Below are 57,174 nucleotides of genomic sequence, written 5' to 3'. Positions count from 1 at the left end.
GGCCGGTGGTGCGGGATTCGGGGCGGGGGGCTGTTCGATACTGACCCAATGGTTCGTGTGCTGTTGATCGAAGACGACCCCGCGGTGGCCGAGGGGTTGGCCCTCGGGCTGCGCCGGCAGGGCTACACCGCCGAGGTGCGGCACAGCGGCGAGGAGGGGCTGGCCGGGGTGGCCGAATTCGATCCCGACCTCGTCGTGCTGGACGTGATGCTGCCCGGCATCGACGGCTTCGAGGTGTGCCGGCGGATCCGGCGGGCCGGCACGCTGCCGGTGATCATGTTGACCGCGCGCGACGAGGACATGGACATCGTGGTGGGTCTGGAAGCCGGCGCCGACGACTACGTGGTCAAGCCCGTGCAGTCCCGGGTCCTGGAGGCGCGGATCCGCGCGGTCCTGCGGCGCGCCGACTCGGCCACGCCCGCCGGCCGCCGGGAGGTGCACGGCGACCTGACCCTGGACCGCACCGCGCTGACCGTGTCCAAGGCCGGCCGGCCGATCCCCCTCGCCCCCTCCGAACTGCGGCTGCTCCTGGCGCTGTCCGCCGCCCCCGGCCGGGTGTTCAGCCGTGGCCAACTGCTCGAAGCGGTCTGGGAACACCCGTACCTGGGCGACAGCCGACTGGTGGACGCGTGTGTCAAACGTCTGCGGATCAAGATCGAGGACGCGGAGCGGCCCGCCCGATACATCCAGACCGTGCGCGGCTTCGGCTATCGGTTCGGCCCGCTGTGAGTGGGTCCGGTGCCGTGCTGCGCGGGCTGCGTGCGACGCCGCGTGCGGTACTGCGCGGGCTGCGCGGCCTGCGGGTACGGCTGGCGGCGGCCTGTCTGCTGGTGGCCATGTTCGCCGCGCTGACGACGGCCGCGCTGACCTACCGCGAGGCGCGCGGCGCGATGTTGCAGCGGGCCCAGGACTCGACGGTGCACTCGGTACGCGACCGGGTCCAGACCGTCGCGCGGTTGACGCCGTACCCGCCCGACCAGGCCGCGCTGGAGCGGATCGCCGCGCTCGTGGACCCCCGCACCCGCACCGACCACTGGGCGGTGGCGGTCGGATATCGGGACATGTGGGCGACGACCACTCGCGACTTCGGGCCGAGCCAGATCCCCACCGAACTGCGGGGCACCGTCGCCGGGCGCACCGCGACCGCCTTCCAACGGGTGCGCCGCAACGGACGGGTGCTGCTCGCGGTCGGTGTGCCGATCGCCTTCAGTGGCACGGGCCGGACCACCGCCTCCGGGGTGGAGGTCTACGTGATGACGCCGATGCAGACCCAGGTGGAGGAGGAGGCCGCCCTGGTCCGCGCCGCGCGCAACGGCGCCATCCCCGCGGTGCTGGCCGCGCTGGTCCTGGCGCTGATCGTCGCGGGCGGCGTGCTGCGCCCGGTCCGGGCCCTGCAACGGGCCACCCGGCGACTGGCCCGGGGCCGCCTGGACACCCGGCTCCAGGTCAAGGGTGGGGACGAGCTCGCCGAGCTGGCCCAGGACTTCAACCACACCGCGGCGGCGCTGGAGGAACACGACGCGCGGCTGCGCCGGCTGGAGGCGCGGGCCCGGGCGTTCGCCGCGGACGTCTCCCACGAACTGCGCACCCCGCTGGCCGCGATGACCGCGGTGACCGACGTACTGGACGAGGATGCCGCGGCCGAACACCTGGACCCCGACACGGCCGCGGCGCTGCGGCTGATCTCCTCGGAGACCGGCAAGCTCACCCGGCTGGTCGACGACCTGATGGAGATCTCCCGCTTCGACGCGCGCGCCGCCGCGCTGCACGTGGACGAGTTGGACATGGCGGAGGCGGTTCGCCGCTGCCTGGCCGCGCGGGGATGGCGGGACGCGGTGACGACCCGGCTGCCGGAGGGTATCCGGGCCGAGGTCGACCCGCGGCGGCTGGACGTGGTGGTGGCCAACCTGGTCGGCAACGCGCTGCGCCACGGTGCGCCGCCGGTGGAGGTGGCGCTGGCGGCCGAGCGGCGCGACGACGGCGACTGGGTGGTACTCACCGTCGCCGACCGGGGCCCCGGCCTCGCCGCGGAGACCCTGGAACGGGTTTTCGAGCGTTTCTTCAAGGCCGATGCGGCGCGCACCCGCTCCTCCGGCAGTGGCCTGGGCATGGCGATCACGCTGGAGAACGTCCGGCTGCACGACGGGCTCATCCGGGCGGCGAACCGGCCCGACGGAGGTGCGGAGTTCACGGTGGAACTGCCTCGCCATGCCCGTGTCGGCACCGAAGGCCGGGAGGACGGATGAGAGTGCGGCCGCTGCGGATGCAGGTGCGGATGCAAATGGGTACGAGGCACGGGCACGGGGACGCCCGACTGCGACTGCCGTTCCTGGCTGCGGTGTTGCTCGCGGTCGGGGTCGGCTGCGGGATTCCGGCCACCGGCGCGATCGAGGCGGGTCAGCCGGCCGACGGGATCATTCCGCCCGCCGACGCGAATCATCCGAGCGGGGTGTACGTGTACATGGTCGACGCCCACCGGGTCGTCCCCGAGTTGCGCACCTCGTCCGGCGGCGACAGTCCGCAGGCCGCGATCGACCTGCTGCTCGCGGGGCCGACGCGTGAGGAGACGCTGACGGGTGTGAGTACGGCGATCCCGGCGGGGGTCGGCCCCGCGCGGGTGACGGTGGTCGAGTACGGCACGCTCCGGGTGGAGCTGGCCGGCGCGAGTCCGCTCGGCGAGACCGCGCTGGAGCAGGTGATCTGCACCGCCGCGACGGCCGGCAGCCGCAACCTCCCCGGCGGCGGCTCGGGCGCGGTCTCGGTGATCACCCCCGTCCAGCGCGCCGAGAACCGGGCCTGCCCGACGTCGCTCGTCGGTACCTCCGGCGGCTCCGCGAGCGCGCTCCCGCCTCGTCGGCCCGGCTCGGGGCCGGAGACCGCCGAGCAGGTGGCCCCCGGTCGCCTTCCGCCTGTCCCGCCGGTCGGCTGATCAAGGGGCCTGCTGTCGCTGCTGAATCCAACGCGAGAATCAACGCGCGTAGGCTCCGAAATCGGAGCCGACTCCGAAAAGAGTGTCTGCTCTCAAGGTGAGTCGAGCCTCGACGAGGGAGCAGCACATGGGCGCGACGGAAACGGTGGGCGAGGCGTCGGATACCGCGGCGGCGGGGGCGGTCGGTGTCGGGCGGCGCAGGTGGTGGGCGTTGGCCGCGTTGAGTCTGGCCATGTTGGCGGTGGGGCTGGATGGCACCGTGCTGAGTGTGGCCCTGCCGAGGTTGGCGGGGGACCTGGAGGCGACGGCTTCGGGTGACCCTCGGGTTGATTCGGGCGGGGGAGCACGGCTGGGACGACGCGTGGGCCTGGGGGTCGATCGGCGGCGGCCTGGTGCTGCTCGCCGCGTTCGGGCGATATGAGCACCGGCTCGGGTGTCGGCGCGGTGGGCAACCCCTGCTGGATCTGCGGGTATTCGCGTCGAGGTCGTACACGTGGGGTGTGGTGCTGATCGGTATCGCGGTGTTCGCGAACATCGGAGTGTTGTTCACGATGCCGCAGTACTTCCAGGCGGTGCGGGGCACCGACGCGATGGGTTCGGGCGCGCGATTGTTGCCGATCATCGGCGGGTTGGTGATCGGGGCGGGGATGGGGCCGGCGATGGCGACGTCGACATCCGCCGCGCTGTCGGAGGTGTCGGAGGGCCGCAGCGGGGTGGAGGTCGCGGTGTTGCAGGCGGCGAACAAGGTGGGTGCGCCGTTCGGTTCGGCGATTGTGGGCAGTGTGGCGCTGACCGGGTATCGCGATCGGCTGCGGGTGCCGGATCTGTCCGCCGCCGACCTGCACACCGCCCGTTCCGGGGTGTTCGGCGGCGCGGAGGTCGCGGGCAGGGTCGGCTCGGCGCCGATGGCGGCCTCGGTGCGGGGGGCGTTCGTGCACGGGATGGATCTGGCCCTGCTCGTGTCGGGCGGCGTCGCGGTGCTCGGGTTGATCGTCGCGCTCGTGTTCATGCCGGGGGCGGGCGGTGGGGTGATTGGCCACCCCGGATCGAGTAGGGGGCGGTCGGAGGCGAGGTAAGGGCCGGGTCAGGGGTTCCCCCGGTCGTGGTCGGGTTCATACGCTGGCCTGGCCAACCGGTTGACCGCCGGGTCGTCGTGCCCAGCGACGGCCCGGCAAGCCACGACCGAGTGCGGGGGGTCGCGTCGGCCGCCGGAGGGGATCCGGGAGCGCCGTACGCGCCGGGTCACCGTACGCACCGGATCACCGTCCGCGAACTCCCGTCGAATCGGCTGGAGTTCGCGGGCGCGCTCCGGGGCCATCGCCGAAGGGAGCCGCGCCATGCATGTGTCGCGCCGGGACGAGGTCGAGGGGTTTGCCGGGACCGAAGGGTTGGCGGGGGGTGGGATGTCCGCCGATGCCGAAGACTTGACCGGGGACGAGGGGTTCGCGGAGGTCGCGGCGGGGCTGATCGCCCGGCACTGGGGAGGGGCAGCCACCGCGCCGACGGGAGATCTGGATCGGCTGTGGGAAATGGGCGCCGGGCACGGCTGGTTCGACCTCGGGCGCGAGGACGATCTCGCCGCCTCGATCACCCTGGCCCGGGTGCTCGGGCGGGCCGCGTGTCCGCTGCCGGTGTCGGCGGGATTCGTCGCGGCACGGTTGTTCGCCGAACATGTCGGGCTGGCCACGGCGATCGGCGACGGCGGCGTCCGGGTGGCGACGGCGTTGCCGGGTGATCCGGGGCTGCCGGGGGCCGGTTGCCTGGTCGAGGCGGGTGACGTCGCCAGCCACGTCCTGCAACTGCCGCCCGGTGGTGGGCCGATGGGGCTGCATCGGATCGAGGCGGTCGACCCGGTCGAGGACTTGGCGGTGCCGGGGTGGACCCGGGCCCGCCTCGGCTCGGCGTTGGCCTACCTCGAACTCTCCGCCGCCGAGGCCGATCGTGCGGTGACGGTGTTGCGGCTCGGCTGGGCTGCGCGGGCGCTCGGCGCCGCGGAACGCGTGGCGGGGGCGGCGCTCGCGCACGCCAGGGTGCGAACTCGGGCCGGCGAGCCGGTGGGTGCGTTTGCCGCGGTGCGGCAGCGGGCCGATCGTATGGAACTGGGCGCGGGCGATCTGTTGATCGCCGACGCCGTGCGGCGCTATGCGGAGGGCGCGGGTGATTGGGCGATCGCCGCCGAGTTGGCCGTCGCGCAGATCCGGCGGGTCGCGCCGCGTGTACGGTTCGGCGCGCACCATGAGCCGGCCGTGGCCGGCTGCTCCGACGAACACGAGACGCCGTGGTTGTTCCATCGAGTACGGGCCGACCTGGCCTGCCTGCGCGCATTCGCGGCGCCCGGCGGGGACGCGGCGGATCGGCTGCTGGAGGAGACCCCGAGCGGCGACACCGCAGCGGGCCCCGCCGCGCACGGGACAGGTGTTCGCACGCCCACGCTGCCGGACCCGTGGCTGGGCCCGGACGGCGAGGCCGTGCGGGAGGCGTGCCGAAAGGTGGCCTCGGGGCGGTGGGGACCGACGGCGTCGGCGGCGGGGTCGGGCTCGGAGGGGGCGCCGGACACGGGATCGGGATCGGAGCGGGGGACGGAACCGAAGCGGGAACCGGGTTCGGAGGAGGCGGAGTTGGAGTCGGAATCGGAGCCGCATTCGACTCCGAGGCGGCAGACGGGGTCGGAGTCGGGGTCGGAGGCCACGAACGCGGCGGCGTACGCGTCGGGTTCGGCAACGCCGTCGCTGTTGTCCGCCTCGCAGGACCCCGCCACCGCGTCCGCCGCGCCTGTGTCCGCAGCGCCGACGTCCGTGTCGGGCGCGCCGCCGTCCGCCGCGTCCGCGTCTGCTTCAGGTGTGTCCGACTCGGCCGCGGGGGCCTTCGGGCGGGGCGCCTTTGTGCGGTCTGGTTTTGGGGGGGTTGGTGGGGGCTGCTTTGCTGCCTCGGCGGATGGTGAGGGCGTTGACGATCCTGCCGTCGTGGCGGAGGCTGCCGGGCATGGGTGGTTTGCGCTCGGGTGGTCGGGGGCGGACGGTGGGGGTGGGGTAACTGCCGCGGAACGGTTCGCGCTTCGGCAGGAGGTCTGCCGGCTGCGGCTGCCGATCCTGGACGCGCTGACCACCGCCACCGTGTTCGGCCCGGCGATCGCCCGGTACGGCTCGGCGCGGCAGCGGGCGCGGCTGTTGCCCGCGTTGCGGGAGGGAACGATCCGGATCGCGTTGGGATACCGGTGGTCCGAGGCCGACTTCGATCCGGCCGCGGTGCGGGCGAGTGCGGTCCGTACCGGTGCCGGCGAGCGGGACGACTGGATCCTGACCGGCGCGCGGATATGGACCGCCGACGCACATCGCGCCGACCGGATGTGGCTGGTGGCCCGTACCGACGGCGACGTCGAGTCGCCCCGTGCCGGGCTCACCGTCTTTCTGGTGCCCACCGACGCGCCCGGCGTACTGCTGCGACCGCATCGTTCGCCGGCCGGCGAACGCGGGTGCATCGTGTTGCTCGACGAGGTCCGGGTGTCGGACTCGGCCAGGATCGGGACCGTGGGCGGTGGTTGGGCGCCGGTCGCCGAGACGTTCGTCGCCGAGCCGATCCTGCTCGGCGACGTCGCGGCCACGTTGCATCGTCGCCTGACGGACCTGATCGGACTGCTGCGCGCGGGCGCCGGCACGCGGCCCGTGGCGGGTGCCCGTGGGTCCGCGGCCCGGGCCGCGGTGGCCGAACTGGCCGTGCGGACCCAGGCGGTGCGGCTCCTGGCCACCGCGGCGGCGGTACCCGCACCGGGCGGCCGGGCGGAGCATCCGCGTCTGCACGCCTCGGCGGCACGGGTACTCGGTGCCGAACTGGCCGCCGACTTCGGTCCGATCGGCCTCGAACTCCTCGGCCCCGCAGCCGTCCTGGGCGCCGGCGCCCCGGGCGCGCCGGGAGCCGGAGGCTTCGAGCCGGAACTGTGGCCCGCCCCGCACTACACCCCCGCCGGCGACACCGACGACCTGCACCACGACCTACTGGCCCACTCCCTCGGCCTGCCGGCCCGCGTCTGACACCTTCGGCGACCTCGACGACCGCGAACGATCAGACCCTGTGGAGGCCCGTGCGGAGGTGGGACGGGAGTTCTCGGCGGTTCTTGATGTCGAGCTTTCGGTAGACCCTGGTCAGGTGTTGCTCGACGGTGCTGACCGTGATGAACAGTTCCTCCGAGATGCCCCGGTTGCTGTATCCGCAGGCGGCGAGCGCCGCCACGCGCTTCTCCGATTCGCTGAGGTTGGTGTCGCCGGTGGTGGGGGTGGCGGTGGAGGCGGTGAGCAGGTCGGCGTAGGCGTGCGCGACGGCGCGGTTGCGCGGGCGGGCGCCGCAGTCACGGGTGAGGTGCCAGACGCGGCTTTGCAGCGTCGCGGCGCGGGCCGGCTCGGCCCGGGCGCGATACGACTCGGCCAGGGCTTCGAGGGTGCGGGCCAGTTCCAGGGGGTCCTCGGAGCGGCGCAGTGCCTCGGCCGCCTGGGTGAGCAGTTCCGGGCGCTCGGCGACGTCCACCGTCATCGCCCGCAGCCGCAACGCCGTGCCGCGGACCCGGCCGCCCCCGGGACCGCACAGCCGCAACTGCTCGACCACCAACCGCCGGGCGCGCTCGGTCTCGTCCAGGCGCAACAGCGCCTCGGCGACGTCGGTCCGCCAAGGGATCAGGAACGGCTCGTCCACCCGCCAGGCGCGGACCAGCCAGGCGGCGTGCAGGAAGTCGGCGAGCGCCGCGCGGGCCCGGTCGGTGGCCAGATGGAAGCGGCCCCGGGCGCGGAGGTAGGTGAGGCCGTGCAGGCTGGAGTACAGCGCCTTGGTGACCGGCCGGTTCACGTGACGGGCCGCGGCCTCGTAGTCGCCCATCGCGGTGTACACCGAGATCAGCCCGGCCAGCGGGCCGCCGAGGTACAGGCTGCCGGTGTGCTCGGGCATCGCCGCCATCGCCTGGCGCGCGTAGCCTTCCGCGTCCGGCAACCGCCCCTGATGCAGCGCCGCTTCGGCACACGCCGAGGCGAACACCGCCACCCAGCCGGGGGCTTCGCGCCGGATCGATTCGGCGAGGAAGTCCCGGCAGTGCGCCTCCGCGACGCCCGCCCGGTCGCGGGCGACCAGCAACCGCGCGGCGGTGACGATCGGGAACAGCGTCACGTCCGTCAGCCCCGACACGCGCAGAAGCTGTTCGGCGGCCTCCGGCCGCTCGGCCGGATCGGTCGCGGACGCGCTCGGGCCGGGTTCGTCCGACCACGGGAACGGCACGTCCGAATCGACGTGTTCGACCCACTCGGCCCGGGGGTCGGTGCGCTTGCGGAGCCGGTCGAACACCTCGCGCGCCGTGTCGAGTCGGCCATGGGCGCGCAACTGCCGGGCCACCGAGGCCATGCTCGACTCCGGCAGGTCGCCGACCGCGAGCGCGGTCAACGGTTCGCCCAGGCAACGCTGTTCGGCGGCGCTCGGGTTGAGCCGCCAGGAGATCTCGGCCAGTCGCACATGGATCTCGGCCCGGACCGAGGGGTCACGGCACTGTTCGGCGGCCGACTCCAGGTAGTCGACGGCACGTCGGGCCCGGTCCCGGGACAGCGCCTCCTCGGCGGCCTCGCGCAACACGCCCACCGCCCACGGGTCCGGGACATCGCGCGCGGCGAGCAGGTGCCGGGCCGTCCGCGCCGCCGGGGCACCCGCGTGCCGCAGGATCGTGGCTGCCCGGCGGTGCAGCGCGCCCAGCTCGGCCGGATCCAGGCTGTCCAGCAGCGCGGTTCGGGCCGCTCGACGCAGGCGGTCGTCCTCGATCAGGCCGGCGGCGGCCAGGGCGCCCAGGCCCTGTGCGGTGGCCACCGGGGTGGTGCCGGCGAGCGCGCCCGATACCTCGGCGGACGCGGGTGCGCCCAGGATCGCCAGCGCCTTGGCCACTCGCCACATGCCGCCGCCACCGCGCCGCAGACAGGCGCGTACCGCCTGGCTGTACGGGCCGCCGGGCGCGGGCCGCAGCGCGGTCGTGGCGGGGCGTTCGGTCGCCGACCGCAACTCCTCGACCAGCGCGCGGAGCAACAGCGGGTTGCCGCCGGTGATTTCGTGGACCTCGTCGGCATGCTCCCGTCCCGGCGGGTCGAAGCCCACGGCCGACAACTCGGCCACTCCGGCCGGGCTGAGCGGGGCGAGCCGGATCCGGCGCAGTGCCGGTTGGCGCAGGAACTCCGTGTCCAACTGCGGGTCCTGTAGCGCCGGGCCGGGGGAGCGGGCGAACAGCACCAGAACCCGGGCCCGGGCGGAGTGGCGGCCCAGGTGCAGCAGGCATTGGACGGACGCGGAGTCGGCGTCCTGGAGGTCGTCCACGCACACCACGATCGGGTGCCGATGCGCGACGTCGTGCAGCGCGGTGGTGAGGCGGCGGCCCGCGCGCGGCGCGTCCCCGTCGTCGAGCATCTCGGCCAGCGGAGCGGCGAGTTCGGCGGGCAGGGCCGGGCCGTCCAGGAACTGGCGGAGAACACCCAGTGGTTGCCCGCTCGTGCTGCGCGATCCGGTCGCGGTCAGCAGCAGTGCGCCGATGTCGCCGGCCCGGTCGCCGACCCAGGACAACGTCTCGGTCTTGCCGCAGCCGACCCCCGCCTCGATCAGGACGATGCCGCCCTGCGCCTCGCCGCACTCCTTGAGCGCGGTGCGTAACCTGCCGAATTCCGGACCTCGTTCGATGAACTCCATGGCCTCCGCGCGCCCCCAAATGTCGGCCTGCACACGTTCTCCCACCGGTGCATGAAACCCCGGTCACATCGAACAAGTCAACCATCGGTAGTCGGCCATTGACCCGTAGTGACTGTAGGGGAGATCATCCGTGGCGGGAAGGTCTGGGCCCGGAACGCCCGCGACGGCCCGCCGGGTTGCGCTGGGCTGGGGGTTGCGGGCTGTAGCGCTAAAGCGGGAGGCCCGCCTCCAGGCGGGCGAGGGCGTCGTCGAGGGTGGCGATCAGGTCCAGGTCCGGTTCGTCCGCCCAACGCACCATCGTGTCCAGCATGATGCCGAACGCGGCGCCCGTGAGTGCCCGGATCGCCGGATCGTCGGCGCCGTACCCGGTTCGCTCCGCGAGCAGCGCGGTGACCGTGCGCATGACCTCGACAAAGTTGGCGAAGCTCAGTCCGCGCAGGGTCGGCACCGACAACATCAGGACGGTTCGCCGCCGCGCCTCGGTGAGTTCGTCGGGGGTCAGCGTGGCCAACGTCTCGCGCAGCGCCGCCCGCAGCGTCGGGATCGGCGGCAGTTCCGCGGGCCGGCTGCGCAACGACTCCAGGAACACCGGGTCGTAGGCGTCGGAGAGGACCAGGTCCTCCTTGGCGGCGAAGTAGCGGAAGACCGTACTCGGCGCCACCTCGGCCGCCTCGGCGATCTGCTCGACCGTGGTCGCGTCGTAGCCCCGCTCGTCGAACAGCCGCAGCGCCGCGCCCTGGATGGTGGCGCGCGTCCGGGCCTTCTTGCGCTCCCGGATTCCGACCGTCGGCGCTGTGGGGGAGGACGACGTCATCGGACACCTCATGCTCGGATACTCGGCGTCCGACCAGCGTACTGTTCGCGCCCCGACCGGGCGTCGGGGCCGCGCGGCGTGTCCGGTCAGTCGCGGGCGGGGGCGGCCGGGGCCGGGGCGGGGCCCACCGCGACGCAGAACTCGTTGCCCTCGGGGTCGGCCATCGTCACGTGATGGCCGGCGTACTCGGCCAACACCCGGCCGCCCGCCTCGACCAACTGCGCGGACTTCGCCTGGACGCGCGCCCACCGCTCCGCCGCGTCGGGGTGCCACGGGACCCGGATGTCCAGGTGCAGCCGATTCTTCACCGTCTTCGGCTCCGGAACGGTCAGGATCCCCAGCCGGGGCCCGACGCCGTCGGGGTCGCACAACCAGGCCGCGTCCGTGATCACGCCGCCGACGATCTCCTCGTCGGGTGCGACGTGGGCCATCCACTCCAGGCGGGTCTTGAACGGGGCGGGCGGCGGCTCGTCGATGTAGTCGAGCGCGGTCTTCCAGAAGCCGGCCAGGAGCAGGGCATCGGCACAGTCGAGCGTGAAATCGATACGGGGGGCCATGCGCGCACGCTACCCGGCACCTCCGACAACCAACGCCCACCACGACCACCGCTCGGGTGACAACGACCGCCCACGGCCACTTTCCGCTCGGGCGCGAGGCGTCTACAGGGCCACCGCACGCCGACGCCCGACCTGCACGGTGCGGGTCGGCCCGGTTCATGCGCACACGGCTGCGTGATGGCCGGGCCGGCGGCGAGGTGCCGGGGCCGTGGTCTTCTAGGGTGAGCGCTGTGTGGCGGGTGGCGTCGCGCGGGCGGGTCTGGTGGAGGAGCGGCGCGATGGATGTGGGCCGGCGGGTGGTGTTGGCGGCTGCGCTCGGTGGGCTGCTGGCGGGGTGTTCGGAGTCGGGGAAGAGCGCCGCGCCCACGACGGCTCCGCCCCCGCCCGCCGCCGGGAGGCCCGCGCCGCCCGGCGGCGATACGCCCCGGCCCACCGCGACCGCGCCGGCCACCGCCGGTCCGACCCGCGCGGAGATCGTCGCCCGGTACGGGAAGCAGACACCCACCGGCTGGGGCCTCGAGGTCCCCGGGTCGTTGTCCCGGCTGCCGGGCAACGCCAAGGTGGCCGCGCTGACTTTCGACGCCTGTGGCGGCAAGGGCGGCAGCGAATACGACCGGGCCCTGATCGACTTCCTGCACGAACGCTCCGTGCCCGCGACGCTGTTCGTCAACTCCCGCTGGATCGACGAGAATCCGGCCGTGCTGCGGCAACTGGCCGCCGATCCGCTGTTCGAGATCGCCAATCACGGCACCCGGCACCTGCCGCTGTCCGTGTCCGGGCGCTCCGCGTACGGGATCCCCGGGACCAAGGACGCGGGCGAGGTGTACGACGAGGTCTCCGGAAACCGGGCCAGGCTCACCGAACTCCTCGGCCATCCACCGAAGTTCTTCCGCTCCGGGACGGCGTATTGCGACGACGTGGCGGCAAGGATCGTCACCGACCTCGGTGAGCGCTTCGCGAGCTTCCACGTGAACGCCGACGGCGGGGCCACCTTCACCCCCGAACAGGTCCGCAAGGCCATGCGCGACGTACGCCCGGGTTCGGTGGTGATCGGCCACTTCAATCACCCACGCGGCGGCACAGCGGCCGGGATCCGCCTGGCCGTGCCCGAACTCCTTGAGCAGGGATACAAGTTCGTCCGCCTGTCGGACGCCCCGCAGCCCTGAGCCGGCACGGCCCCCGCGAGCCGCCGCCGGGCGAGGCCAGGAGCCGTGGCCGCCCCCCGAGTGGTGCCGGCCGGACAGGGCCTAGTTGTTCGTGTCGGGTCGGTGCCGGCGGTAGATGTACTCCGGGCGGCCGGCGCCCCCGTAGCGGGGTTCGCGGGTTACCAGGCGGCGGGCGGACAGGTGGTCCAGGTAGCGGCGGGCGGTGGGGCGCGAGATGCCCAGTGCGGTGGCTACCTCGGCGGCCGAGGTGGCTGTGCCGGTGCCGAGTTGGGCCACGACGGCCTCGAATGTGGCTGCGGCCAGACCCTTGGGGAGCGGGGGCGACTCGGAGGTGCCGCGTAGGGCGGCGAAGGCGCCGTCGACCGCGTGTTGGCCGCCCGCCGCCGCGGGGGCGTCGACCTCGGCGATGCGGCGGCGGTATTCCGCGTAGCCGTCCAGGCGTTCGCGGAACGCGGCGAACGAGAACGGCTTGAGCAGATACTGCACCACGCCCAGCGACACCGCCGAGCGCACCAGGCGCAGATCGCGTGCCGAGGTGACCGCGACCACGTCGGCCTCGTGGCCCCGCGCGCGCATGCTCCGGCACAGGTCGAGGCCGTGCAGGTCCGGGAGGTACAGGTCGAGCAGGACCAGGTCGACCCGGCGCGTGGACAACAGGCGCAGCGCCTCGGTGCCGCTGCCGGTGACGCCGGCGATCTCGAAGCCGGGGACGCGGTCGGTGAACACCGCGTGCGCGTCGGCGAGTACGGGGTCGTCCTCGACCACCAGGGTGCGGATCACGCGTCCTCCTCCGAACGCGGTCGCGGTACGGCGGCGGGCAGCCGGACGGTGAACACCGCGCCGCCGTCAGGGCCGCGCGCCACCTCCACGCTGCCCGCGTGCCGGGCCACCGTGGCACGGACCAGGGCCAGGCCGAGCCCGCGTCCCTGCGATCCGTACGCCTCCTTGGTGCTCCAGCCGCGCTCGAACACCCGGGTGGTGAGCGGTTCGTCGATCCCGGGCCCGCTGTCCGCCACCCGTAGCAGCAACGCGCCGTCGGTGTCCGGGTCGACGCCCACCGTCACCTGCACCGTGCGCGGCGGCGGCGCGGACACCGCGGCGTCGATCGCGTTGTCGACCAGATTGCCCAGCACGGTGACCAGATCGCGCGGATCGAAGCGGGCGGCGAGCGCGTCCAACGGGTCGGCGTCCGTGTCGTCGTTGGCCGGCCCACCCGTCACCGTCAACTGCACGCCGCGCTCGGCGGCCTGCGCGTGCTTCCCGAACAGCAGTGCGGCCAGGGCTGGTTCGGACACCGCGTTGGTCAGTTCGTCGGCCAGGTCCTGGGCGGCGGCCAGTTCCCCGGTGGCGAACCGGATCGCCTCCTCGGCGCGCCCCAGTTCGACCAGCGCGACGACCGTGTGCAGCCGGTTGCCCGCCTCGTGGGCGGACGCGCGCAGTGCGTCGGCGAAGCCGCGTACCTGATCCAACTCGCCTACCAGCGCCCGCAGTTCGGTGTGGTCCCGGAAGGTGGCCACCATCCGCCCGTCGCGCCCGGTCGGGCTGACGTTGACCGCGAGCGCACGGGTGCCGCACAGGTGGATCTGGTCCGCCACGGTGCGGCCCGAGGCGAGGGTGTCGGCCAGCGACTCGTCCAGGTCGAGCGTGCCCACGTGCCGGCCCTCGAAGTCGGCCGGCAGCGCGAGCAGGCGCACCGCCTCGTCGTTGGCCAATACCAGCCGACCGTGCGCGTCCACCACCGCCAGCCCCTCGCGCACCGCGTGCAACACGGCGTCGTGGTGCTCGTACACCCGCCGCAGCTCGACCGGCCCGAGCCCCAGCGTCTGCCGGCGCAGCCGATGGTGTACCGCCATGCTCGCCGCACAGGCCAGCGCCAGCGCGGCGGCCGCGACGGTGAGCACGAGCGGGATCTCCGCGCCGACCAGCGCATCGACCCGGCGATTGGTCACACCGACCGAGACCAGCGCCACCGGCCGACCGTCGGGGCCGAGGACCGGGACCACGGCCCGCACCGACGGGCCCAGGGTGCCGGTGTACGTCTCCGTGGTGGTCCGCCCGTGCGCGGCGCCGTCGATGTGGCCGAGGAAGGTCTTGCCGATCCGGGTCGGGTCCGGATGGGTGTACCGGATGCCCTCGACGCTCATCACCACCACGAAGTCGACCTTGTTCTCTCTGCGGATGGTCTCGGCCATCGGCTGGAGGCGGGCGGTCGGGTCCGCCGAGCCGGCCGCTTCGGCCAGACCCGGGGATCGGGCCAGGGTGCGCGCCACGTCGAGCGCGCGCTCCCGGGCGGTCTGCGCGCCCGACCGGTGCACGGCGTGCAGCGCCACGCCGGAGCCGGTCGCGACAAGGAGCAGGACGAGGGCGAGCTGCCACAGCAGGACTTGCCGCGCGATGCTCTGGTTGGCCATGCCGGAGATTATCGACGCACGTCCCGGGTCCGGGGCAAGACATCCATTACCGAGGTTTCACCCACTTCGCCGGCATTCGGCGGAATTCTCGCCATGCGCGTAATGCGCGTAAGTCCCGATCGGCGCCACGACCACGCCACGCTACGACGCGTATCGCGCCGACATGCCGCTATGCCGATGTGTCCGATGCGTCCGAGCCTCGACGGGGCGCGCACCGAACCGCCGGCGGCGCCACACCCGTCCCCGACCGGGAGGCCCCCATGCCCCAGGCCACCACGCCCGACCACGACGCCGGTACGCCCGGCGCGCCACCCACCGAACCGCCGCCCGCGCGCCGCCCCTGGGACACCCTGCTCTACGTCTGGGTACTCGTCGGGATCCTCGCCGGTGTCGTGGTCGGCGCCGCCTGGCCCGGCACCGGCGAGTCGCTGCGCCCGCTCGGCGACACGTTCGTCGACGCGATCAGGATGGTGATCACGCCGATCATCTTCGTCACCGTGGTCACCGGCATCGCGGGCGTGGACAGCCTGCGCGGCGCCGGCCGGATCGGCTGGAAGTCGCTGGTGTACTTCTGACGCCGGCCGCGCTCTACGTCGCCCAGGCCACCGACACACCGCTGTCCCTGGGGCAACAACTGAGCCTGATCGCCGTGCTGTTGCTGACCTCCAAGGGCGCGGCGGGGGTGACCGGTTCGGGGTTCGTCGTGCCGGCCGCGACGTTGTCCACGGTCGGGCACGTGCCGGTGGCGGGGATCATGCTGGTGTTCGGCATCGACCGGTTCATGCGCGAGTGCCGGGCGCTGACCAACGTGTGCGGCAACAGCGTGGCATCGCTGGTGGTGGCCTCGTGGGAGGGCGTATTGGATCGGGAACGGGCCCGGAAGGTACTGGCGGGGGTCACCCCGATCGAGCCGATCGCACCACCGCAGCCGGAGCCGGAGCCCGCGCCGACACCGACACCGGAGCAAGCGCCGGCCCTGGTGTCGACGACGAAGCCGACTCCGGCCTGAGCGCCGGCGCCGCGGCACCGCGCGTCGTGGCGTGGCGGTCGGCCCCCGGGTTCCCCTCCGTGACGCGGTGCGACCCTAGACTGAGTGTTCTTTCGCGGGACCCGGGCGCCGCGCGGCGGCGATGACCCGACGGCCGCGCACGTGGACGGGAGTACGACTGTGGCCTCAGCGGTCCACGACTTCGAGGACCCGCCGGCCGAGGTGTTGGCCGAGGCCGCCGCGGCCTTCGGACTGCTGGCCTCGCCCGCGCGCCTGCACATCGTGTGGGCGCTGGCCGCCGGCGAAAGCGACGTCACCGCGCTGGCGGAGCGGGTCGGCGGTGCGCTGCCCGCCGTCAGCCAGCACCTGGCCAAGCTCAAACTGGCCGGCCTGGTCCGCTCCCGGCGCGAGGGTCGGCGCGTGGTGTACCTGGTCGACCACCCGGATGTGGTGACCATGGTGCGCTGGTTGATCGAACGACTCGCCGAACGCGCCGAGTCCGGGGCGGTGCCGGGACGGTCCCGTGGCCTGGGCGCCTGAGGTCGTACCCGGATCCGGTTCGGCGAGCCCGGCCGCCGGCCTCGACGACCCGGTCGCCGGGGTACCCGGCCCCCGGCGGCGTGAGGTCGCCGGACCGGACCCGGCCCGGGCCGCCGCCGACGCGCCCACGTTGGAGGTGCTGCGCCTGCTCGGCAGCGGCCCGCGCGGGTTGACGGAGGCGCAGGCCGAGGCCCGACTGGTCCGGTACGGCGAGAACACCGTCCCCGGCCGACGCCCGCCCGGTCCGCTCCGCCGCTTCGCGCGCAGCGCCCGCGACCCGTTCACCGCCGTCCTGCTCGGCCTCGGCCTGGTGTCCGCCGCGGTCACCGCCTGGACCACCGCCTGCGTGATCGTGGTCCTGGTGGTGGTCAGTTGCGCCCTGCGCGCGACCGGCGAGCACCGGGCCGAGCGGGCCACCGCCGCACTGCGCGAACTCGTCGCCGGCACCGCGAGCGTCCGCCGCCGGGAACACTCGGGCGGGCCGCCGCGCGCGGATCCGGCGCCGCGTGAGGTGCCGGTGGACCAGCTGGTACCGGGCGACGTGATCCGGCTCGGCCCCGGCGACCTGGTCCCGGCCGATCTGCGGCTGCTGCGCGCGAGCGGCCTGACGGTGTACCAGTCGGCGCTCACCGGGGCCTCCGCGCCGGTGGCCAAACACCCGGTGGACGTGCCGCCGGACGAGCCCGGCGCCGACGACCCGTTCGCGCGGCCCCACCTGTGCTTCCAGGGCAGCAGTGTGGCGGCCGGCAGCGGCACGGCGGTGGTCTACGCGACGGGCGCCGACACCCGATTCGCCGGTACCCGCGTTCGTTTCCCCGGTACCCCGCGCACGCGCCCGGCCCCACCCCGCCGGGAGACCGCGTTCGACCGCTCGGTGCATGGGATTTCCTGGACGCTGATCCGCTTCATGCTGGTCACCCCGGCCCTCGTACTGCTCGCCGACTCGATGGTGCGCGGTCGGGGCCTGGCGACGCTGCCGTTCGCGGTGGCGGTGGCGGTCGGGCTGACCCCCGAGATGTTGCCGGTGATCGTGACCACCACGCTCGCCCGAGGCTCGCGCCTGCTCGCCCGCGAGCACGAGGTGATCGTCAAGCGGCTGCCCGCGTTGCACGACCTCGGCGCGATGGACGTGCTGTGTACCGACAAGACCGGCACCCTCACCCGGGATCGGCCGACTCTGGACTGCCACGTGGACCCGGCCGGTCGGGCCGACCCCGACGTGTTGCACTGGGCCGCGCTGAACAGCTGGTGGACGCTGCACCTGGCCGATCCGCCGGTGCCGGACGCGCTGGACGAGGCGGTCCTGACCGGGTACGAGGAAGCCGGCGCACGGGAGGTGGAGGCCGCCGAGCGCGAGCCGGACGCGCCACGGACCGGGCTCCTCGCGCTGCCGGAGCACCCGGACCACCCGGACCACCCCGCCGACCACGACGGCCTCGCCGCGTCGCCGTTCGACCCCGTCCGCCGCACCTCGTGCGCGGTGGTCCGGCGCCCGGGACGTCCGGGCCCGCTGAGCGTGGTGGTCAAGGGCGCGGTGGACGACGTACTCGACCGCTGCGCGCGGGTCCGGCTCGACGGCCGGGAGCGGCCCCTGGACGCCGCCGCCCGGGCCGACGCGTTGCGCCTGGCCGAGGAACTGGCCGCCGACGGCCTGCGGCTGCTCGCGGTCGCGCTGACCGAGCGGCCCGCCGACACCGACCCCGAGACCGCCCTCGACGCGGGCGCACTGACCCTGATCGGCTTCGTCGGCCTGCGCGACGCGCTCGCCGACACCGCCGCCGACGCGCTCGCGGTGCTCGCCGATCGCGGCGTCGCGGTCAAGGTGCTCACCGGCGACCTGCCCGGCACCGCCGCCCGGGTCTGCCGCGACCTGGGCCTGGACCCCGGCGAGGTGGTCACCGCCGAGCGGATCGACGCGCTCGACGACGCCGAACTGGGCCGGCTCGCCGCCGCGCACACCGTGTTCGCCCGCTGTACGCCCGCGCACAAGGCCCGCATCGTCGGCGCGCTGCGGGCCGCCGGCCACACCACCGGATTCCTCGGCGACGGGGTCAACGACCTGCCCGCGCTGCACGCCTGCGACGTGGGGATCTGCCCCCGGGACGCGGTCGACGTGGCGCGCGAGGCGGCCGACGTGGTGCTGGTGTCCAAGGACCTCGGCGCCATCGACGAGGCGATCGTGGCCGGTCGGCGCGGCACCGGCGCGATCGCCGGCTATCTGCGGATCACGCTGTCCTGCAACCTCGGCAACGTGATCGCGATGCTGATGGCCGGACTGCTGCTGCCGTTCCTGCCGATGCTCCCCGCGCAGGTCCTGGTGCAGAACCTGTGCTTCGACGCCGCCCAGGCCGCCTTCGTGTTCGACCGCCCGGCCGCCGGCACGCTGCGCCGCCCCGGCGCGCTGCACCCGCGCGACCTGATGCGCTTCATCACCGGCTTCGGCCTGCTCAACGCGGTCGCCGACCTCGCCACCTTCACGGTCCTGGTGCTGATGGTGCGGCACGGCGGGGAGGTGGACCAGGAGGCGTTCCACGCGGGCTGGTTCACCGAGAACCTGCTCACCCAGGCACTGGTGATCCTGCTCCTGCGCACCGGACGCGGCGTCGCCGGGCGGCGGGCGTCGAGGCCGATCCTGATCGCCTCCGCCGGACTGGCCGCGATCGGCGTGCTGTTGCCGCTGACCCCGGTGGCCCCCGCGCTGGGCATGGCGTCGCTGCCGATCGGCTACTACCCGGTGCTCGCGGGCGTGCTCGCGCTGTACGCGGGGGCGTTGACGCTGGTGCGCCGGCGCTACGACCGGCGGCGGGCGGCGCGCCGCTGACCCTCGACAATACTGAAGTTGTACAGTTGCGCAAGGCGGCAAGTATGGTGTCCTCATCGGGCTGCCCGGCGTCGGGCGCGGCGGCGGGCCCGCGACGTGGAAGTAGGCGAGTGGCGATGTTGCGCAACGGGTTGGAGCCCGGACACCTGCTGGTCCTGGCGATCGTGGTGATCGTCCTGTTCGGATCCCGGAAACTGCCGGACACCGCACGGGCGTTGGGCCGGTCCATGCGCATCCTCAAGAGCGAGGCCAAGGCCATGCGCGAGGACGACACCACGCAGCCGGCGCAGACCTCGGCCCGCGCGGTACGAAGCGCGCCCGGCGCCGCCGACACCGTCCGCACGACCGCCGAGCGCGAGCCGGCCAATCCCAACGTCCGCTGAGGCGCCGAACCCGGCGCCCGCCTAACGGGGCGGACACCCGGACGCCACCCGTGCCGCGTCGACGACGCCGCACGGGTGGCCCGTGATCCGGATCCTGTCGCGCCTCGGCCTGCGCGATCGCACCCACGCGGCCATCTACGCCCACGACCACGGCCCGCTGTGACGGGGGCGGACGTCAACCCTCGCCGGGCCGGCGCGACTTCGGCAGGAACAGCACCGAGTTGACGTAGCGGCGACTGAACGGGGCCAACGTCCGGCGCAACAACCCGCGTTCGGCCACATGCGCGGTCCGGGACTGATGCCCGGCCAGGTCGAACCCGGCCAGCGGCAACCAGTGCCGTCCCGGCAATACCCAACCCGCGTAGTCGAGTTCGCCGAGCAGGTCGAGCACGGGCGCCGGTGATCCGATGCGCGTCTCCAACTCGATGAACAGCGCCGGGTGATCGCGGCGCAACATCTGCTCCGCCCCTCGCAGTACCGCCGATTCGCTGCCGTCCACGTCGATCTTGACGAAGACCACTCCGGTCAGCTCCAGATCGTCGAGCCGCACACAGGGCACCTCCAGTGCCCGGTCGTGGATCTCCCGGCGGACCAGCGACGACACGCCCCGATCGCCCCGGTCGCCCGGCGGCAACCACAACGACACGGTGTCCGCGGCCCGATCGCCCGCGGCGGCGGCCACCACCCGCATGTTGGCCGGGGCGCCCTCGGCGAGCAGTCGGGCCAGGTGCGGCACGGGTTCCACGGTCACCACCCGGTCCGCGCGCCGCGCCAAGCGCCGCGACCACGGCCCGTACCAGCCGCCCACGTCCACGGCCGTGCCGCCGGCCGGGACGAAGTCGGCGAGCCGGCGCAACTCCGGTTCGAAGCGCGGATACAGCACGTCGACGGCGGTGGTGACCAGCTTCGGCGGCACCCGGGGACCGATCCGGGCGGCGAGCGTCACGGCGCGCTCCGGCGGGTGATCCGCGCGTGCTCGTCGTCGGAGACCGGCACGCCCGAGGACGGCAACAACTGCGGGATGCCCGCCACGATCGGATAGCGCCGGCGCAACCTCGGGTTGTACAACGCGTCCTCCGCGACCAGCAGGGTCAACGGGCCCTTGTCCAGCGGGCAGGCCAGGATCCGGAGCAGCGGATTGTCGGGTTCCATCGGGCGACTCCTCTTCCGGGACGGGGACTCGGTCGTGCCGGGGCAGAACGAGCAGGACGGCGCCGACGAGCACCGTGCCGGCCACGCGCAGCGCCAGCCGCGGCGGATCGTGCGGCGGCGCCTCGTCGAAGGCGACACTGCCGAGCACGGCGGTGAACAGGGCGGACACCGTGGTGCACACGGGCACGATCAACGACGCCCGGCACCGTTGCAGCGCGGTCTGGGACAACACCAAACCGGCCGCGCCGGTGCCGACGAGCAGGTACGGGTAGGGCGAGCGCAGCAGTTCCAGCACCCGGCCGCCGGGGTCGTGTGTGCCCACTCGGCCGGAGACGCCCTTGATCGCCAGCGAGCTCACGCCGTACAGCAGGCCCAACGCCACGCCGTACTCGACGCCGGTGGCGGGCGGGCGACCCGGATCCCGGGCCCGGCGGCCCGCCGCCGCGTACAGCCACGCCGACCCGACCAGGGCCGGCAGGCACACGGCCAGGAGCCGGCCGACCGGGGCGTGGTCGCCGACGGTGTCCGAGGACCGCAGCGAGCCGACCACCATCGCCAGTGCGACGATGACGGCAAGCACGCCCGCGCGCTCCCGAGCGGAGGGTCGCTCGCCCAGCACCACCGAGGACAACACGAGCAGCAGCACCAGGCCGGCGACCAGGATGCCCTGTGCGGCGGCGAGCGGCAGGGCGCGGTAGACGGCGAGTTGGGCGGCGAAGCCGGCGGCGAGGGCGAGCGAGCCGAGCAGCCACGGCGCACTGCGCAGGAGCAGCCCGATCGTGCGCAGCGGGTGGCCGACGGTGAGCGTGGGCAGACCGCTCAACGCCCGCTTTTCCAGCACGAATCCGCCGCTGTAGAGCACGTTGGCGAGCAGCGCCGCGGCCACGCCCCACCACACGGCTACCGCCGCCGCGCGTGCACGAGCAGGATCGAGGCGAGTGAGGGGGCGGCGCAGGCGATCCGGTCCAGCGGGCGCAGCGGGCGGGGCACGCCGTGGAAGGGCGCGCCGGCGACCCGGACCACCTCGAAGCCGGCCGCGACCAGGAACTCCCGGAGCGCACGGGCGGTGTACAGCCGCAGGTGGCCCACCACCTCGGTGCCCGGGCGGCCGTGGATGCCGCGCAGGCTGACCTCGGAGAAGACCGGCTGGACACCCGCGAGCAGCAGCGCCCGGTTGTACCAGGCGGCCAGATTCGGGGTGGACACCATCAGGTGGCCGCGCGGTTTGAGCACCCGGCGCAGCTCGTCCAGCGCGGCGTCGGGGTCGACCAAGTGCTCCAACACCTCGGCGAACATCACCGCGTCCACCGAGCGGTCGGCCAACGGCAGCCCGTCGTCGGTGAGTTCGCCGCGTACGGCGTGGTCGAGCCGGGGCGCGGCGCGGCGCAGCGCGTCCTGGGACCAGTCGAGGCCGACCAGCGTATGGCGGGTGAGCAGCGGTCGGGTGATCGCCGCCGCCGAGCCGTCGCCGCAGCCGATGTCCACGATCAGCGCCGGTTCGGGGCCGAGCGCGCGGGCCAGCATGGCGGCCTGCCGGCGGCTGCGTTCCGGGCCGGAAGCGACCGGGACGGCGGGGTCCTCGTAGAACGCGCGCAGGCCGGTGGGGCGGGTGGCGGTCATCACGAACCACCTTCGGGTGGTGCCGGGTTCGGTGCGGCGGCGACGGTGGCCAGGTATGTGTCCAGGAGGCCGTACAGCTGCCGGGCCGCCGCGTCGTCGAGCAGCGCTCGGGACCAGCGCAGGCTCACGTGCAGGCGGTCGGCGGTGCCGGTCGTGGTCAGGGTCAGGCCCCTGGGCATCCGAGTGGGCGCGGACACCCACACGGCGCTTGCCCGGCCCGCGTCGCCGAAGTCCAGCGGGTAGGGGATGCGGCCGAGGTTGCTGAGCAGGGTGGTCGAGGTCCACGGCCCGACCGCACGGCCCAGGGCCCGGGTGAACGCGGCGCGCACGCCGACGGGCAGTACCGGCGCGGTCAGCAGGGCGGCGCCGCGACCGAGCGGTGGTCGGCGCGCGGCGCGGAGTTCGCGGGTGCGGCGGGCGGTGCGGCGCAGCAGGTCGGCGATGTGGTCGGGGCTCGGTGGTGCGGCGTGCCTGCCGTCGTGTTCCGGGGCGTATGCGCGCGGGCCGAAGCAGACGTCGACCAGGCGGGTGCCGTTGCCGATCGGCATGTCGGGGCCGCGAGGGCGGTCGTCCACGGGCATGGTGATCCGGATCGGGCGGAGCGGTGCGTCGTGCAACCGGTTCCAGTGCGCGATGGTCAGGCACGTGGCGACCAGGAGGCGGTCGTTGACGGTGTGGTCGGCGCGGGATGGGCGGGCGTGCAGGGGGAGTTCGCCGAGCAGGACGCCGTTGCCCGTGCGCCGGTTCGGGTCGGGCGAGGGCGCGTGCGCGACCCGGGCGGAGCGGGCCGACGGGCTCCCGGCGTCGAGGCCGGGCCCGTCGGTCGGCGCGCCGGCGGCGGCGCGATCCGTCGTGGGCGGCGCGGCCGGCGGGTCGTTGCCGGCGCCGCCGTAGAGTTCCGCCGCCGTCGCCAGCACGCGCAGGAAGGCGGGGCCGTCCAGCGCGGTGTGGTGGATCGTGCACAGCAGGACACACCCGGCGGCGGTCGGCGACGAGCGGATCACCTCGATCCGGATCGGCGGTGCCAGGGCCAGCGGCGGCGCCTCGGCCAGCGCCGCCGCCCGCGCCCGGGCCAGTGCGTCGGGCCCGGGCGGCGGGAAGCGGACCGGCTCCACGTCCGGGGCGTCGGTGAGTTCCCACACGTAGCGGCGTGCGTACCAGGGCGCGGGTGCCTCGCGGACCAGCGCGCGGGCGTGCGTGCGCAGCGCGGCCCGGAACGCGGTGCGCAGCCGGGTCGGATCCGGTTGTCCGGGCAGCCGGATCTCCATGTGCACCGAGATCGCCTCGCCCGGCCGTACACACTGCCGGGACACCTCGTCGACGACCGGGAACGGGATCCGGGTCGGGGCCGGTTCGGCCGGGTGCTCGCGCCGAGCCGGGCGCACCGCGCTCATGGTTGGTCGGTCTCCTCGGCGTGGGACTGGTCGGGGTGGGTCGCCCCGGGGCCGGTCTTCTTGTGCCCGGGCTTCGTGTCATGGCCCTCCCCGGGCTCGGCCCGCCGCGCGTCCGGCGCCACGGTGGGCAGTTCCGCCGTATCGGCCTCCCGATCGGGCGGCCCCCCGGCGGGCGTCTGCCCGGTGCTCCGGTGCGTGGGATCGACGACGGGGTCCCGCCGGGTCCGGTCGCCGCCGCTGTCCCGATCCGGCGGTGGCGCCTCGGACTTGGTCGTGGAGACGGTCCCGGCACGGCCCGGCGGCGGCTCGGCCGGGGCACGCTCCGGCGGCCCGAAGAGCCCGAAGAGCCCGAAACTCCCTTGCCCCTCCCCGGAGTCGTGGCGAGTTGCGGCCTCGCCCCCGGGCCCACCGGCATCCCGATCGGCCCCGCCCCTCCCGCCGTCCCGATCCGCCCCGCCCACCGTCACCAGCGCCGCGATCAGGGCGATCAGCGCCAGGATCTGCGCGGCCGGTCCGAAGGCGCCCTCGCCGGCGCCGACGGGCTCGCCCGCCCCGGTCGCCGCCGCGATGCCCGCTCCGGCCATCGCCACCAACGCGATCGGCACCAAAAAGAGTTGCCATCGGCGCGCCACCACCGCGAGCACGAGCACCACCAGCGCCAACGGCCCCGCGACCAGCACGATCACCGCCGTCGGCGCCACCATGCCCAGGATCGAGCCTGGCGCGGGCGGTTCGACCCGCGACCCACCGTCCCCGGACGGGAGTTCGCCGCGCCGCCGGACGAACGCCAGGGCGAGCAGCGCGGCCAGGGCCACCGCGCCGCCGATCAGTCCGCCCCGGTAGATCCCGCCAGGCTCGTAGTCGAGCCGTACGGTGCCGGCCGCGCCCGCCGGGACCAGCCAGCCCTGCTGCCAGCCGTCGATCCGGACCGGGCGCAGCTTCTTGCCGCCGAGTGTGGCCTTCCAGCCGGAGTTGCGGTTCTCGTACATCTGGAGGTAGGTGGCCTCGCCCGCCCCCACGTGTACCGTCCGGTGGTCGCCGCTCCAGTCGACGGCTGTGGCCTCCCGCGCCGACTGCCGGTTTGTGGGCGGCAGTTGCCCGCCGGTCAGGATCACGTCGGTGATCTCGACGGGTCCCCGGTTGTCCGCCTCGACCGTATGCGTGCCCCGGGGCAGGGACAGCGTGGCCCCCGAAGTGTCGCCGTCGCACAGCCGCACCCGGACACTCCGACGCTCCGTCAGATCGCGCACCGTGCCCGACACGCTCGTCGGGTGCGGCACATTGTCCACCTTCAGCGTCGGGCCCTGGCCGCACGGCAGTTGGAAGGTCTGCCCAGGATCGGCAGGCCGCTGCCGCAGGTCGGCCAGCGCCGGGATGTAGACCTCGCTCAATCCCACGGGCAGTTGCAGCCGCTGGTCGGCGAGCGGGTTGTGCAGGGTCAGCGGCGCGACCTTGCTGATCGTGATCGTCAACCGGTCGGTGAAGATCGAGGGGAACCGGGCCGTGCCGTTCTCGTCCACCGAGGCGGTGGTCGAGCCGAACGGCGAGGAGATCTCGATGCGTTCGGGCCGCGAGGACAACCCGCCGGCCGCGCCGAGCACGATCTGGTCCACGGACCTGGGCTGCCCCCAGTTCAGGTGCAGCACGGGTCGATCGCCCGCGATCCACGCGGTGGTCAGGTCCCCGTCCACAAGATTGCGCGCGTCGAGCCGACTGCCGGTGTATCCGGTCGACTCGGCGGTCACCGTGATGCCCGGCGGCCGGCCCGGTACCGCGTTCTGCACGAGCCGGTCCAACTCGGCGCCGGTGACCCCGGCGGCACGCACGTCGACGGTGAACGTGCCGTCGGCGGCGGTGTCGAACCGCCGGTGCAGCCCGTTCTCGGCGTTCACCGGGAACAACCCGCCGGGATCCTCGTCGCGGTGCAGCGAGTAGACCCGGGTCGAGGCGGCGGCGCCGGCCGCGTCGGTGGGCAGCCGCAATACCCGCGAGACCTGCACCCCCGGAACGGACACCTCGGCGAACCCGGCGCCGGACAGACCCGAACGTGGAGACTGCGCGCCCAGGATGGTGATCTTCAACCAGGTCGCCCGGCCCGCCGGCGCCGGCACGTTCTGCGCCGTGCCGTCCGGTTGCAGCGAACTCTCCCGGAAGCCCCGCTCGGTCTCCACCCGCACCCGGGTCGGCGCGGCGCGCATGGCGCTGCCCGCCAGCGGGGTCAGGCGCAGCGTGTCGGGCAGATCGATCGGCCCGGTGAAGGCGACCCGCACCCACTGGCCGACCGGCCCGTCCGCGCTGCCCTCGGTCCAGGCGGTGTTCGGGTCGCCGTCGAACGCGTTCACCGGGTCGAACTGCGGCAGATGGAACAGCCAGTTGCCGCTGCTGGACGCGGTCACCGCCTTCGCGCCGGCGAACACCGCCGTGGTTTGGTGCCCGGTGCCGGTCGTCGGCAGGATCTGCTTCGGCTTGTCGCCGGCGGCCTGCGCGCTGTCGGACGGATTCCGCTCGGTCGCGGTGTAGGTGTACGACGTGTTGTTGTTCACCAGCCCGAACCGGGTGTCCGCGCGCCGCAGTCCGTCCGCCACCACCTGTACCCCCGGCCGGTCGATGCCGGGGTGGTCGTCGCCGGTGAGCACGGTGGGTCGGTCGCGCATGCCGGGATCGGCGGACAGTTGCAACAGCGCCTCGGAACCGCCGCTGAGAACCGCGGTATCCGCGACGGCGCGCGTGCCCACCCGGCCGGGTCGCGGGGTGTCGGCGGGCGGCGCGTAGATCTCCACCGCCTGCCGGCGACTGAACAGGCCCTGTACCTGGACCGGGGTGTTCTCCGGGATGCGCCCGCCGGTGATCTCCGGACCGAACGCGGTGACCCGGTGGTATCCGGAGGCGACCAGGGTGCGTTCGACCACGTTCGGCGGGACGTAGCCGATCTGATCCGGATCGAGGTCATTGCGCACCACCACGTTGTAGAGCCCGGCGCGGATCAAGAAGTCGCGCAGGCCCGGCACTTCACCGCCGGTGAGCAGCGCCTGCTCGATCGCGTCCGTCGCCCGGCGCTGCCCCGGCGTGCCGAACGGGACGAAGTCCCGCTGCGCCCACGGGGAATCGGCGAGCGGATCGAGCGGATCGTCGATCGGCGACCCCCACGTGTACAGCCCGTGCGCGGTGGCGGGCACCACCAGGGCCCGGCTGTCGGCGGAGTTGTGCTTGAGCCAGTCGGCGGTCTGGTGCCAGTGGTGCGGCAACTCCTTGAAGGCGCCGGGCTGGAGGATCGTGCCGTTGAGGTACGGCCAGGCCAGCCCGGGCAGGACGAGCACGGCGGCGATCAGCGGCGCGTAGGGGCGCCCGGAGCGCGGCCCGTGCCGGGCCGGCGGGGTGGTGCCTCGGGCGGCGGTGCTCGTCGTGCCGACCAGGTGGGCCAGGCCGAGCACCAGGGCCAGGGCCAGTCCGGGCTGGAACTTGTAGATATTGCGGAACGGCCGGATCGGGCCGTCGAGCCAGTCGCGGATCGTGCCGTGGAACGGCGCGCCGAACGAACCGGCGTACCCGGCAAGCGCGATCGCCGCCACGACCAGCACGGTCAGCGTCAACCAGCGCCGCTCGGGCAGGTCGCGGCGGGCCAGTCCGGCCAAACCGAGCGCGGCGGCGAACGCCGAGCACACGACGGTGACCACGGCGGCGACCACGGTCCGGCCGGCGGGCAACCACGGTTCGCCGAAGTCGAGATAGGCGACCCAGTTGCCCGCGCCGCGCAGCAGTTCGGTCGCCGACATGGTCGTCGTTGTGGTGTCGGCCTGTTCGACGTACGGCAGGAAGTTCTCGCCGTACACACCCAGCAGGATCAGCGGGATCACCCACCAGGCGGTGGCGAGCAGCACCCCGAGAACCCACCAGGCGATCAGCCGCCACTTGCGCGGCCCGGCCGGCCGACTGAGCAGGTACAGCCCCACCGGCAGCAGCGCGGCCAGCGTGGAGGCCGCGTTGACCCCGCCCATGAACGGGATCAGCACCGCGGACCGCGCCGCCGTACGCCGAGGGCTCAGCCGGTCGGACACCAGCGGCAGCAGTACCCACGGCAGCGCCGCACCGGGCAGTACGCCGGCCGAGGTGGAGCCGATCACGATGGTGAACGTCGGCCACAGCGCGTAGGTCGCCGCGCCGAGCAGTCGGCTGCGCGCGGTGCCGATCCGCAGCGCCTCGGCCAGCCGCAGCGCGCCCCAGAAGGCGGCGGTGACGATCAGCGACAACCACAGCCGCTCGGCCAACCACACGGGCAGCCGGACCAGGTCGGCGAGCGCGTAGTAGGGCAGGATCGGGAACGCGTAGCCGATGTACTGGTCGGCGAGACCGCCGAAGCCGGCCCGGTCGTGCCACAGGCTGCCCAGGTCGCCGATGAAGTCCCAGGGGTCGGTGGCCACGCCGAGTTTGGTCTCGAACGTGGTCTTGCCGGGGGACTTGGCCAGGAACGCGACCAGGACGACCACCCAGAACGCCGGCACCCACAACCGATACCGCACCCGCTCGGCCGGTGGTTCGACGGCCGGCGGCGCGACAGGCGGTCGACCGGGCCGGGCCGGAGGGAGGGACAGGGTCGTCTCAGCCACGGGTGCCTCCTGCGGGGCGCGCGCGATACCCGGCGGCGGGGGAGCCGGCGGCGGGACCGACGGATGCGTCGGGCGATGGCCGCGCCGTCACGGGCACCGCCGAAGAATGAGGAGCAGGTTCCACGTGATCACCTCGCGCAGCCCGGGGATCCGGGTGACCGTGCCGGCGAGGAAGGGCCAGTAGCGGGAGCGGGCGCTGACCACCACCACGTCGGGCCGGGCCCGCACATACCGCAGGGTGGGGCCGACGTGTACGGCGAACAGGTTCTCGCCCAGGATGTGCTTGGGCGCGCGGCCGGTGCGGCGCGCGTAGCGGGTGCGGGCCCGCTCGGCGCCCAGGTAGTGCCACGGCGCCCACTCGTGACCGCCCCACGGGGAGTACCAGTTGGTGAAGGACACGTAGATCAACCCGCCCGGGCGGGTGACCCGCACCAACTCGCTCAGGAACGTGCGCGGATCCGCGACGTGTTCGAGCACGTTGGACGAGAAGCACACGTCGGCCACCCCGTCCGCGAGCGGCAGCAGGTAGCCGTCGGCCAGCACCGCGCCCTCGGGCGGGGTGCCGCGCGCGGCCAACTCCCGGGGATCGGGCTCGAAGAGGTACCCGTGCGCGCCGCGCCGACGAAACTCGCGGGTGAAGTGCCCACTGCCGCCACCGACATCGACCACCACCCGCCCGCGCAGCCGCACGTGCCGCTCGACCTGGTCGGCGGCGTCCCGGGCGAGCAGCCCGTAGCAGCCGTCCGGATCGCTCTGTTCGTGCCGGAAGGCGCGGAACAGCGCGAGGGACCGGCGCAACGACGGGTCCTTCACACGATCACCACCGGCTGCTCCGTCCGGTCCCCGACGCCGCCGCCTCGGCGGCCACCGACCGGAACTGCCGGACGGTGGCGCTCCATCGATAGCGGGCGGCGCGCAGCCTGGCCGCGCGGGCCATCGCCTCGCGGCGCCTCGGGGCCAGCGCCAGCGCACACCACGCGGCGGCGAACGAGCTTTCGCCGCGCGCCAGTACGCCGGTGACGCCGTCGTCGATCGAGTCGCGCAGCCCGGGGATGTCGAAGCCGACGGCGGGCGTGCCGCGCGCCGCGGCCTCGGTGACCACCAGACCCCAGCCCTCGACCTGCGAGGGGTGCAGCAACAGCCAGGCCGCGCACAGGAGTCGGTGCTTGTCCGCCTCGGACACCCAGCCGGTGAAGCGCACCCCCGGCCCGGCCATGGCACGCAGCCGATCCCGTTCGGGACCGTCGCCGACGATCACCAGCCGACCGCCGGTCACCGGCCGGACCTGCTCCCACAGCCGCAGCAGCAGATCGATGCGTTTGTAGTCGACCAGCCGGCCCACGGCCACGAACAGCGGCTCGGTCGAGGTGGGCGCCGGCGGGGCGGGCTCCTCGACGCCGTTGTGCACCACCCGGATGTGCTCCGGCGGCACGCCGATCTCCCGCAGCGCGGCAGCGGTCGAGCCGGACACCGCGACGATCAGGTTGCCCCGATGGGTGCCGGCCAGTCCCCAGCGCTCCAGGCGCCGGCCGATCCGGGCGGCGGGGCCCGGGAAGCGCATGCCCCACTGGTCGGTGTGCACGTGGTTGACCAGGCACACGGTGGGGCCGCGATGCCACAGCGGGGTCAGGTACGGCATGCCGTTGCACACCTCGACCAGCAGGTCGCAGCCGCCGATCCGGCGATCGAGGGTCCGACGGGCGCGCAGGTAGTGGTCGGTGTCCCCGCCCGCCGAGACCACCCGGTAGTCCCGGTCGGCGGCCGGGCCGCCGCACAGCAGGGTTACCCGGTGGCCGTGCGCGGTGAGTCCGTCGGCCAGCCGGTCGACCAGCAGCTCGGAGCCGCCGGCGGCGGGGTTGGCCAGGTCGCGGCGGGCCAGGAAGACGATGCGGTGGGGGTGCGGGGAACGGTCGGACGAGCGGGCGGGCGGGACGGGTCGGCGCGGCGATACGGGCGTCACCGCACGCAACGCGGGCACGTGCTGGGGCATCTGAGCTCCAACTCGTTCTCGATCTCGGTCTCGTTCTCGGTCCTGGAGCGAGCGAGCGTTCGGTGCGCGGGGTCGGGCCGGATCCGGGGGAGGGATGGGCTGCGTGGCCGCCGCGATGGGAACGGCGGTGCCGGTGCTGCGGGACGGGCGGGATGTGCGGGGTGAGTTCGTAGTTTTCGCCACCGCGTCACCGGTCGGCTACTCACCGAGGTGACAATTTTGCTCCCGGGTGAGGCCGCGAACCGTCAATGTGGTGCCGGTTCCGCGTGCCGTTCGGGCAGCGGGCGGGTGTCGCCCTCGGGGTCGCGGCCGTCGGCCGTACCGCCGGCCGCGGCGCCGCCGGACGCGCGGCGCGGGCCTCGGACCAGGAATACCACCCCGAGCGTCACCAGCACGACCCCGAGGCCGGCCGCCGAGAGCGGTGCGATCCACCCGATGGCGATCAGCTTGCGGTCGTCCCGCTTCGCCAAGTCGACCTGGTGGCTCCGGGTTTGTGGGGTGAAGGCGATCCGGTCGCTGCTCAGCAGGGTCACCGAGGCGGTCGCCGCGCCGGGCGCGCGCAGGGTCTTGCGCGGGGCGATCTTCGCGTCGATCACCCGGCCGGTGCGCTGATCCACGACCAGTTCGACGCCCGCGTTGGCGTACCACTCCTCGGCGAGCACCTGCGGCTGCGCGCGCAGGTCGACCAGTGCGCCCGGGACCTGGCGTACGCCGATCCGGGTGTCCGGCACCGTGCCGGTGAAGCGGTAGCCGCGATGCCCCAGAACCTTGGTGGTGCCGCGGTAGTCCAGCGGGATCGCCGCCCCCAAGGTCTCGTCCCACCAGCGGTATTGCCGCTTCTCCACGTCGAACGGGAACTTCAGGAACGCCTCGCCCTCGATCCGCGGCGTCTCGCCGCAGCAGTGCACGGGGGCGTTGGTGCGGCGGTCGGTCACCCAGCGGGCCAGCGTCCACTGGTACGACCGGCGTGGGTCCCCCCAGGCCAGCGTCTCGGGGGTGTCGATGGTCGTCGACACGTCCCACACCGCGCGGCCGCTGCGTTTGGCCTCCGCCACGTCGCCGAGTACGCGGCGGGTCACGGTGATCGTCTTTCCGTCCACCGGTTTCAGCGTGGCGGTGTCGAAATAGCTGCCGCTCCCGGCGAAGACCACGGTGTCGTCGATGTCGACGGGGGTGCGCTTGGCGTGTGGTTCGACATACCAGGCCAACATCGCGGCCAGCACGAGCAGGAACGCTCCCACACCGAGCAGGAGCAGGGACGGAATCGAGGGGCGGGACGAGATGGGGCGGGGCGAAGTGGGGCGGCGCATCCGGCACTCCTGACGGCGTTCGGCCTCGGGCACGTGCACGTCTGTCTCGGTTCCGGGCGGCTCCGGCGTGGGTTCCGACGCAGGTCGGGCTCGGGTCCGTCCCAGGCCGGGAACCGTAGGCGCACCCTTGACGGAGTGTCAATACACCTCGCACACTGTGCTGATACAGAGCCGGTGCACGGGAATGGGCGGGGTGCCCTCCGATCGAGAGGCTCGTCGAAGCATGCACAGACTGCTCGCCGCCGGGTCGACCGTGATCCTCGCCGCCGCACTCGCCGTCGGTGCCGGGCTCGGGATCGTCGCCGCGTTGAACTCCACCCCCGACCAACCCAATTCGCCGCTCGTCTCGTTCCGTACCGACCCGACACCGGCGCCGACCGCGCAGCCCTGATGCCTAGCCCGTACGCCGGGAGACGGGCCCGGTCCGGCATCGGCCGGCGGTCCCCGAAGACGGCGCCGGACGTCCGGCGCGAGGGAGGGGCGAGGTGACGGTGCGCACTGCCTGGCGGGACGTACCCCGGCCGCAATTGCGGCGGTTCGCCGATCTGGCCATGGCCGAGGTACCCGAACTGGCGCAGGGAATACTGCGCGACATCCGGATCGAATACCCCGGCGTGCCGCTGGTGCCGGACGAGTCGGGCGAACCGATGGCGCTGGTCGCCATTCGGCGCGCCCTCGTCGACTTCGTCGAGCACCTGGCCGCGACCGGCGATCGGCGGCACGAACGCCTCGAGATCTTCGAGTTGTTCGGCCGCGCCGAAGTGCTCCAGGGGCGCAGTCTCGACTCGTTGCAGGCGATGTACCGGCTCGGCGTGCGGCTGGCCTGGCGGCGGCTGGCCGAGATCGGCCAGCGGGTGGAGATCCCGCCGCCCGCGATGTACGAACTCGCCGAGGCGGGCTTCGAGTTCCTGGATGGCCTGGTCGCCCAGTCCGTACACGGCTACGCCGAGGCCGCGGCCCGTCAGGTCGGCGAACGGCTGTGGGCGCAGAAGCGGTTGATCAAACTGCTGCTCACCGAATACGGCACCGAACCCGCGAGCGCGCTGGCCGAACACGCCGCCCGCATCGGCTGGACGGTGCCCGAACAGGTGGCCGTGGGCGTGTTGTTGCGCCCCGCGCCGGACGCGGTGGCGCCGGCGGTGGGGCGGGACGTGCTCTTGGACATGGAGTGCGAACGGCCCCGGATGATCCTGCCCGACCCGGACACGGCCGGACGCCCCGAACTGGTGCGGCGGGCGATGGCGGGCTGGTCGGGCGCGATCGGCCCGTCGGTGCCGATCGCCGACGCCGCGAAGTCGCTGCACTGGGCGTGTACGGCGCTGCGTCTGGTGGAGCGCGGCCACCTGCCCGAGGGGCGGCTGATCCGATGTACGGAGCACACCGAGGCGTTGGTGCTGCTTCCGCCCGAGGAACTGATCGAGGACCTGGCCCGCCGCTGCCTGGCCCCCCTGGACAGCTGCTCGCCGGCGCACGCCCGGCGGCTGGAGGAAACCCTGCTGGCGTGGTTGGAAACCCGGGGCGGCGCACCGGAGATCGCGGCCCGGTTGGGGGTGCATGCCCAGACGGTCCGCTATCGGCTGCGGCAGATCCGGGACCTGCTCGGCGACGAGATGAACGAGCCGGATCGCCGCTTCGAACTGGAACTGGTGTTGCGGGCACGGCGGTTGCGGGAGGAGGGAGACTGAGGGGACCGGAGGGGGGCTGTTGGGACTGCTGGGACTGCTGGGCCCGGGGGCTCAGGGGGCCGACGTCGGCGCGTGCGACCCGCTCTGCGGGAGTGTCGGCCCGGGCCGGGCGGGAGACTCGGCGAAGGGTCCGGTGTGGGTGGCCATCAGGAGCATGAAGACGCCGGTGACGGTCAGCGCGAGCACGGTCAGGACGCGGCCCACGGGGTTGTGGACGTTGTAGACGTAGCGGCCTCCCCGGAGGCGACTGCGTCGGAAAACCGGCTCGTATCCGTCGTTGTTCGGCATGTCCGAAAGCCTAGCCAGGCCGCTGCCGCGCCTTCGATGCCGCCCGGGAACCGCTGCCGGGAACTACCGTGCGGTGATGCGGATCGTGGGTGGTGGGGTGGAGGCGGTGACCGAGGTCGGGTATCGCCGGGCGCGGGTCGGGGGCGGGAGCGAGGCGGCGCGGTTGCCGGTGGGGCGGTTGCGGGTGGATCGGCTGCCGGCGGGGTGTGACGCGGTGTTGGTCGCCGGCGACCTCCAGGGGGTCGCGCCCTCGCCCTGGGGTGGGCCGCCGGTGCTGTTGGGTGTCGCGCTCGCCGACTTCCTGACGGTGTGGGCGCAGGAGGGGTCGGCGCCGGCGCCGGAGCGGGTGGGCGTGGTGTTGGCGGGCGACCTGTACGCGGCGCCGGCGGCGGATCGGCGCGGCGCGAGCGGGGCGGTCCGGGACGTGTGGTGGGCGTTCGCGGCGGCCGGTTGCCCGTTCGTGGTCGGCGTGGCCGGCAACCATGACGAGGTGTCGACGGCGGACCTGGCCGAGGCGGGCCCGCACGTCGTGCTGCTCGACGGCGCACACGTCGACGTGGGCGGGGTCCGCTTCGCCGGTGTGGGCCGGATCATCGGCGACCCGAAGCGGCCGGGCCGCCGGGCCGAGAAGGCGCAGACCGCCCTCCTCGACCGCGTCCTCGGCGCCACCCCCGACGTGCTGATCCTGCACGAGGGCCCACCCGGCGCCACGCCCACCCAGCCGGGCCGCGCCGAGCCGGCCGCCCGCATCCGGGCCGCCCCGCCGCCCCTCACCATCTGCGGCCACGTGCACTGGCCGATCCCGGTCGCCCCCGCCCCCGGCGGCCACACCCTCAACACGGACGCCCGCGCGATCCTCCTGACGGTCTGACCCCGACACGCTCACGCGGACCCGTGCCGCCGCAGCGGCCGGGCCGACCGCCGCCCGACGCATCGGCCCCGGTGGATCCGTCCGGCCCGGCCGCCGCCGGCAAGGCCTAGGTCCTGTCCGGCGGATCTTGGCGGGGCCGCGCCGCCCGGCACCGCACCTCGCCGCACCGGAGAAACAGCCGAATAGAACCACTATGCGGCTGCTTCTCCGGCACGCCGAGGCACGGCACCGGACGACGCGGCCCGATCCACCAAGATCCGCCGGACAGGACCTAGGGGCAGGCCCCGCCACGGTGAGCCCATCCCCGGTGCTTGCCCACGACCCCGCCGCGGTGCGACGCTGCGAGCGACGAGAGGACGGCATCGATGGTGGATCTCGCGGCCATGCTGGACGATCTCCGCGCGGAGGGCGCCGAGTCGGACCGGCTCGTCGCCTCGTTGTCGGCGGCCGAGTGGGCGCTGCCGACGCCCGCGCCCGGGTGGACCATCGCGCACCAGATCGCCCATCTGGCCTGGACCGACGATCAGGTCCGGCTCGCCGCGACGAATCCCACCGCCTTCGAGGGCGCGGTCGCGGTAGCCGCCGCCGACCCCGACGGCTTCGTCGACCGAGGCGCGGAAGTCGGCGCGACGGCACCGCCGAAGGACATCCTGGCCCGCTGGCGGGACGGCCGGCACGCGGTCCCGGAACTGCTGGCGGCGCTGCCGGCGAGGGCCCGACTGCCGTGGTACGGGCCGCCGATGAGCGCCGCGTCGATGGCCGGCGCCCGAATCATGGAGACCTGGGCGCATACCCAGGACATCGCCGACACCCTGGGCGTGCTCCGTACCCCCACCACCCGCCTCCGGCACATCGCCCGACTCGGCGTCCGGGCCCGGGACTACGCCTACACCGTGCACGGACTGCGGGCACCCGAAAGGGAGTTCAGGGTCGAACTGATCGACCCGGACGAGCCCGGCGGCACCTGGACCCACGGCCCGGAGGACGCCACGGAGCGGGTGACCGGACCACTGCTCGACTTCTGCCTCCTGGTCACCCGCCGCCGGCATCCCGCCGACCTCGCGGTGCGCGCCGAGGGCCCCGAGGCGATCCGCTGGCTGACCATCACCCAGTCCTACGCCGGCCCACCCGGAGCGGGCCGTACGCCCGGCCAATTCGACTGATTCGGCCCGATCCGCCACCCGACCCCGGTGATCGAGGGCCCGCACGCGCGCGCCTTCGCCCCCGCGTCCAGGCACCCACCCCCTCCCGCCCGGCTCGAATTGGTCCAGACCTATTGACAGTTCCGCCGTCGCGGCGGTCAACTCGTCCTGCACACAGGCACCCCGGCACCTCCGGGTGCGCCCGGACGGCCTGCGCACGTCCCACACCGAGGGAGCCTGACGTCCCATCAGGCGACGCGGCGCCGATCCGGGTTCACCCTCCACGCACACCCACGCCCGCAGGCAACCGCCCGGGCCGGTACGGGAGGCACACCACGATGGCACCCCCACGTCCCCGCAACACCCCTGCATACACCCCGACTTCGCGTCGAGCCCGGCCCGGCCCGCGCCGCTGGGCCGCGCTCCTCGCCGCGGCTTGTACAACGGCCGCGGCGAGTCTGCTCGTCCTCGCCCCGTCCGCGCCCGCCGCCGGCACCGCCGAACTCGTGGTGAACGGCGGCTTCGAGACCGGCCTCTCCGGCTGGACCTGTTCCGGCGGCACCGGTCGCGCGACCACCACCCCCGTACACACCGGAACCGGCGCCCTCCAGGCCACCCCCGCCGGCGGCGACAACGCCCGCTGCAGCCAGACGGTGGCCGTACAACCCGACTCCGACTACACCCAATCCGCCTGGGTCCAGGGCGGCTACATCTACCTCGGCGCGAGCGGCACCGGCACCACCGACGTGTCCACCTGGACCTCCTCCGCCACCACCTGGCAAAAGCTCACCACCACGTTCCACACCGGAGCGCACACGACCAGCGTCACGATCTACCTGAACGGCTGGTACGGGCAGCCCGCCTACTACGCCGACGACGTCTCGCTCGTCGGCCCGGGCGGATCCACCACGATCCCGGGCGTACCCACCGGCCTGACCGTCGCCGGCACCACCGCGCGCAGCGCCTCGCTGTCCTGGACCGCGGTGCCCGGCGCCACCTCGTACGACGTCTTCCGCGCCGACACCAAGGTGGCCACGGTCACCGGAACCTCCGCCGAGATCCCGGGACTCACCCCGCAGACCAGCTACACCTTCTCCGTCGCCGCGACCAACAGCGCCGGATCCTCCGCGCGTTCCGCCCCCGTCACCGCCACCACCGCGCCGGACGGCCCCACCGGCCAGGACCCGACCGGACTGCCCAAACGGGTGATGACCGGCTACTGGCACAACTTCGTCAACGGCTCCACGAACCTGCGCCTGCGGGACGTGCCCACGTCCTACAACCTGGTCGCGGTGGCGTTCGCCGAAGCCGACCGCAGCCGCTGGGGCGCGATCACGTTCGGCGTGGACCCGGGCCTGTCCACCGCGCTCGGCGGCTACACCAACGCCGACCTCAAGGCGGACATCGTCGCGATGCACGCCCGGGGACAGAAGGTCATCCTGTCCGTCGGCGGCGAGTTGGGCGCGGTCTGGGTCGGTGACAACGCCTCCGCCGACATGTTCGCGAGCACCGCCACGGCGCTGCTGCGCGAATACGGCTTCGACGGCGTGGACATCGACCTGGAGAACGGGGTCAGCCCCACCTACATGGCCACCGCGCTGCGCGCCATCCGGGCCCAGGTCGGCACCTCGCTGATCATCACGATGGCCCCGCAGACCCTGGACATGCAGACCACCCAGACCGCCTACTTCCAACTCGCCCTGAGCATCAAGGACATCCTGACCATCGTCCACATGCAGTACTACAACTCCGGCACCATGTTCGGCTGCGACCAGAAGTTGTACGCCCAGGGCGGCGTCGACTTCCTCACCGCGCAGGCGTGCATCCAACTCCAGGGCGGCCTGCGCCCGGACCAGGTCGCCTTCGGCGTACCGGCCACCGGACGCGCGGCGGGCAGCGGATACGTCTCGCCCGGCGTGGTGAACAACGCGCTGGACTGCCTGGAGTCGGGCACCGGTTGCGGCACCTACCGACCGGCGACCACCTGGCGCGGCATCCGGGGCGCGATGACCTGGTCCGTCAACTGGGACGCGACCGCCGGGTACGCGCTGGCCAACACCATCTCGGCGCACCTGCGCGCGATGCCCTGATCGACGGGCACGCTCGACCGGCGCTACACCGCGCGGATGTCCGCCCACAGCGCCACCGAGCCGGGTTCGAGCGGCGCCGCCTCGTCGGCGGCGCCGCTCGTCCACCACAGGCCCCGCCCCGGTCGCAGCGCCGGGCCGGGGCCGCCGTGCGTTCCGCGCCCTGACAGCAGGTAGAGCACGCCGGCGTGCCCGGCGGGCAGCGGCACGGGCGCGTCGATGCGCCGCACGTCGGCGGTCCACCGGCCGCGCCGGATCATGATGTTGAGCACCCGGACCGCGCCGCGGTCGCCGTCGCCGAGCAGGCGGGCGCGGAGCGCCAGGTCGCCGGAGAAGGCGAACGGCACGCCGGGGCGGTCGAGCCGATGATCGAGCGGCGGGGTCCCGGGCGCATCGCCGCCGTCCGCGATCAGGTGCACGCCATCGCCCGCCAGGAGGGTGATGGTGCGGTCGACGCCCGGGAACGGCGAGAACGGCCCGTCGGCGGCGATCGTGGCGATGCTCGCCCGCCAGCCGAAGTCCGCCGAGTCGCCGCCCGGACCCGCCGACCCCTCGCACGCGATCTCCCGGGTGTCGCCGCCACCGTTGCGCCACGGGCCGACGGGCAGCGTCTCGACGTCGAAGGGATGCGTCAGCGTCACGTACGGGCCTGCTTCCATGGGATCGGGACGGCCGGGCATCGGCCGGGCCCGCCATGATGCCGGCCGCCGTGCGGGCATGTCCGCGCCGTGATCCCGACGCCGTCGCTCACCCGTGCTTGGCGACGGTGAGCAGTACCGCCGAGTCCTCCAGGGCGTCCAGGCTGTGCCGGGACTTCGGTACGACCAGGAAGTCGCCCGTCCGTCCCTCCCACGACGTCTCGCCGTCGATCAGGAGCACCCGCCCCCGCAACACCAGCAGGGTCGCCTCGCCGGGATTCTCGTGCTCGGACAGTGAGGTCCCCGCGTTCAGCGCGATCAGCGTCTGCCGCAACACATGTTCGTGGCCCCCGTACACGGTGTGCGCGCTGCGCCCCGTAGAGGCGGTGGCGGCCAGCTTGAGCAGTTCGCGGACCTGGGCTTCCAAGGAGAGCTTTTCCATAGCCACAGTGTGCACACGACCGCTCACAAAACCCCGAACGACCGCACCCGCGTCACACCGGAAGTTGCGCCGCCACACCGGGCCGCACCCGGTCCAGGCTCAGTCGCAGCACCGTGCAGGCCAGCGCGGCCAGCGCGAAACCGGCGCCGAGCCAGGCGAGTTGCCGGGGACCGGTGACGGACAGGAGCCGGCCGCCGATCGTGGTACCCGCGGTGATCCCGAGATTGGAGAAGGAGATGAACAGGCTGTTCCCGAACTCGGGGGCGTCGCGCGCGTCGCGCCCGAGCCAGTGCTGGCTCACGACCAGCCCGCCGGAGTGCACCAGGCCCCAGATCGGTATCGCCACCAGCATCGGGGCGACATGTGGACCGACCGCGTAGAGCAGGACGTACACGGCCAGGCACAGGGCGGGAAAGGCGAGCGCGGTGCGGGTCGCGTCGCGCCGCAGCAGCGCGCCGAAGGCGAAGTTGCCGAGGATCATCACGAGGCCGAACACCATCAGCAGCGCGCCGACCCACGAGCCGTCCATCCCGGTGACCTCGTCCAGATACTCGGCGAAGTAGCCGTAGACCGAGAACATCGCCGCGAAGACGAAGACCACCGACAGGATGCTCAGCCACATCCGGCCACTGCGCAGCACGCCGACCTGGGCGCCGTACGACAACCGACGCTCCACCGGCACGGTGGGCAGGAAGCACAGGATGCCCAGGAAGGCGAGCAGGTTGATCGCGGCGCCGAACCAGAACGCCGCCTCCAGGGACAGGTGTTCGGCCAGATAGGACGTCAGCGGCACGCCGAGGGCGAAGCCGACGGTGACGCCGGCGAACACGCGGGTCGTGGCCCGCGTGGCGTCCGCCGCCGGGACCAGGCGGGCCGCGGTGGTCAGGGCGACGGAGAAGAACACGGGATGGACGACGGCGGGCAGGATCCGGAAGGCGAGCATCACGTCGAACCTGGTGGTGAGCGCGTACACGGCGTTGGAGATCGCGAACACCAGGATCGCCGAGGCCAGCACGGTCCTGCGGTCGATCCGCGACGCGAACAGCGTCATGAACGGCCCGGAGACCGCGATCACCAGGGCGAACGCGCCGACGAGGAGGCCGGCGGTCGAGGTGTCGACGTGCAGCCGGTCGGCCACCTGCGGCAGCACGCCGACGATGCCCATCTCGGTGGTGATGATCCCGAATACGCCGAGGGCGAGGGTTGCGATCGTGATGGTGGTGGTTCTCATCGTGGCCTTGTCGATCGGTGTTGGTTTTACATATCTGTATATGTAGATGCGTTTGCCCGTGCGTGTACATGCGACGGGCCGGAGTGTCCGGGTCAGAGTTCGGTGCGGACGTGTTCCGCGAACTCGGCGATCGTGCGTTCGTTGCGCCGGTAGTACGTCCACTTGCCGATCCGCTCGGATTCGAGCAGACCCGCGTCCTTGAGGGTCTGGAGGTATCCGGACACCACCGACTGGGCCAGGCCCGCGCGGGACTGGATGTCGCCGACGCAGACGCCGATGTGGAACCCCAGGCCCTGCTGTCGGTAGGAGTCCTCGTCGAAGTACTTCGCGGGCTCCTTCAGCCACTGCATGAACAGGAGTCGGGCCGGGTTGGCGAGTGCCTTGTGTACGGCCAGGGGGTCCATGGCGGGCTGCCTTCCGGGGAGGTGGGCGCTCGAGGGGCGCGGGATCGCATCCAGTTTTCTCGATATGTAGTGACTGTGTCAATCGAGTCGAACGAAATGTCGGTAAATATTGAGGTTTGAACGGGTTAGTCGCAGGTGGGAGGGCTATCAACCAAGGGACTGCGATTCTCGGAAAGAGGGTGGTGGACGTGTCCACGTCGACATCGACACCGACAGCGCCATCGATAGAGCAGCACCCCGACATAATCACCATGCGACTTCGTTCCGAACGCGCCACCACCGGCGCGGTGGCGCAGGCCGCGGAAGCGTTGGGCGTGCTGTGCGGTGTGTACCTGGCGGCCTCCCCCTGGATCGTCGGGTTCAACGGCTTCACGACTTTGACCACGAACAACCTGATCACCGGCGTGGCGCTTGCGCTGCTGATGATGGGCGCGTTCGGGTCCGCCTACGAGCGCACGCACGCGATGAGCTGGGCGGCGTTCGGCATCGGTGTGTGGACGATCATCGCGCCCTGGGCCGTGAGCGGTTCCTTCGACACCACGCGGACCATCACCAGCAACGTGATCGTCGGTGCGGTGGCGTGCCTGATGGCGCTGGTTCTCGCGCTCAGGGGTGTCATCGGGATTCACCGTTTGTGAGTGATCCCGTCTGTGAGTGATCCGAGTCCGAGACCGGGCCGCCGGTGGGTCCGGTCGGCGCGCGGTTCGCCCCGGCGACCCTTGTCGGGCGTACTCCGTCGGCAGGTCCCGCCCCGCAGCTCCGGCTGGGAGGTGGATGTAGTGAGCGGACCTTCGCTTTCGGGCCGGGAACGGCGCACCCTCGCGCGCATGGAGGAATCCCTGGCGCAGGACGAGCAGTTGGCCGAACTGCTGCGCGTGTTCGACGACCCACCCTCTGTACCGGCTCCGAAACGCCGTCGATTCGGCATCGGCGTGCGCATCGGCGCGCCGCATTGGCCGACCCTTGTGAAGTGGACGGCGCTGCTGCTGTCCGGCACCTCGATCGGGCTGCTGATCGCCGCGATCCTCACGGGTGCGCCCGTGGTGGTCCTGGTGGCGGTGGCCGTGTCGGTGCCGGCATTGCTCCTGATCGGCGCCTTCGCCTACCTGAGGTGGCACGCGGACGGCCCGGCGGGCGCCCACGCGGTACGTCGTGGCCGGCGAGCCCGTACGCACGGGTGGCTGCGGGCGCACGGCGCGGATCGCGTCGACGGCACGGGCGGCACGGGCGGCACGGAGCGTCGCGACAGCGACGACCGGCGCCGCGAACCGTAATGGATACGGCGTCGACGCACGCGGCAACGGTGTGACCCGGGCGGCTTCGGTGCGTTCGGGCCTCTCCGGTGCGCTCTCGGCGCGCGATCCGCGCTTTTTCGGGCTGTTTGAGCGCTGCCGTGTCACATTGTTGCCGTATCACATTTTTGCCCTGGTCCGGCCCGACGTGCGCTTCCGGGTCGTGCGACCCCTGGATCGCCTCCGTATACGCCGCCGTATACGTGGCTCGCATGCTCGTGTACGGTGGCGTATATGGGGGCGGCACAGGGCGTCCCGGCGCCGGAAAGGTGGCAGCGGGCATGAGACTTCCTCGCACGGCCTACATCGAACAGCCTTGGCGGCTCCACGAGTTCGCCCACGACTTCCGAGTCGAGGACGTGTGGTCCTACCGCACTCCGGGCGCCGGGCCGGACGACTTTCCCGTGATGCTCGCGGCGATGCGGGCGAGCGGCGGGCGGCAGGCGGCGCCGACGCGGTTCCTGCTCGCGGTACGCCGGAAGCTCGGCGTCGTGCTCGGCTGGGACCGGCCCGAGGCCGGGCTCGGGGAGCGTGTGGTGTCGCTGCGCGATCGCCTGCCGGACGAACTTCGCGCCACCGTCGACCCCGCCGACTCCGGCGGCATGCCGCTCACTCCCGTGTACGGGCTCGACCGCGAGTTCGTCGGCGAGCTGGGCAACAAGACCGCGCACGCCCTGATGCACCTGGGCTGGGTGCCGACCGGGGACGGCGGCCACGAGCTGCGGATGGCCGTCCTGGTCAAGCCCAACGGCTGGTTCGGCCGGCTGTACATGGCCGGCATCGCACCGTTTCGGCTCCTGATCGTCTACCCGGCGCTGACCCGCCAGTGGGAGCGCATCTGGCTCGACCGCGCGCAACTGCTCGCCGCCGCCGAGGCGCACGCAGCCGGCGCAGCCGCCGGGCCCGCCGCGTCCGCCGGCCCCGCCGACCACCCCGGGGCGGCCGTCACCTCATGACCCGGATCGGGTCGCCGGTGAGGAAGGCGGCGATGTCCTCGACCGCGTCGCGGTAGAAGGTCTCGTACAGCTCGCGCGTGACGTAGCCGATGTGCGGGGTGAGCACGACGTTGTCCAGTGTGCGCAACGGGTGGTCGGCGGGCAGCGGTTCGACGTCGTACACATCCAGCGCCGCGGCGGCGATGGCCCGGCGGCGCAGCACGTCCAGGAGGGCGGACTCCTCGACGATGGGGCCGCGCGAGGTGTTGACCAGGATCGCGGTCGGCTTCATCCGGGCCAGTTGGGCGGCGCCGACCAGGCCCCGGGTGCGCGAGCCGAGGACGAGGTGGATGGACAGCACGTCGGACCGGGCGAACAACATCTCCTCGGTCACCGCCGTCACGTTGTGCGCCGCGGCCCGCTCCGGGGTCAGATGCGGGCTCCAGGCCACACACTCCATGCCGAACGCGTGGCCGATCCGGGCCACTTCGCTGCCGAGCCGGCCCAGGCCCAGCACACCGAGCACCTTGCCGCGCAGGCCGACGCCGAGCCCCACCTGCCAGCCGCCGGCCCGCATCGAGCGCTCCTCGACCGGCAGGTTGCGGGCGGCGGCCAGGATCAGCGCCCAGGTCAGCTCGGCGGTCGGATGGGCGACATAGCCCGTCCCGCAGACCACCACACCACGCCCGCGCGCCGCCGCCACATCGATCGCCGCGTTCACCGGCCCGGTACTCACCAGCAGCCGCAGCCCGGTCAACCGGTCCAGCACCTCCGCCGGAAACCGGGTGCGCTCGCGCATCGCGACGATCACCTCGAACCCGGCGAGCGCGGCGACCACCGCGTCACCATCGGCGAACGGCTCGGTGAACACGTGCACCTCGGCGTCGAGCGAACCCCAGTCGGCCAGCCCCCGAGCCACGTCCTGATAGTCGTCGATAATGGCGATCCTCATGACCCCCGAGGCTAATACCACCCCCACCCCCCAACCCCCCGACGCGCCCCAACCGCACACCCCGCCCGGCCCGCGTGGGTTCGAGGATCAGCCCGGAAGGCGGCCGATTCCGCCCACGGACAGGTGGCCTTCGGGGGTGAGCGGGCGGGTGGCCGGCTCGTCCGGGTGCCAGAGGGGGAGGAGGACCACGCCGGGGTCCACGAGTTCGAGGCCGTCGAAGTAGCTCTCGATTTCCTCCAGGGGGCGAAAGCGACCGCTGCCCAACTGGGTCAGGAAGATCTTTTCCAGCGCGCGTCCCTCCGGCGTGGAGTCGCAGAAGTGGGTGATGAAGATGTAGCTGCCCGGCGGCAGTGCGTCGCGGTAGGCGCGGACCACGCCCGCCGGGTCCTCGTCGTCGGCGAGATGGTGCAGGACGGCCACCAGGAGCAGGCCGACGGGCCGGGTGAAGTCGATGAGTTCGCGCAATTCCGGGCGGGCCAGCACGTCGGCCGGATCGCGCAGGTCGGCGGTCACCACGCGGGTGCGGTGATTGTCCGCGAGCAGCGCCCGCCCGTGCGCGAGCACGATCGGATCGTTGTCCACGTAGACGACGGCCGCGTCGGGGTTCACCTCCTGGGCGACCTCGTGCGTGTTCTGCACGGTCGGCAGGCCCGAACCCAGGTCGACGAACTGGTCGATGCCCTGGGCCGCGAGGTAGCGCACGCCCCGGGCCAGGATGTGCCGGTTGTGCCAGGCGCCCTCGTTGGACAGGTTCGCCAGCGCCTCGTCGGCGATCCTGCGGTCCACCGCGAAGTTGTTCTTGCCACCCAGAATGGCGTCGTAGACCCGCGCGACGCTGGGCACGGTGACGTCGATCCCGGTCGGTGCCCAGTCCTCGGGCGACTCCCCCTCCGGCAGGGCGTCGAAGTCCCACTCGTCCTGTTCCCGCTCGACCACGGTTGCTCCTCGTCGATGTCTCGCGCGCTCACCCATGGCGTCTTACGGGCGTACGGAGCCTATCCGAGTCCCTCCGTCACCGACCGGCAACTTCCGTAACACGTGCGGGGATTGGCGCCGGCGGGGTGGGACCGCGCAGCGCGGGGCGGGCGGACATGCCGACGGCCACCGCCCGGAACGGGGAGCGGTGGCCGTCGGCGTCAGGTAGCGGGAGCGCGGGTGCGTCAGTCCATCCGGACGATGGCCGCGACCGGCCCACCGCCCGAGGGGCCCTGGTGCACGGCGGCGACCGAGACGAACACGGCCGGGTCGCCGGTGACGGCCGCGGTCACGCCGCCGACGGTGGCCTTGATCTGCCGGTGCCAGTGCACGTCCGAGTCGTCCAGCATGATGTTGCGCCGGCCGCGCACGCTGCCGCTCGGGTCGGCCTCGCACTTGAGGAATACGTTGACCAGGCGGTCGCCGAGGTCGGAGGTGTGCGGACGCTCCGGCAGGTCGATCCCGGCCGAGCGGATCGCCGACCAGATGCCGTCCGCGTCGAGCGCGTCCTTCATCACGCCGTGACCGACCCGGAACGGGCCGCCGACGCCGCGCACGTTGCCGACCACCACGATCTGCGCGCAGTCGAGTTCCACGCCGGAGGAGCAGGACGCCACCGACGAGTACAGCGACAGGTCGCGGTGGATCTGGTCGGCCGTCGGCAGGTCGATCTCGCCCAGCGCGACGGCGATGCCCAGCGCGGTGGTCGAGTTGGAGACGTCCATGGACTTGAGGGTGTCCTCGGTCCACACGTCGAACCCGCGCGACTTGGCGTCGTTGATGGTGTCCAGGACCAGGAGCGGAGTCTTGGTCTGTACGTAGTGCACGTCGGCCGGGTCGGTGATGCCCGCGACCGCCATCGCCGCACGGACGCCGGCGGCGACCTTCTCCACCATCGGCACCCGGCCGATGTCCTCGGGCAGGATCGTCTCGCTCATCGCCACGCCGACCGACACGCGCGGCTCGTCGGTGGGCTCGTACCGGTTCTCCGGCGCGTAGGCGAAAACGGTCGCGTGGGGGGAGATCACGCCGTCGGTGCCGCCGGACCACACCAGCGGTACCTTGCCGGCCTCCTCGACCGAACGCTTGCCCTTGGCGACCAGCACCTCGCGGAAGGCGCGGTCGGCCAGGATGCGGGTGTAGTCGTTGACCCCGCCGTTGCCCTCGGTCTTGCCGATGACGGCGAGCACGTCGTCCGCGGCGAACACGCCGTCGTCGATCAGCTTGGCCAATCCGGACGCGTCGGTGACGCTCTCGATGGCGACCTTGTGAACCTCGATCGGCCTGGGCACTCGTTCCACCTCGTTCATTGGAGTTCGCTGAATTACCGATACTGACCGATTTTGCGACTATTGCGGCCGGTTGCACCGCTTCGGCCACGTCGGATGTTGCGGCCGATCCGGAGGCTGTGGCCGCTCCGGACGCGTTGCCCGCGTCGCAGGCCCGCGCGTCGGGGCGCGTGGGCCGACGGGGCGCTACCCGGCGTCCGCCGCCGCGACCGGTGCCGCAGCCGCGACCGCCGCCGCGTTCGCCTCCACCACCGTGCCCGCCTCGCCGGCGACCGCGGCGGTGATCCGGTCCAGGGACGTGATCACCGAGCGCCGGCCGCCCGCCTCGACGAAGCGCACCGCCGCCTCGACCTTGGGCCCCATGCTGCCCCCCGCGAACTGCCCCGCCGCGGCGTGCTCGCGCAGTTCCTCCGGGGTGACCCGGCCCAGCTCGCGCTGGTTCGCGGTGCCGTAGTCGAGCATCGCGTTGGGTACGTCGGTGGCGATCACCAGCACGTCCGCGTCGACCGACGCGGCGAGCAGGGCCGCGGTGAGGTCCTTGTCCAGGACCGCCTCCACGCCGCGCTCGGCGCCGTCCGCGTCGCGCACCACCGGGATGCCGCCGCCACCGGCCGCGACCGTGGTGAAGCCCGCCGCGACCAGGGTGCGGATGGCCGGCGCGTCGACCACCTCCAGCGGATCCGGCGACGGAACCACTCGACGCCAGCCCTTGGCGCCCCGGTCCTCCCAGTGCTGGCCGAGCGCGACGAAGCGCTCCGCCTCGGCCTGCGGCAGATGCCGGCCGACCGGCTTGGTCGGGTGCTCGAACGCCGGGTCGGCGGCGTCCACCAGGGTCCGGGTGACCACGGCCGCCACCCGGGCCGGCTGCCCGCGGCGGCGCAGCGCGGCCTCCAGGGCGGAGACGACGGTGAAGCCGAGGGTGCCCTGCGTCTGCGCGCCGCACCAGTCCAGGGTCACCGGAGGTACGACATGCGCGGTCAACTCGTTCTTGACCAGCAGGTTGCCCACCTGGGGGCCGTTGCCGTGGGTGAGCACGACGTCGACGCCGGAGACGATCAGGTCGGCCACCGCCTCCATCGCCACCGCGACGGCCGCCCGCTGGGCGTCGGGGGTGGCGCTCCCGTCCGGCCCCGTCATGGCGTTGCCGCCGAGGGCGATGAGCACTCTCCCGGTGCCGTTCGTGCTCCGGGTGCCGTTCGCGGTGCGGGGAGTTGTCATGTGTCGAACTCTCCTGTCCTGTCGTACGCGGGAGTCCCGATGCACCCGTCGCGGTTCGGCCCGTTGGGCCGTCGTCCGTCCGGGAATTGGGACTCTAGGTGGGGAACCGGGTCGATGGCTTGAGAGTCATTTGACTACAAACACCGATCGATCTGGCAGAAATTGCCGAGTGACGCGCGCCCGGGTTCGGGGGTCTACGCCGGGCGCGCGCCCGTTTCAGCAGCCGAGGTGGGCGTACCGCTCCAGCCGCGCCGCGCGGCGTTCCTCGGTCGGTCGGCGCAGCAGGCCGACCAGTTCGTACTCCAGGACCTGCGCGAGCCGGGCCAGGAACGCCATCGGCTCGTCGGCCGCGTCGGGCCGCTCCGCGACGATCCGGTCGACCACGCCGTCGCGCAACAGGTCGAGCGAGCGAATGCCCTGCGCCGCGGCGATCTCGGCGCCGCGGGTGGGCGTGCGGTAGCGCAGCGCCGAGGCGCCCTCGGGCGGAAGCGGGGACAACCAGCCGTGCTGGGCGCAGAGCACCCGGTCGGCGGGCAGCAGGGCGAGCGCGCCGCCGCCCGCACCCTGGCCGAGCAGCAGGCACAGGGTCGGCGTGGGCAGGGTGACCAGTTCGGCCAGGCAGCGGGCGATCTCGCCGGCCAGTCCGCCCTCCTCGGCCTCCGGGCTGAGTGCCGCGCCGCCGGTGTCCACGACGCTGACCAGCGGCAGGTCGAGTTCGGCGGCCAGGCGCATGCCGCGGCGGGCCACCCGCAGGCCGGCCGGGCCGAACGGGCCGTGGCTGGACTGGCGGGCGCGGTCCTGCGCGAGCACGACGCAGGGCGCGCCGCCGAACCTGGCCAGCGCGAGCAGCAGGCCGGGGTCGCTCTCCCCCTGGCCGGTGCCGTGCAGGGGCACCACGGCGCTCGCCGCGTGCCGGAGCAGGGCGCGCGCGCCGGGGCGTTCGGAGCGACGGGAGAGTTCGACCGAGGTCCACGCGGGGACGTCGGCCAGGTCCTCGACGGGCAGCGGGGCAACGTCGGGCAGGTTCTCGCGCGGCGCGGTGACGATGTCCAGGACCCGGGCGGCCACGTCGCCGAGCCGGTCGGGCTCGACGACGGCGTCGACCAGGCCGTGCGCGTACAGGTTCTCCGCGACCTGGACCCCCTCGGGGAACGGCCGGCCGTACAGCGCCTCGTAGACGCGCGGGCCGAGGAAGCCGATCAGCGCGCCGGGTTCGGCGGCGGTGACGTGGCCGAGCGAGCCCCAGGAGGCGAGTACGCCGCCGGTGGTCGGGCCGCGCAGGTAGACGAGGTAGGGCAGGCCGGCGCTCTTGTGCGCGGCGACGGCGGCGCTGATCCGGACCATCTGGAGGAAGGCGACCGTGCCCTCCTGCATCCGGGTGCCGCCGGAGGTCGGCGAGGCGACCAGGGGCAGGCCCTCGGCGGTGGCTCGTTCGATCGCGGCGACCAGGCGCGAGGAGGCGGCGACCCCGATCGACCCGGCCAGGAAGCCGAATTCGCAGGCCACCACGGCCACCCGGCGGCCCCGGATCCGGCCCTCGCCGGTGACCACGGACTCGTCGACGCCGCTCTTGGCCTCGGCGGCGCGCAACTCGTCGCGGTAGCCGGGGTCCAGGCGCTCGGGGCGGTGCGGCGGGGCGTCCCAGCTCGTCCAGGTGTCGGAGTCCAGGACGAGGCGGATGAGGTCGTGCGCGCCGACGCGGGGGCGGCGGGGCTGCGTGGGGGGAGCGGGTGCGGGCTCGGCCGTCACCGCTTCCGCCCCCACCGGTTCGGCCCTCACGCGCGCCGCGCGGCGTGCAGGGCGCGGGCGTCCTCGGCGTCGAGCCAGGCCTGCACGCTGTCCGTGTGCTGGCCGAGCGTCGGCGGGGCGTCGTGCCGCCGGCGCCCGTCGTCGCTCGTACCGTCGACACCGTCGAGGCGGATCGGTGGGCCGGGCAGCGTGATCGGGCCGAGGGTGCTGTGCATGACGTCGAGCAGCAGGCCCTGCGACTTCGTCTGGTCCCAGTCGTAGACGCGGTCGATGGTGCGTACCTCGCCGGCCGGGATGCCGGCGGCGGCCAGCTCGGGCAGCAGGTCGTCCACGTCGCGCGCGGCGAACGCGGCGTTGATCGCCTCCGCGAGTTCGGCCCGGTTGACCACGCGGTCGGCGTTGACCGCGAACCGGGCGTCGTCCACCGCGAGGCCGACCATCGGGGCGAACTTGGCCCACAACTTCTCGCTGCCCACCGCGACCTGGATGATCGCGTCCTTGCAGCGGTAGGAGCCGTACGGCTGGAGCGAGGGGTGCAGGTTGCCCTGCGCGTGTCCGACCTGGCCGGCGACGGTGTAGTTGGTGCCCTGGAAGGCGTGTACGCCGACGATCGCGGACAGCAGCGAGGTGCGCACGACCCGGCCCAGGCCGGTGCGCTCGCGCTCGTGCAGCGCGGCGACCACGCCGTAGGCGCCGTACATCCCGGCCAGCAGGTCGCCGATCGGTACGCCGATGCGGGTGGGGTCGTCGGGGCCGGGGCCGGTCAGGCTCATCAGGCCCGCCTCGCCCTGGGCGATCTGGTCGTAGCCGGGTCGGCCGCCCTGCGGACCGTCGTGGCCGAAGCCGGTGATGGACAACACCACCAGGCGCGGGTTGAGCCGGGTGAGCTCCTCCATCGGGAAGCCGAGCCGGTCGAGTACGCCGGTGCGGAAGTTCTCCACGAGCACGTCGCTGTGCCGGATCAGCCGGGCGAGGGTGGCCCGGCCCTCCTCGGTCTTCAGGTCGAGGACTATCGACTCCTTGTTGCGGTTGCAGGAGAGGAAGTAGGTCGACTCGCGGGCGTCCTCGGCGCCGACGAACGGCGGGCCCCAGCCTCGGGTGTCGTCGCCGCCGTCGGGGTTCTCCACCTTGATCACCCGGGCGCCCATGTCGCCGAGCATCATCGCGGCGTGCGGGCCGGCGAGGGCGCGGGAGAGGTCGAGCACGACGAGATCGCAGAGCGGTCCGCTCACGTCGAACACCCCTTTCTGCATGTGTGCGGCGGTGCGCAGTCCGGCGTCGAATGCGTCCAAGTTAGGCGGCGACACGGCGTTGCTCGCCGTCAGTTACTGCCCAAGGAATCGCGCTCGCTTGGCAATACTTGGTGTTGGAAGCCCGGGGCGTAGTGGGCGTCGTCGGGGGCGAACACCCGTCGGGCGAAGTCCTCGAAGCGGGTCGGCGCCCGGCCGAGCAGCATTGCCAGGGTGCGCGGATTGCCGGTCAGGCCGTGCCGGTCGTAGAACGCGAACATCGCGGTCAGCGTGTCCAGGGCGTAGCCGGACAGGCCGCCCGCGCGGGCGTTCTCGCACCACTCGCGCGGGTCGATCCGGCGCGCGGTGACGGGGCGATCGAGTACGGCCGCCAGGTGCGCGGCCATCAGCTCGGGCGTCAGCGCCTCCGGGCCGGCCAGCTCGTACACCGCGTTCTCGTGGCCGTCCTCGCACAGGACGACCGCCGCGGCCTGGGCCACGTCGCGCAGGTCGACGGCGGCGAACGGGGCGTCCACCCGGTACGGCACGACGTAGTCGCCGATCCGCACGATCGCGTCGCGGGCGTCCAGGATGTTCTGCTGGTACGGTCCGGGCTGCAGCACGGTCACCGCGAGGCCCGACTCGAACAGGGCCTCCTCGACCCGGGCCTTGGCCTCGTGATGCGGCATCGCCCGCAACTGGGGCCGCAATACGGAATGAAACACGAACCGGTCCACGCCGGCCCGCTCGGCGGCGGCGATCACGGCGCGCCCGATGGCCGGCTCGTCCGGGTGCACGTTCGGCGCGATGTGATAGATCGCCTCGCACCCGGCAAGCGCCTCGGCGAGGTCGGCCGGCGCGGTGACGTCGCCCACCACCGCCTCGCTCGCCCCGGCCGCGACCGCCACCGCGACCTGCTCGGGCCGCCGCACCAACGCCCGCACCCGCACCCCACGCTCGGCCAACGCCCAGGTCAACGCCCGCCCGGTCTTCCCCGCGGCCCCGGTAATCACGATCATGCCCCCACGCTAGGCAGCACCGGCCCGGGGTTTCACGGTGCGCCCTCGCCAACACGACCCCGGTGAATCGGGCACAAAGTGCCGAAGCCGGGGCGCGTGGGGCGGTGGCGGTATGGCTAATCCGGCCGCCCAGCGGGGGCTCGGCCGGCCGGTGCCGTTTGGCGTGGTGGGAGCGGGACTTCGCCCGGGTGCGGCGCCGGGTCGGGTGCGGCGGGCCGGGTGTGGAGCTAGGTCGGGTTCGGGCCTCGGGTGGTGAGGAGGTCGCGGGCGGTGAGGGCGGCGCGTAGGGGGCCCTGGCGGTCGGGGGCGTCGGGGCTTACGTGGAGCAGGGATTCGATCAGGGCGAGGCGCTGGTGGACCGATTGGCGGCGGAGGAACAGGACGCCGGCGGTCTCGGTCTTGGAGCAGCCGCAGCGCAGGTACGCCTCGAGGGTGTCCACCAGGCCCGTGCCGCGGGTGGCGTCGGCGGCCAGGAGCGGGCCGAGTTGGTCCTCGACGAGGTCGGCCAGTTCCTCCGGGGGCAGCCCGTCCAGGAGGCGTTCCAGGGCCCAGTCGTCGGCGAGTACGGTTTCGGCGACGCCGGTGGGCCGGATCGGGTGCACTCGGCGGGCCAGGCGCAGGGTGTCCCGCGCGGCGCGCAGGCTGTGTCCGACGCGGGCCACGTCCCGCACGAGCGGGCCGAGGGCGGCGGTCGGTTCGTGGCCGGTGGCCCCGGGCAGGCCGAGGCGGTCGGCGAGTTCGGCGATGTGGGTGGGGCGGTCCAGGGCGATCAGGGCGTACGCGCCGCCCGGGCCGTCGCTGACCAGGCCCCGGCCGCCGCATGCGCGCAGGCCCTCGTACAGGGTGGTCACCGCCTGCACCGGGTCGGGCCGGTTCAGGGCGATGGTCGCCCACACGGCGGTGCCGGCCGGGACGAGGCCGCACACCGTCAGGCGCGCGGCGACCTCGCGCGGGGGCAACGCGTCGCCGAGCAGCCCTTCGACGAGTTCCCGCCGCTCGCGGCCCACCCAGCCACCACGGTCGGCGAGGCGCAACAGGGCGGGCGCGAACACCTGCGCGGCGTGCTCGGCCACCTCCCGCGCGATCGCCGCTCCCGCGGTCGACCAGAGCCCGTCGGCGGGGGCGGTGGTCGGGGTGGCCGCGCCCGCCGTCACGGCCCTGCCCGCGGTCCTGGTTGCGCTTGTCGTGGGGTTGGCCGTGTCGGGGTTGGCCGCGCCTGCCGCGCCCGGCGACGGGTTGGCGTCGGTCGTGCCGGTCGTGCCTGCTGTCCTGGTTGCGCCCGTCGCGGTGTTGGCTGTGTCGGCGTCGGCCGCGTCACCCACCACGCCCGGTGGCGGGGTGGCGGTCGCCGTTGTCGTGCCCAGGAGTAGCCGTCCCCACAGTGCGCCCCTGAGTTCGACGCCGGCTTCGGCTGTTGGGGTTCTTGCGACCGAGGTCGGGTCGTCCGTGCCCGCGTAGGCGGTGGGCGTTCCGTCGAGGGCCGCCAGGACAACCGGGCGGTTGGTGAGCGAGGACAGCGTGGTGGTGAGTTCTTCGACGCCCGCGCCCCGCGCCAGGACGCCGGACAGGGTCCGCACGATGCGGTTGACGTGGCGCAGTCGCGTCACCGCCGAGTCGAGGATGGCCGCGTTGACCGCCTCGGCGATCTCGACGAACGGCACGACGCCGCGCAGGACGACCAGCGGCAGACCCGCGTCCGCCGCCGCGCGAACCACGTCGTCCGGGACCTCGCGGAACGTACGGCCGACCTCCAGGGCCACCCCCGCCACGCCCGCCGCCGCCAGCTCCGTGACATAGCGTCGCCGCTCGCCCGCGTCCCGTCCGGCCAGGCCCAGACCCGTCGTGAGCAGCAGTTCGTCGCCGCGCAGCAGCGGGGCGATCTCGTAGATCTCGCTGGAGTGCACCCAGCGCACCGGGCGATCCAGGTCCGCGTGCGGATCCGGTACCGCCGGGTCGGCTCCGCGCATCAGCGGATGGTCGAGGACCGCGCGCAGGGACAGCGTCATGGACACTCCGTCCGGAAGATCCGTCAGTATGGCGGTCACGGTGTCCGTTGTCACGACCCGTTCGGCCGAGGAACCTTCGGTGATCACCCCACCGTAGCTCTCACCGCAGACCGCATCGCATCGCACCGCATTCCCCACCGCAGTGCTCCGCTCCGTCCCACCGGAGGTCTCCGTGGCAACCCTCGACCACCCCGCGCACCCCGCGCAGCCCGCCCGCCCCGAGCGCGCGGTCGACCACACCCAGTCCCTCGAACCGGTACCCGACGAGGCCCGCGACTCGACACCCGCGCACCAGTTCTGGATCTGGGCCGGCGCCAACATCGCGCCGATCAACTGGGTCCTGGGCGCCCTCGGCATCGTGCTCGGCCTGGGACTGGTCGACACCATATTGGTCCTGATCGTCGGCAACCTGATCGGCATGGGCGTCTTCGGCCTGTTCGTACTGATGGGCCAGCGCACCGGCGTGACCCAGATGGTGCTGGCCCGGGCCGCGTTCGGTCGGCGCGGCGCCTACCTGCCCGCCGCCGTCCAGGGCGTGATCTCCGCCGGGTGGTGCGCGATCAACACCTGGATCGTGCTCGACCTCGTGATGGCCCTCCTCGACAGCGTCGGCTACGAGGGCGGCAACGGCACCAAGGTCGTGGTGGTCCTGGTGGTGATGGCCGTCCAGATCGCGATCGCCGCGTCCGGCTTCGCCGCCATCGCCGGCTTCGAGCGCTGGACCGTACCCGCCACCCTGGTCGTGCTGGCCGCGATGACCGCGGTGGCCTGGACCCGGCTCGACATCGACTGGGGCCACGCGAGCACGTTGAGCGGCGGCGACCGCTGGTCGGCGATGAGCACCGTGATGACCGCGATCGGCGTCGGCTGGGGCATCACCTGGTTCGCCTACGCCTCCGACTACTCCCGCTTCGTCCCGCGCACCACCTCCCGCCGCAAGCTGTACGCGGCCAGCGTGCTGGGCCAGTTCGTCCCCGTGGTCTGGCTCGGCGTGCTCGGTGCGTCACTGGCCACCGTCAACGCCAAGGCCGACCCGGGGCAACTGATCGTCGACTCGTTCGGCCCGCTCGCCATCCCCGTGCTGCTGCTCGTGCTGCACGGGCCGATCGCCACCAACATCCTCAATCTGTACAGCTGTTCGCTCTGTGCGCAGACCCTGGACATCAAGGTCTCGCGGCGCGTGTTGTCCTGCCTGGTGGGCGCGTTCGCCACCGTGTTCACGCTGTTCCTGATCTTCCGGGCGAGCCTGGCGCACACCCTGGACACCTGGCTCGCGGGCATGGTCACCTGGGTCGCGCCGTGGGCCGCGGTGATGCTGGTGCACTTCTACGTCTTCGCCCGACAGCGCGTGGACATCGCCGCGCTGTACGCCGCGCCGCGTCGCGGCCTGCTCGCCGACGTGCGCTGGTCGGCGATCGTCGCGCTGCTGTGCGGCATGGTCGCCACGTGGTGCTTCGAGTACGGCGTCCCCGAGGCGCTGCGCGGTCCGGGCGCCAGGGCGATCGGCAACGTGGACCTGTCGTGGTTGGCGGGCGCGATCGTCGCGGGTGGGCTGTACCTGGTCCTGGGCCGCCACGAGCGCAAGCAGGAGCGGGTGCCCGAACCCGCCCGATCGTGAACCCGATTCCGATCCCCGAACGATCCCTGGAGCGACCGAACATGCACAGCAGCCTCACCGTGACCGACTGCCGGCTCCTCGACCGAGCCGACCGGACCGACCGGGTCGACCGAACCGACCGGGTCGACATCGTGGTGACGGACGGCCTCGTCACCGACATCACCCCCGCCGGGACGCGAGCCGTCGCGCCGACCGGTCCGGTCGTGGACGCCGCCGGCGCGCTGGTCACGCCGCCGTACGTCGAGCCACACATCCACCTCGACACGGCCCTGACCGCCGGCCAACCCCGCTGGAACACCTCCGGCACGTTGTGGGAAGGCATCGAACGCTGGTCCGAGCGTAAGGCGATGCTCACTCGCGAGGACGTACTGGCCCGCGCCGAACAGGTGTTGCGCTGGCAGGTCGCCCACGGCGTACTGCACGTACGCAGCCACTGCGACGTCACCGACCCCGAACTCACCGCGCTGCACGCGCTGATCGAACTGCGCGAGCGGGTGCGCGACGTGCTCGACCTCCAGGTGGTGGCGTTTCCCCAGGAGGGCATCGTGTCCTTCGACGGCGGGGAGGTGCTGATGGAGCGGGCGGTGGCCGCCGGGGTGGACGTGATCGGGGCCATCCCGCACTTCGAGGACACCCGCGAGGACGGTGTGCGGTCGTTGGAGATCGCCTTCGAACTCGCCGAGCGGCACGGCCTGATGGTGGACGTGCACTGCGACGAGATCGACGACGAGCAGTCGCGATTCGTCGAAGTGGTCGCCACACTGGCCCGGCGCGGCGGCCTCGGCTCCCGGGTGACGGCCAGTCACACCACCGCGATGGGCTCGTACAACGGCGCGTACAGCCGCAAGTTGCGGCGGATCGTGGCTCGTTCGGGCATCAACCTGGTGAGCAACCCGATGGTGAACCTGACCCTCCAGGGCCGCTTCGACGACTACCCCAAGCGCCGCGGCCTGACCCAGGTCAAGGAGATGCTGGCGGCCGGCGTCAACGTGGCATTCGGCCACGACGACGTGATGGACCCGTGGTTCCCCCTGGGCACGGCCAACCCGATCCAGGTGGCCCACGCCGGCATCCTGGCCGCGCAACTGTCCGGGCAGGCGGAAATCGACGAGGCGTTCGCGATGGTCACGACACGGGCCGCCGGGGTCCTGGACCTGGGCGAGCGCTATGGCGTAGCGATCGGCCGCCCGGCCAACTTCCTGCTCCTGCCCGCCGATTCCCCCTTTGACGTCCTCCGCCGCCAGGTGCGCCCGAGCCACGTGATCTCGCGGGGGAGGGTGGTGGCCGAGACCCTGGCTGCGCCGACGCGGCTGACGTGGCCGGGACGGGAGGCGGAGGAGGTGGACTTCGCGCGACGCTGACACCTCCACCATGATCACGCAATGCACCGATTCGGCGGCGACGCGTGAGTTTCGGCCACTAGCATGGCGGCGGGATTACCGGCAGGAATGCGCCGAAAGGGCATTGATACGCGGTAATTCCCGCTGTGGCGCAGAACGTTCCTGCCGGGGCGGGACGTTCGCCGAGACACTGAAACCGTGTGCGGTGGAACGGAAAAATGACCCAGGACGTCGAGTTGGGCACGCCTGCCCCGTGCCGTTTGCAACCCGGAGCGGAACTACGTTGGTTGCGCGGTGAGGCCGCTCTGAAATCGAGCCAGGTGGCGAAGAGGCTCTTGTGGAGCCCGTCGAAGCTGACCCGACTGGAATACGGGGACAACGTCATCGCCGAGCCGGAGGACGTGGCGATGCTGTGCCACGTCTACAAGGCGGACGCCGAGACGCGGTCCCTGCTGATCGCCTACGCCACGGTGACCAAGACGAAGCAGGACCGATGGACGTCAACAGGGGAGCACCCCGCAGTCCGACCGACCATCCACGCTTTGTGTGGGTTTGGAGGCGTCGGCAGCCGTAGTGCGCACCTACCAGTCGGACTACGTGCCGGGATTGCTTCGAACGGAAGCCTATGCCAGGGCGATTCACCAGACCGCGTCGAGGAGTTACAGCTCCGAAGAGATCGAAGTACGCGTTGCCGCACGAGTGGCCCGGCAGGCAGTGCTGCACCGCGCGGAAGCGCCCTTGGAACTCTTCGTCACCTGAGTGAAACGGTACTGCGCCGACGCGCGGGCGATTCGACCGTGAACCGCGAGCAGCTTGAACACCTCGCGGATCTCGCGACCATGCGGAATGTTCAAGTGCAGGTCATGCCGTTCGGCGCGGGATTCCACCTCGGCATGAATGGCCCCTTTGCCATCTTCCGGTTCGCCAGGACGTCTCTTTCGAGGCCGATCGTCTACTTGGAGAACCTGGCCGCCGGTTGGGTCGTCACCGACGATGGCATCGTCGACAGCTATGAGCACACGTTCAGCGAACTTCGGGCTCTGGCTCCGGGGCCCCAAGAATCCCGGAACATGATCCATCAGGCGATCAAGGAGGTCTGATCCATGACCACCAACGATTGGTTCAAGTCCAGTTACAGCACGGACGTCGACTGCGTCGAGGGAGCCCGCACTCCCGCGCACGCCATCTCCATACGCGACTCCAAGGTGCCCACCCGAGGCACCTTCCTCTTCCACGAAGCCACCTGGACCCCCTTCCTGACGGCCCTGAAGACCACCGAGCCGCCGTTTCACGCCTAGTACTGCAACGACACTTCAGGATGTCCTCGGCGTCTGTAATGGCTGATGCGGGCTCGAGCTTGGCTTCTTCTTCGCCATATGGACCAGGCGA

General features: G+C 73.0%; 49 protein-coding genes and 2 pseudogenes. 25 read left to right on the top strand and 26 right to left on the bottom strand.

Translation table 11 applies throughout. The annotated features are described in order from the left end of the window. The first annotated feature begins 48 nt into the window (after window positions 1-48). The 5 genes from ACH4XV_RS43780 to ACH4XV_RS43760 all read left to right on the top strand — a co-directional run bounded on the left by ACH4XV_RS43780 (window position 49) and on the right by ACH4XV_RS43760 (window position 6,957). Window positions 49-729 (top strand): response regulator, encoded by a 681-nt coding sequence (locus ACH4XV_RS43780; protein WP_395799370.1) that lies wholly within the window; start codon window positions 49-51, stop codon window positions 727-729. Continuing rightward, window positions 726-2,246, top strand: a complete 1,521-nt coding sequence (locus tag ACH4XV_RS43775) for an ATP-binding protein (RefSeq protein WP_395799368.1) — start codon at window positions 726-728, stop codon at window positions 2,244-2,246. The genes ACH4XV_RS43780 and ACH4XV_RS43775 overlap by 4 nt, the downstream gene beginning before the upstream one ends. Next, window positions 2,243-2,929, top strand: a complete 687-nt coding sequence (locus ACH4XV_RS43770; protein WP_395799366.1) for a GerMN domain-containing protein — start codon at window positions 2,243-2,245, stop codon at window positions 2,927-2,929. Before ACH4XV_RS43775 ends, ACH4XV_RS43770 begins: the two co-directional genes overlap by 4 nt. Before the next feature lie 314 nt (window positions 2,930-3,243). Beyond that, on the top strand, window positions 3,244-4,005 hold the full coding sequence (locus ACH4XV_RS43765) for a hypothetical protein (RefSeq protein ID WP_395799364.1): 762 nt from the start codon (window positions 3,244-3,246) through the stop codon (window positions 4,003-4,005). A 261-nt stretch (window positions 4,006-4,266) separates the two neighbouring features. Continuing rightward, window positions 4,267-6,957, top strand: a complete 2,691-nt coding sequence (locus ACH4XV_RS43760; RefSeq protein ID WP_395799362.1) for an acyl-CoA dehydrogenase family protein — start codon at window positions 4,267-4,269, stop codon at window positions 6,955-6,957. Between the two features lie 31 nt (window positions 6,958-6,988). On the opposite strand, the gene ACH4XV_RS43755 is transcribed toward ACH4XV_RS43760, so the two are convergent. From ACH4XV_RS43755 to ACH4XV_RS43745, 3 genes are all read right to left on the bottom strand, one after another. Beyond that, complete coding sequence (locus tag ACH4XV_RS43755) at window positions 6,989-9,658, bottom strand: LuxR C-terminal-related transcriptional regulator (RefSeq protein WP_395799360.1); 2,670 nt, start codon at window positions 9,656-9,658, stop codon at window positions 6,989-6,991. A gap of 175 nt (window positions 9,659-9,833) precedes the next feature. Then, the gene (locus ACH4XV_RS43750; RefSeq protein WP_395799358.1) at window positions 9,834-10,439 is read right to left on the bottom strand and encodes a TetR family transcriptional regulator; all 606 of its coding nucleotides are present in this window, start codon (window positions 10,437-10,439) and stop codon (window positions 9,834-9,836) included. Window positions 10,440-10,525: 86 nt separating this feature from the next. Further along, complete coding sequence (locus ACH4XV_RS43745) at window positions 10,526-10,996, bottom strand: VOC family protein (protein WP_395799356.1); 471 nt, start codon at window positions 10,994-10,996, stop codon at window positions 10,526-10,528. A 278-nt stretch (window positions 10,997-11,274) separates the two neighbouring features. On the opposite strand from ACH4XV_RS43745, the gene ACH4XV_RS43740 reads away from it, so the two are divergent. Next, window positions 11,275-12,162: a polysaccharide deacetylase family protein gene (locus tag ACH4XV_RS43740; RefSeq protein ID WP_395799354.1), complete on the top strand. Its 888-nt coding sequence runs from the start codon at window positions 11,275-11,277 to the stop codon at window positions 12,160-12,162. Between the two features lie 81 nt (window positions 12,163-12,243). Here the strand turns inward: ACH4XV_RS43740 and ACH4XV_RS43735 are convergent, their stop codons facing one another. Together ACH4XV_RS43735 and ACH4XV_RS43730 are read right to left on the bottom strand one after the other, a co-directional pair. After that, window positions 12,244-12,942: a response regulator gene (locus ACH4XV_RS43735; RefSeq protein WP_395799352.1), complete on the bottom strand. Its 699-nt coding sequence runs from the start codon at window positions 12,940-12,942 to the stop codon at window positions 12,244-12,246. Beyond that, complete coding sequence (locus ACH4XV_RS43730) at window positions 12,939-14,573, bottom strand: ATP-binding protein (protein WP_395799350.1); 1,635 nt, start codon at window positions 14,571-14,573, stop codon at window positions 12,939-12,941. Before ACH4XV_RS43730 ends, ACH4XV_RS43735 begins: the two co-directional genes overlap by 4 nt. Before the next feature lie 260 nt (window positions 14,574-14,833). On the opposite strand from ACH4XV_RS43730, the gene ACH4XV_RS43725 reads away from it, so the two are divergent. From ACH4XV_RS43725 to tatA, 5 genes are all read left to right on the top strand, one after another. Beyond that, entirely contained in the window at window positions 14,834-15,148 is a 315-nt protein-coding gene (locus ACH4XV_RS43725; RefSeq protein WP_395799348.1) for a cation:dicarboxylate symporter family transporter, read from the top strand. Beyond that, entirely contained in the window at window positions 15,124-15,582 is a 459-nt protein-coding gene (locus ACH4XV_RS43720; RefSeq protein WP_395799423.1) for a cation:dicarboxylate symporter family transporter, read from the top strand. Before ACH4XV_RS43725 ends, ACH4XV_RS43720 begins: the two co-directional genes overlap by 25 nt. A 159-nt stretch (window positions 15,583-15,741) precedes the next feature. Next, window positions 15,742-16,101 (top strand): ArsR/SmtB family transcription factor, encoded by a 360-nt coding sequence (locus tag ACH4XV_RS43715; RefSeq protein ID WP_380027237.1) that lies wholly within the window; start codon window positions 15,742-15,744, stop codon window positions 16,099-16,101. Next, window positions 16,085-18,922: an HAD-IC family P-type ATPase gene (locus tag ACH4XV_RS43710; protein WP_395799345.1), complete on the top strand. Its 2,838-nt coding sequence runs from the start codon at window positions 16,085-16,087 to the stop codon at window positions 18,920-18,922. The genes ACH4XV_RS43715 and ACH4XV_RS43710 overlap by 17 nt, the downstream gene beginning before the upstream one ends. Before the next feature lie 116 nt (window positions 18,923-19,038). Next, window positions 19,039-19,305, top strand: coding sequence for a Sec-independent protein translocase subunit TatA (gene tatA, locus ACH4XV_RS43705; protein ID WP_395799343.1), 267 nt, complete (start codon window positions 19,039-19,041; stop codon window positions 19,303-19,305). A gap of 175 nt (window positions 19,306-19,480) precedes the next feature. Here the strand turns inward: tatA and ACH4XV_RS43700 are convergent, their stop codons facing one another. Next, complete coding sequence (locus ACH4XV_RS43700) at window positions 19,481-20,251, bottom strand: FkbM family methyltransferase (RefSeq protein ID WP_395799341.1); 771 nt, start codon at window positions 20,249-20,251, stop codon at window positions 19,481-19,483. Then, window positions 20,248-20,457: a Trm112 family protein gene (locus ACH4XV_RS43695; protein ID WP_395799339.1), complete on the bottom strand. Its 210-nt coding sequence runs from the start codon at window positions 20,455-20,457 to the stop codon at window positions 20,248-20,250. The genes ACH4XV_RS43700 and ACH4XV_RS43695 overlap by 4 nt, the downstream gene beginning before the upstream one ends. 338 nt (window positions 20,458-20,795) lie before the next feature. Between ACH4XV_RS43695 and ACH4XV_RS43690 the strand changes: the two genes are divergently transcribed. Continuing rightward, complete coding sequence (locus ACH4XV_RS43690) at window positions 20,796-21,155, top strand: hypothetical protein (protein ID WP_395799337.1); 360 nt, start codon at window positions 20,796-20,798, stop codon at window positions 21,153-21,155. A 202-nt stretch (window positions 21,156-21,357) separates the two neighbouring features. Here the strand turns inward: ACH4XV_RS43690 and ACH4XV_RS43685 are convergent, their stop codons facing one another. The 6 genes from ACH4XV_RS43685 to ACH4XV_RS43660 form a co-directional block, all read right to left on the bottom strand. After that, window positions 21,358-22,077 carry a class I SAM-dependent methyltransferase gene (locus tag ACH4XV_RS43685; RefSeq protein ID WP_395799335.1) on the bottom strand — a complete coding sequence of 240 codons (720 nt, stop codon included), beginning with the start codon at window positions 22,075-22,077 and terminating at the stop codon, window positions 21,358-21,360. Beyond that, on the bottom strand, window positions 22,077-23,471 hold the full coding sequence (locus ACH4XV_RS43680; RefSeq protein ID WP_395799333.1) for a condensation protein: 1,395 nt from the start codon (window positions 23,469-23,471) through the stop codon (window positions 22,077-22,079). The genes ACH4XV_RS43685 and ACH4XV_RS43680 overlap by 1 nt, the downstream gene beginning before the upstream one ends. Beyond that, window positions 23,468-28,075, bottom strand: coding sequence for an alpha-(1->3)-arabinofuranosyltransferase family protein (locus tag ACH4XV_RS43675; protein ID WP_395799331.1), 4,608 nt, complete (start codon window positions 28,073-28,075; stop codon window positions 23,468-23,470). The genes ACH4XV_RS43680 and ACH4XV_RS43675 overlap by 4 nt, the downstream gene beginning before the upstream one ends. Before the next feature lie 87 nt (window positions 28,076-28,162). After that, complete coding sequence (locus tag ACH4XV_RS43670) at window positions 28,163-28,888, bottom strand: class I SAM-dependent methyltransferase (RefSeq protein ID WP_395799329.1); 726 nt, start codon at window positions 28,886-28,888, stop codon at window positions 28,163-28,165. A gap of 4 nt (window positions 28,889-28,892) precedes the next feature. Next, window positions 28,893-30,065, bottom strand: a complete 1,173-nt coding sequence (locus ACH4XV_RS43665) for a glycosyltransferase family 4 protein (protein WP_395799327.1) — start codon at window positions 30,063-30,065, stop codon at window positions 28,893-28,895. Window positions 30,066-30,310: 245 nt separating this feature from the next. Continuing rightward, complete coding sequence (locus tag ACH4XV_RS43660; RefSeq protein ID WP_395799325.1) at window positions 30,311-31,375, bottom strand: DUF3068 domain-containing protein; 1,065 nt, start codon at window positions 31,373-31,375, stop codon at window positions 30,311-30,313. A 223-nt stretch (window positions 31,376-31,598) separates the two neighbouring features. Here ACH4XV_RS43660 and ACH4XV_RS43655 point away from each other — a divergent pair, with 223 nt between their 5' ends. Continuing rightward, window positions 31,599-31,766: a hypothetical protein gene (locus ACH4XV_RS43655; protein WP_170222150.1), complete on the top strand. Its 168-nt coding sequence runs from the start codon at window positions 31,599-31,601 to the stop codon at window positions 31,764-31,766. Between the two features lie 94 nt (window positions 31,767-31,860). Continuing rightward, a complete protein-coding gene (locus ACH4XV_RS43650; protein WP_380003777.1) occupies window positions 31,861-33,060 on the top strand; it encodes a helix-turn-helix domain-containing protein in 1,200 nt (399 codons plus the stop codon). Between the two features lie 51 nt (window positions 33,061-33,111). Here ACH4XV_RS43650 and ACH4XV_RS43645 read toward each other — a convergent pair whose 3' ends face one another. Further along, window positions 33,112-33,348, bottom strand: coding sequence for a hypothetical protein (locus tag ACH4XV_RS43645; RefSeq protein WP_395799323.1), 237 nt, complete (start codon window positions 33,346-33,348; stop codon window positions 33,112-33,114). Window positions 33,349-33,424: 76 nt separating this feature from the next. Here ACH4XV_RS43645 and ACH4XV_RS43640 point away from each other — a divergent pair, with 76 nt between their 5' ends. The 3 genes from ACH4XV_RS43640 (at window position 33,425) to ACH4XV_RS43630 (ending at window position 37,451) form a co-directional block, all read left to right on the top strand. Beyond that, window positions 33,425-34,219 (top strand): hypothetical protein, encoded by a 795-nt coding sequence (locus tag ACH4XV_RS43640; RefSeq protein ID WP_395799321.1) that lies wholly within the window; start codon window positions 33,425-33,427, stop codon window positions 34,217-34,219. A gap of 365 nt (window positions 34,220-34,584) precedes the next feature. Next, on the top strand, window positions 34,585-35,382 hold the full coding sequence (locus ACH4XV_RS43635) for a TIGR03084 family metal-binding protein (RefSeq protein WP_395799319.1): 798 nt from the start codon (window positions 34,585-34,587) through the stop codon (window positions 35,380-35,382). Between the two features lie 317 nt (window positions 35,383-35,699). Continuing rightward, complete coding sequence (locus ACH4XV_RS43630; RefSeq protein WP_395799317.1) at window positions 35,700-37,451, top strand: chitinase; 1,752 nt, start codon at window positions 35,700-35,702, stop codon at window positions 37,449-37,451. 23 nt (window positions 37,452-37,474) lie between these two features. Here ACH4XV_RS43630 and ACH4XV_RS43625 read toward each other — a convergent pair whose 3' ends face one another. The 4 genes from ACH4XV_RS43625 to ACH4XV_RS43610 all read right to left on the bottom strand — a co-directional run bounded on the left by ACH4XV_RS43625 (window position 37,475) and on the right by ACH4XV_RS43610 (window position 40,163). After that, window positions 37,475-38,089 (bottom strand): HutD family protein, encoded by a 615-nt coding sequence (locus ACH4XV_RS43625; protein ID WP_395799315.1) that lies wholly within the window; start codon window positions 38,087-38,089, stop codon window positions 37,475-37,477. 106 nt (window positions 38,090-38,195) lie between these two features. After that, a complete protein-coding gene (locus tag ACH4XV_RS43620) occupies window positions 38,196-38,528 on the bottom strand; it encodes a LuxR family transcriptional regulator (RefSeq protein ID WP_380003784.1) in 333 nt (110 codons plus the stop codon). Window positions 38,529-38,580: 52 nt separating this feature from the next. Continuing rightward, window positions 38,581-39,759, bottom strand: coding sequence for an MFS transporter (locus ACH4XV_RS43615; RefSeq protein ID WP_395799313.1), 1,179 nt, complete (start codon window positions 39,757-39,759; stop codon window positions 38,581-38,583). A gap of 92 nt (window positions 39,760-39,851) precedes the next feature. Continuing rightward, a complete protein-coding gene (locus tag ACH4XV_RS43610; protein WP_395799311.1) occupies window positions 39,852-40,163 on the bottom strand; it encodes an ArsR/SmtB family transcription factor in 312 nt (103 codons plus the stop codon). A 188-nt stretch (window positions 40,164-40,351) separates the two neighbouring features. Between ACH4XV_RS43610 and ACH4XV_RS43605 the strand changes: the two genes are divergently transcribed. The 3 genes from ACH4XV_RS43605 (at window position 40,352) to ACH4XV_RS43595 (ending at window position 42,411) form a co-directional block, all read left to right on the top strand. Then, on the top strand, window positions 40,352-40,801 hold the full coding sequence (locus ACH4XV_RS43605; protein ID WP_395799309.1) for an SPW repeat protein: 450 nt from the start codon (window positions 40,352-40,354) through the stop codon (window positions 40,799-40,801). 189 nt (window positions 40,802-40,990) lie between these two features. Next, entirely contained in the window at window positions 40,991-41,437 is a 447-nt protein-coding gene (locus ACH4XV_RS43600) for a hypothetical protein (RefSeq protein WP_395799307.1), read from the top strand. Between the two features lie 299 nt (window positions 41,438-41,736). After that, the gene (locus ACH4XV_RS43595; RefSeq protein WP_395799305.1) at window positions 41,737-42,411 is read left to right on the top strand and encodes a DUF2867 domain-containing protein; all 675 of its coding nucleotides are present in this window, start codon (window positions 41,737-41,739) and stop codon (window positions 42,409-42,411) included. On the opposite strand, the gene ACH4XV_RS43590 is transcribed toward ACH4XV_RS43595, so the two are convergent. The 8 genes from ACH4XV_RS43590 to ACH4XV_RS43555 all read right to left on the bottom strand — a co-directional run bounded on the left by ACH4XV_RS43590 (window position 42,401) and on the right by ACH4XV_RS43555 (window position 52,827). Next, window positions 42,401-43,342: a D-2-hydroxyacid dehydrogenase family protein gene (locus ACH4XV_RS43590; RefSeq protein WP_395799303.1), complete on the bottom strand. Its 942-nt coding sequence runs from the start codon at window positions 43,340-43,342 to the stop codon at window positions 42,401-42,403. The genes ACH4XV_RS43595 and ACH4XV_RS43590 overlap by 11 nt on opposite strands. An 87-nt stretch (window positions 43,343-43,429) precedes the next feature. After that, a complete protein-coding gene (locus tag ACH4XV_RS43585; protein WP_395799301.1) occupies window positions 43,430-44,278 on the bottom strand; it encodes an SAM-dependent methyltransferase in 849 nt (282 codons plus the stop codon). A 224-nt stretch (window positions 44,279-44,502) separates the two neighbouring features. After that, window positions 44,503-45,627, bottom strand: coding sequence for a ring-opening amidohydrolase (locus ACH4XV_RS43580; RefSeq protein WP_395799299.1), 1,125 nt, complete (start codon window positions 45,625-45,627; stop codon window positions 44,503-44,505). Window positions 45,628-45,792: 165 nt separating this feature from the next. Continuing rightward, a complete protein-coding gene (locus ACH4XV_RS43575; RefSeq protein WP_395799297.1) occupies window positions 45,793-46,824 on the bottom strand; it encodes a carbamate kinase in 1,032 nt (343 codons plus the stop codon). Between the two features lie 216 nt (window positions 46,825-47,040). Continuing rightward, the gene (locus tag ACH4XV_RS43570; RefSeq protein ID WP_395799295.1) at window positions 47,041-48,573 is read right to left on the bottom strand and encodes a carboxyl transferase domain-containing protein; all 1,533 of its coding nucleotides are present in this window, start codon (window positions 48,571-48,573) and stop codon (window positions 47,041-47,043) included. A gap of 26 nt (window positions 48,574-48,599) precedes the next feature. Further along, window positions 48,600-49,805 (bottom strand): CaiB/BaiF CoA transferase family protein, encoded by a 1,206-nt coding sequence (locus tag ACH4XV_RS43565; protein ID WP_395799293.1) that lies wholly within the window; start codon window positions 49,803-49,805, stop codon window positions 48,600-48,602. Window positions 49,806-49,894: 89 nt separating this feature from the next. After that, window positions 49,895-50,821: an SDR family oxidoreductase gene (locus tag ACH4XV_RS43560; RefSeq protein WP_395799291.1), complete on the bottom strand. Its 927-nt coding sequence runs from the start codon at window positions 50,819-50,821 to the stop codon at window positions 49,895-49,897. Between the two features lie 227 nt (window positions 50,822-51,048). Further along, window positions 51,049-52,827 carry a PucR family transcriptional regulator ligand-binding domain-containing protein gene (locus tag ACH4XV_RS43555; RefSeq protein ID WP_395799289.1) on the bottom strand — a complete coding sequence of 593 codons (1,779 nt, stop codon included), beginning with the start codon at window positions 52,825-52,827 and terminating at the stop codon, window positions 51,049-51,051. Between the two features lie 172 nt (window positions 52,828-52,999). Here ACH4XV_RS43555 and ACH4XV_RS43550 point away from each other — a divergent pair, with 172 nt between their 5' ends. The 5 genes and pseudogenes from ACH4XV_RS43550 (at window position 53,000) to ACH4XV_RS43530 (ending at window position 57,083) form a co-directional block, all read left to right on the top strand. Then, window positions 53,000-54,445, top strand: coding sequence for a purine-cytosine permease family protein (locus ACH4XV_RS43550; RefSeq protein WP_395799287.1), 1,446 nt, complete (start codon window positions 53,000-53,002; stop codon window positions 54,443-54,445). 41 nt (window positions 54,446-54,486) lie between these two features. Then, the gene (codA, locus tag ACH4XV_RS43545; protein ID WP_395799285.1) at window positions 54,487-55,806 is read left to right on the top strand and encodes a cytosine deaminase; all 1,320 of its coding nucleotides are present in this window, start codon (window positions 54,487-54,489) and stop codon (window positions 55,804-55,806) included. A gap of 197 nt (window positions 55,807-56,003) precedes the next feature. After that, window positions 56,004-56,225: pseudogene (locus ACH4XV_RS43540) on the top strand (helix-turn-helix domain-containing protein); the annotation flags it as partial. Between the two features lie 106 nt (window positions 56,226-56,331). Beyond that, a pseudogene (locus tag ACH4XV_RS43535) lies at window positions 56,332-56,885 on the top strand (DUF5753 domain-containing protein). Between the two features lie 3 nt (window positions 56,886-56,888). After that, window positions 56,889-57,083 (top strand): DUF397 domain-containing protein, encoded by a 195-nt coding sequence (locus ACH4XV_RS43530; RefSeq protein ID WP_395799283.1) that lies wholly within the window; start codon window positions 56,889-56,891, stop codon window positions 57,081-57,083. The last annotated feature ends 91 nt before the right edge of the window (window positions 57,084-57,174 follow it).

The sequence above is a fragment of the Embleya sp. NPDC020630 genome (assembly GCF_044334985.1).
In the GTDB taxonomy this organism is placed as follows: domain Bacteria; phylum Actinomycetota; class Actinomycetes; order Streptomycetales; family Streptomycetaceae; genus Embleya.
This window is presented reverse-complemented; position numbering and strand designations above follow the sequence as displayed.

Bases quoted from the DNA above. Each gene is read 5' to 3' on its own strand.
- ACH4XV_RS43560 (WP_395799291.1), bottom strand. From the start codon at position 50,821: ATGATCGTGATTACCGGGGCCGCGGGGAAGACCGGGCGGGCGTTGACC.
- ACH4XV_RS43685 (WP_395799335.1), bottom strand. From the start codon at position 22,077: ATGACCGCCACCCGCCCCACCGGCCTGCGCGCGTTCTACGAGGACCCC.
- tatA (WP_395799343.1), top strand. From the start codon at position 19,039: ATGTTGCGCAACGGGTTGGAGCCCGGACACCTGCTGGTCCTGGCGATC.
- ACH4XV_RS43620 (WP_380003784.1), bottom strand. From the start codon at position 38,528: ATGGAAAAGCTCTCCTTGGAAGCCCAGGTCCGCGAACTGCTCAAGCTG.
- ACH4XV_RS43655 (WP_170222150.1), top strand. From the start codon at position 31,599: ATGCACAGACTGCTCGCCGCCGGGTCGACCGTGATCCTCGCCGCCGCA.
- ACH4XV_RS43635 (WP_395799319.1), top strand. From the start codon at position 34,585: ATGGTGGATCTCGCGGCCATGCTGGACGATCTCCGCGCGGAGGGCGCC.
- ACH4XV_RS43595 (WP_395799305.1), top strand. From the start codon at position 41,737: ATGAGACTTCCTCGCACGGCCTACATCGAACAGCCTTGGCGGCTCCAC.
- ACH4XV_RS43530 (WP_395799283.1), top strand. From the start codon at position 56,889: ATGACCACCAACGATTGGTTCAAGTCCAGTTACAGCACGGACGTCGAC.
- ACH4XV_RS43600 (WP_395799307.1), top strand. From the start codon at position 40,991: ATGGAGGAATCCCTGGCGCAGGACGAGCAGTTGGCCGAACTGCTGCGC.
- ACH4XV_RS43615 (WP_395799313.1), bottom strand. From the start codon at position 39,759: ATGAGAACCACCACCATCACGATCGCAACCCTCGCCCTCGGCGTATTC.
- ACH4XV_RS43590 (WP_395799303.1), bottom strand. From the start codon at position 43,342: ATGAGGATCGCCATTATCGACGACTATCAGGACGTGGCTCGGGGGCTG.
- ACH4XV_RS43660 (WP_395799325.1), bottom strand. From the start codon at position 31,375: ATGCGCCGCCCCACTTCGCCCCGCCCCATCTCGTCCCGCCCCTCGATT.
- ACH4XV_RS43680 (WP_395799333.1), bottom strand. From the start codon at position 23,471: ATGAGCGCGGTGCGCCCGGCTCGGCGCGAGCACCCGGCCGAACCGGCC.
- ACH4XV_RS43575 (WP_395799297.1), bottom strand. From the start codon at position 46,824: ATGACAACTCCCCGCACCGCGAACGGCACCCGGAGCACGAACGGCACC.
- ACH4XV_RS43780 (WP_395799370.1), top strand. From the start codon at position 49: ATGGTTCGTGTGCTGTTGATCGAAGACGACCCCGCGGTGGCCGAGGGG.
- ACH4XV_RS43725 (WP_395799348.1), top strand. From the start codon at position 14,834: ATGCCCCAGGCCACCACGCCCGACCACGACGCCGGTACGCCCGGCGCG.
- ACH4XV_RS43555 (WP_395799289.1), bottom strand. From the start codon at position 52,827: ATGACGCTGTCCCTGCGCGCGGTCCTCGACCATCCGCTGATGCGCGGA.
- ACH4XV_RS43750 (WP_395799358.1), bottom strand. From the start codon at position 10,439: ATGACGTCGTCCTCCCCCACAGCGCCGACGGTCGGAATCCGGGAGCGC.
- ACH4XV_RS43580 (WP_395799299.1), bottom strand. From the start codon at position 45,627: ATGAACGAGGTGGAACGAGTGCCCAGGCCGATCGAGGTTCACAAGGTC.
- ACH4XV_RS43695 (WP_395799339.1), bottom strand. From the start codon at position 20,457: ATGGAACCCGACAATCCGCTGCTCCGGATCCTGGCCTGCCCGCTGGAC.
- ACH4XV_RS43645 (WP_395799323.1), bottom strand. From the start codon at position 33,348: ATGCCGAACAACGACGGATACGAGCCGGTTTTCCGACGCAGTCGCCTC.
- ACH4XV_RS43665 (WP_395799327.1), bottom strand. From the start codon at position 30,065: ATGCCCCAGCACGTGCCCGCGTTGCGTGCGGTGACGCCCGTATCGCCG.
- ACH4XV_RS43760 (WP_395799362.1), top strand. From the start codon at position 4,267: ATGCATGTGTCGCGCCGGGACGAGGTCGAGGGGTTTGCCGGGACCGAA.
- ACH4XV_RS43640 (WP_395799321.1), top strand. From the start codon at position 33,425: ATGCGGATCGTGGGTGGTGGGGTGGAGGCGGTGACCGAGGTCGGGTAT.
- ACH4XV_RS43630 (WP_395799317.1), top strand. From the start codon at position 35,700: ATGGCACCCCCACGTCCCCGCAACACCCCTGCATACACCCCGACTTCG.
- ACH4XV_RS43610 (WP_395799311.1), bottom strand. From the start codon at position 40,163: ATGGACCCCCTGGCCGTACACAAGGCACTCGCCAACCCGGCCCGACTC.
- ACH4XV_RS43745 (WP_395799356.1), bottom strand. From the start codon at position 10,996: ATGGCCCCCCGTATCGATTTCACGCTCGACTGTGCCGATGCCCTGCTC.
- codA (WP_395799285.1), top strand. From the start codon at position 54,487: ATGCACAGCAGCCTCACCGTGACCGACTGCCGGCTCCTCGACCGAGCC.
- ACH4XV_RS43730 (WP_395799350.1), bottom strand. From the start codon at position 14,573: ATGGCCAACCAGAGCATCGCGCGGCAAGTCCTGCTGTGGCAGCTCGCC.
- ACH4XV_RS43740 (WP_395799354.1), top strand. From the start codon at position 11,275: ATGGATGTGGGCCGGCGGGTGGTGTTGGCGGCTGCGCTCGGTGGGCTG.
- ACH4XV_RS43770 (WP_395799366.1), top strand. From the start codon at position 2,243: ATGAGAGTGCGGCCGCTGCGGATGCAGGTGCGGATGCAAATGGGTACG.